Here is a 57671-nt window from a genome sequence, read left to right on the forward strand (position 1 = left end):
CTCCCGGAATGTAAGAGTTTACTTCTTTACCATTTGTCAAACGAACTCTCGCTACTTTACGCATTGCAGAGTTAGGCTTTTTCGGTGTTGTAGTGTAAACACGTACACAAACGCCACGTCTCTGAGGACAAGCATCCAATGCAGGTGATTTACCTTTTACCACCAAAGTTTCCCTTCCTTTTCTAACTAATTGCTGAATTGTAGGCATTTCTTTTTCTTTTTAAACTTTGAATGTGTTATAATTATATTTATCTCTTTTTTCTATTTCAGGCTGCAAAGATACGCATTATTTCCGTATAACCAACGAGTTACGGGTGTTTTTCTACATAATTTGCGCTAAAAACGGTGCAAAGTTACATAATAGTTCCCGTTTGTTTCTGTTATAGAACAGGTGAATTCAAACTATTTATTATTATTTAACAACAAAACCCCGCTGGCTTAAAACCAACGGGGCTTGTCTTGTGTCTGCCTTCTCTCTTCACAGGGATACTAACAGAAGAACTTTATTTTTTTACTTTAGTATTAAAAACTACTTGTTCACCTCTCACAGGCTACTTAATCCAGCAATGCATAAATATGCATACAACCAAACTACGTAGTTCTAATTATTTGATTATTTAAAGAAGGAAAGCTCCTTCTCTAATTCTTATTTCACGATTGCTTTTACAGCAGTTTCGCCTTCGACAGCTACTACAACGATACCAGTAGGAGCATTTACCTCAACATCATTTGATGTAGCGATTGTTTCAGCGACTGTTTGACCCAACAAGTTTGTAATTTTAACAGATTTACCTATTGCGTTCAATACTCTAACAGAACCTTTTGCAGCAATTACACTAACTTCAGATGTTGAAGAAATTGATTCGTTATCTGTTGCAATTTCACCTTCAGCATCCTTCAAGCTAAATACCTGAGCCTGCTTAACAAGTTCGTCTACCTTAGCTTCATCACCGTCATGGCTACCGCCAACTTCTTCTTTAGATTTAGCCAATACAGGAACACCATTTTCAATCTTCACCCAAGCACCCTTGAATGAACCGATACCAGATACACCATCCAGATTAGTTTCCAGTAAGAAATCCTCACCATCATCTGTAATCTTACGTAAAGAGAACAAGCAGTTAGCATGAACATCTTTTGTCAGAGTTGTCGGAACAAGTTTTGTATTATCATTGAAGTCTGCAGGAGCTATTACACCATACTTTTCACTTAAAGAAGCTAAAGTATAACCATTTCCGGCATTTACCTGATAGAATACACCATCTTTGATAACACCTTCCATGAAGGCAAGACGAGTATATACATCATTCCACATGTAAGCATTGTCAGTTGAATCATTCAGATTAACCAAGAAACGTCCATACAAATATCCTTTATAATCAACCGGTTCAAAATGTTCACCTGAACAAGTAGGATTGTATCCGTGTTTATCACACCACTTTCCATCTTCAACAGTACCTGTAGCAACACCCAACATATATTGTGGCATATGTTCACCACCTATTGCATGCAAATACAGAGCTGTTGTGTAATTTTCACCCGGTTTAAAGTCTGTTCCAGTACCTATTCCTAGGAAGTTGAAACCACTCGTTGAATTTTCATACAAACATTCAGTTGAATTACCTTGTCTTTCACGATAGACCTTAACTGTTTTGCCGCTCAAATCATCAACATTTTGATACAAGTTACGAGAAGCATCAATTAATGCGAAAGCGTCGATATCATCAGTTACATAGTTTCTCAAGTTGACAGAAGTCATGTGCTGAACACCATCACCCAATGCAACACGGTGAGCATTTTCTAATACACCTGAAGAAAGAGTACTACCTACAGTGTCAACCAATGTATAATATTCACGTTCCGTATCTACCTGATCATTCTTCAAATAGAATTTAGCGAGTGTTGCATTATTAGCAGCAGCCTGTTCCGGTGTATAAGCTTTATAATAAGATCTCTTAGTACCATCGCTCTGTGTAATTTCGGCCAGATATACATAACACTTATCATTATCTATCAGATTAGCATCTCTGACTTTCAATTTGTAAGCATATTTTTTCAACTGAGATGTTGTAGAATAATTAGTACCGAAATTCGTCGGAGCACCTTCAATCTGTTCTACCTGGAAATAAGTAGAAGAACCATCGGTTGTAGCAACGAAATTCATATCTTTATCTACAGCAACCAAAGCATCTTTACCGCCAGTCAAATTGTCTGTAACATTATATTTCAACTTAAATTCATTATAGGCCAATTCATTACTGCTCAAATGTCTGTAACCATGATAATCACTTGCAATAATTGCTGCAGCGGCAGCGCCATCTTTGTCAACAACAGTAGTAATATCATAACCATCTTTATTATACAGCGATTTCACTGATATATTATCAATAGCAGTATTATAATTATTATCGATGATAAAGACCTTACCTGTAGCATCTTTATAAAGCTGACCTTTGAATACTTCATTTGCAAATTCACGGTTTGCAATCTGTACAGGAGAAGTAGCATCTGCTTCACAACCAATTTGTTGAACATCCCACATTGTGGCAGGCATATAAACAAACTTCTGAGCTTCAGTAGGAACATCATATTGAGTCCAGCCAACCAAATTAGCTACAACATACTTGCCACCAGTCATGATATAGTTCAAACCTTCAGTCAAAGTTGCACGCTGTAACCATTTTGTTGATAAGTCTCTGCCATCAAAGTTAAATTTCGGAGTTGTAACAGAAGTTCCACCATTATTATAAGCAGTCAAAGCTGTTTCATTACCTAATTTAACCAAAGTGACAACAACACTATCTTGAGCTGCATCGCGTAAATCGCTAATAGGTTTATTATCAGCTGCCAAGAACTCTCTTCTGTTGTTATAATATGAGTTATAAGCGATACCTTTGTTTCTCCAAACATATTTGTCACCTATCGAAGCCATAGGAAGAGCATTCAACGGTTCGATAACTAGGCTATCCTCTGACGCATAATAAGTAAACTTATACAAGAAACGAGTAGCAAGGATCGTATCGCTCAATAAAGATGTCGCTTTATCATATGTTCTAAACTTAAGTGGCACATAGTCGTTAAAACCACTTTCCGGTACAGAGTCAACCATCATATACTTAGTTGCATCGGTTTTACTCTGAAGTGCTACATACAGATTCAAGCTGTCAGCACTGTTCAGACCTAATGTATCCTGAGCAAACTGATCAGAAATAGCAGATACGCCAGTTGCAAAAGCCACAGGAGCTTTCAAGAAGGCATCTGCTGAAACAGCCTTAAATTCACCACTGATAAATTCAGAGGCAATTGTAGGATTTGCAGAAGATTTCAATTTAAATGTACCATCGGCATTAAAATCAACCAAAGTGTTTAAAGCCAAAGGATCCAATACAAGCGGAGAAGCCAATCTCGGACGTAATTTCAAAGCATCAGTAATAGCACTTACACCTGTTGCACCAACTACTGTTCTCGGATATTTAACAGCTACTACCTGACCTTTGTCATTCAGCTGCATTACCATAACATGGTCATTGTTTGCACCAAAATAAGCAAACACAGCTGTCGGAGTAGAAATAGCAGCACCATTATTAGTTGCACTGTTATACCACTGCCATTTGTTCTGGCAACCATTCAAAATTGTAGAGTCTTTATCTGCAACACTCAGATTAGCTGTTGCAGAAGCTAATACATTACTGTTATCTGTCTGATCATCAAAAATCAGATCAACACCGGTTTCAGCATTTGTAAATGTAAATTTAGCACCGCTAACACCATCGGCAGCATCTACTTTCACTCTCCACAATGAGTAGTTCAGAGGAGCTTTGCTGATAGAATCCATTTTCAGGTAAAGAGCACCTGTTTCTTTATCACGCAACTGTACCAATACGCTGTCACCTGCTGCATTTGATAATTGATACAAAATGTTACCAGCCGTATAATCTTTAATTTCGGTAACATCAAAAGGATAAGCTGGAGCTTTGTGCAAAGTATCTGCCATCACAAAATGTGAAAGGGTCTTCCATTCATAACCAAAATTGTCCGGCACATTGGCTGAAACAGAATTTTGAATCTGAGCAGAAGCGCCAACTGCTGAACACAACATCGCGCCAACTACTAACGTAGAAAACTTTTTGTTCATAATTCTAAATTTAATATTAATACTAATGTTCGTAATGTTCTGTATTCTGTCGGACATTCAAATGTTAATGACTAGATTAAACGTCCCTTTTTTCTCGTCATTTTTTAGAGTCCATTTTGACTTCGTAATAAAAAACCGCTTTTTTGTACTAGGATTGTTATCTAACTGATAAGAAAGAATATAGGAAAGATAATTTTTACTCAAAAAGGATTGTAGATTTGAAAGGAATGATTACTTTTGTTGACGAGAAAAAAGGGACGTTTAATTCAGTCATCACTTTTCATCATTTTTTCTGCACTTATATTCTGGATATCAGATTATTACTTTCGCATTTTTCTAAATCCACCCAAATGTTAAATTGAAGTATAGATATAGATTAATGTACGTGTACATATATAATAACACAATCAACCTTTCAGGTTTCAGCCAACTTACCACACTGATTGTCAGCCCATAAAACTGAAAGATGGATTAATACCGTTTTACTCTCCGTCAAAGAGCATTTCCTCTCTTTTTGAGGAGAAATGTTAATTTGTCTTTTTTCACCCCCAAAAACGCCTTTTACCCCTGTGCTACCACCAGATACAAATTACCGTTTTCAGTATGTTTCCGTTCAATTCCCAGGGAAGAAAGAAGCTTTCCGAAATTACCTGCCGATACCGAACGCATCGCTGCCGGATTGTGCTTTTTCAATCGCAGGAAAATCTCCGCGGCAGATAACATCAACGCCTTCTCGCCATATCCGGCAGGACGGAAACAAGATTTGAACACCTCCTCTTCCACCGGATGCTTATAAAACGCCTCATTGGCCGTCATGATCTCCACCTCCTCTTCGGAAGTGAACCAATAGCGTTCGCCTGCTGCCAACTCTGCTTTCAGTTGCGCATAAAGCTGGCGATAATCAATGGCAGAACAATCAATTTTATGTTCTATCTCCACACAAAGGAAACGCCGGCTACCGGTCGGGTCGGTCAGTAGCTCTTTCTGGTTGGATGTAGCAATAAAAGAAGCGACGCGAGGCAAGGAACGGTAACTTTTCTGATGTGCCTTACGAATACACGGATCGACCACCTGCATCAGATTCTTCAACAAAGCCATCTTACGGGAAGTGAATTTATCGAACTCATCCATATTGATCAAACCGAACTCAGTCAGTTTGCGTTCGGCTGCAGATTGAGCCGTCAAATCGAAACAATCCGTATAATATCGTTTCAACTCACCGGGCAATAATAATTTACAAAAAGTAGACTTTTGCCGACCTTGCACGCGGCTGACCAACACCGGCGAAACGCTGTTCGAATGCAAGCGGTCTGTTCCCAGCCATTGTGCCGCCATCCCCAGCAACCAACGGCGAAACCCTCTCACCCACAACCCGTCCGATGAGACCCGGCGTGCCAAAGGTATGACCCGGTCTGTCCCGTCCCATTCCGGCAATTCTTCCATAAACAAACGGAACGGATGATATTCAGAAATACTATCCGATAACACATAGCGCGACACATCCCTGTCCCAGCAATCGATTCCGTTTTTTCGCGCTTCGATACAGAAACTGTTTAATTCGCGCTGTCCTACAGGGTGGAAACCAACCGAAGGAACGTTCCGCTTCCTGTATTCCGTCTCTTCCGTCAGCATGTTGAAACGAAAATCATACTGTTCTTCCAAAAACTGCTCCATACAGACCATCATGCCGGTCCCTTTTTGCATAGAACCGTCTTTCTTAAGGGATGTAGTAAGCTGCTTTGAAGATATTTTCTCCGACATAGTTTCCGCCACATCATTTTTCCCGGCAAGCATCCGTCCAATGAACAGACGAAACCATTTTTCAATCATTTTTTTCAGCATATACATATAGATTAATTTAGTTGTTTTCCACGAATATACTACCGTATATCAAGGTTTTACAAATTTACAGGCAACTATTTTCTTACAATCTCATCTACCGGAAAAGTCGGTAACAAGTATTGCAGAAGTCATATAGAACTGTTACTTTTGTAAGGAAACAGTAAGCGTTCGACAATTGTGGGACGAAAGTTTTACAGTTGTCAAATAATCGATCTACAATTGTGAAAAGATCGCTTTATAATTGTCAAACGATAAATAAGTAAGCATTCAGATAGGAATTATTCATTAATACAGTAAGAATATGTCAGCAGAATACGACTTCTAAAAAAATCCCATACCGAAAGGAAGCAATCGAAAACCGCGCTTACACGCCCGTATCGTGCCGAGAGGCACAGTCGACTCAGATATGCTTGCAGAAGAAATACACGATGCCAGCAGCCTGACCACCGGTGATGTGGAAGCAACAATAACCATGCTAAGTAAAATGATTATTCGTAACCTGAAAGAAGGGAACAGGATACATATCAAGGGACTGGGGTATCTTGATATGACTTTGCAATGTCCTGCGATAAAAGATCCGAAGGAGATACGCGCCGAATCCATCCAGTTCAAGTCGGTGGCGTTTCGTCCGGAAATAGGGTTGAAAAAAGAATTGAGCACCACCCGGTTCGTCAGGGCGGTCTATAAAAAGCATTCGAAGAACCGCTCGGCAGCAGAGATAGACGAATTATTGACCCGCTATTACTCTACTCACGAATCGATCGCCCGTCAGGAATTCCAGCAACTCTGCGGATTCACAAAAGGGACAGCCAATCGCCGCCTGGCCGAATTGGTAAAAGAGGGGAAATTGAAGAAAGAAGGGCTACACAAATTCCCGGTTTATGCTCCGGTACCGGGAAATTACAGAAAATAAGGCAAATCAGCCACCCTTCAGCCAAACCGTTTGTTTTACAAGGCTGAAAGGTGGCTGAAACCTGAAAGGACAAACTCCGTATCTACTTACAGTGATTTATTAAAGCCTTCATATTTTACAGTCCACGAACCATCCTGAGGAAAACCCGGTGCCTTCATAGCCGGGCAACCATCCCATCCGCCTGCCATCATAGCGATAGCCGTGAGCAATCCACCGTTTCCGGGGAAATAAGGGAAAGGTGCCCTGCCTCCTCCGACAAGACCATGTTCGTCAAAATCGAAAGCCGGGTAATTCAGCAGGTAATCAATCGCTTTATCCGGATGAGATAAACGAGCCGCACACATGGCGAGCATCGGGAAATCCCATCCCCACGTATCATGCAATTTCCAGGTATTATGAACCTTGGATAATGTCTTGTCCATGACCGGTATATCGACTCCGTCTCCCGGCAGCATGCCATAGGTTCCGATCAATGCCGGATGCTCAAAAGAATATTTGGTCCACATATCCTGAATACCTTCATGGGTCACATATACACCGTCTTCAACCGGCAGCGGAGATAGTTTTTCTTCGACCCGCTTCCAGTTTTCCTCTACCGGAAGTGAAAGACGTTTACGCCATTCGTTAGCTACCCGTAAACCGAATTTCCAATAACTCAGTTCAAAGGCCGGATTCATCGTTTCTTCAGGCTTTGTATTTTCAGAAACGATAAATACAGGAGGACCTAAGACATACTGATCCCGATCTTTCACATAGAAAGCATAATCGGCCATAAAATCAGCCGTACCGAAAATAACCTGTTTCCATTTCTCCAGGGTTTCCCGGGTAGGATGCAATCTATAATCCAACTCTGCAAAATAAATCGGATGAGGTTGTTGCCAGATCAGTGTCGCATGGATCAGGTTAGGCCATTCACGATCGAAATCTGCCGTACATTTCGGCCAACGGGCACCCTGATAACCCTGTCTTTTAGCCCTCTCTACAGAAGTCGGCAAATAATCGCGGTAAACGGAAAGCGATTTATCCAGCAAGTCCCAACGGTTCCATAACGCATAATGGACACCATGCCACCAAATCATTTCAAAATGGAAACGACCGTACCAACCGTTATTGACCAGTCCGCTTTCCTGAGGAGGAAGCGAACCTGCCTCATTTATCTTCATTACGAACTGGGACAATACGATCCTTCTCTCCAATTCTTTCCAGCGGGGATCTTTACTGGCGGACAGGTCGATTGCCGCTCCCGACTCCCAGAAAGATTTCCAACCTGCAGTACTTTCTCCGAATATCCGGTCAGCCGCCGGAGCTCCTTTTTCCTCTTCACGGGAATAAAGACAGGAAAAGTCCAGACGGTCGGTATTTTCGGGGCAGAGTTCAAAATGATGGGGAGTATCCCCGGCTTCCTGTTGCAGGCGGGCCGGAGATGTCCATCTCAGTGTAGTATAATAATGGGTGTCGTCGATCTGCCTGGCAATCAGTACACGGTCCTTCGCTTGTTCTTTAAGAACGGTCTGATGCCTCTCCGCTTGGTCGTTGGTTCCCAAATAGTCCTGAAACTCGGATTTTACGGGATACGGAAATTCAAGAAATACGGTCAATTGCCCTTTACGGATCAGAGGACTTTCCACAGAAACACCTACCGCATCCGATGTCGGATGACAAGCTGTTTTGACTGAAACGGGAATGCCATCCAACTTAAACTGACTGTGAATAATGCCTGTCCACAAGTCCACCTCCTGGCGGGTATCCGACAGATCGGCTTCAGTCACCGCCGTTCCATCCGGCTTTGTCAGTTTCAACCCGATACGTCCGAGGTTAAAACGGTGCGGATTTCCTGCCAGCCACGCCGAAAGTTCCGGTTGTTCGGGATTTGGAAGTTCATAAGGGACATCCCTTCCATGCGTATCCATCGTAAGCCTTTTAAAATCCTCCACCTTACACCCCTCCGGCAAAGGAAAACTATGCCAACTCCACTGCGACATCGTATTGAAAGGAACAAAAGTCTGTAACCCGGTAATATCCACAGAAAAGGCAAACTCTCCGTTACCTACCTGAGCCGGACTCCGGGGATCGGTCTTCGTTGTCACGATACGATGCCTGTCAACAACAGCCTTGCGGTCGATCTTCATCTGACCGCTTATGCCTGCACTTGCAAACAAAACACAAATAAGAACACTAATCAGTTTTTTCATTGAGAATTAATTTAATAATAAGTCGGATTTATACTAGTTACACCTACTTCATCAAATTATGCATCGGATACTTTCCGAATATATATAAAAGAACTCACTCATCCCCTGAAATATCAGACAAGCAATATACTATATTATTTAGTTATCTGAACCGTTTCTCCAATTCTTCGTCGGTCAGCAGGGAAATGATCGTCTTTCCATCCGGTGTCAGATTGGAGTCAGGACAGGAGAATAAGGTAGCGATCAGATGATCCATTTCATCTGCCGACAAGCTTTTACCCGGACGTATGGCGGCTGCTTTAGCCAGAGACAATGCGATTGATTCGCAAATCTCTTCATGCACCTCACAACCGGTCTCGATCGCCCGGTTCACAATATCCTTTATCAGCACCACCTGATCCACATTTTCCAATCCGGACGGCAATCCGTTAACTGCATAGCTGTTATTTCCCAGGTTTGACAATTCAAAACCGATAAAACGCATATCCTCCAGCAAAGCGGGTAATACGGCTGCTTCAGCTGCTGTAAATTCGATTATTTCCGGGAAAAGTACTTGCTGAGATGCCCCTTTCTGCTGCCGCATATTATTCAGATACTGGTCGAACAAAATACGGACATGTGCCCGGTACTGATCGATCAAGGCCAATCCAGACTTTAACGAAGTAATGATGTAACGGCCTTTGTACTGGTAACAAGGAGTAATCGTGTCGGCAAACAAGGCCTCGCCACCTGAAGACGGCTGAACCGGTTCCGGCATAGCATTTGCCTCTGTATCGATCACCTCTCCCATCATCTCCAGATCTTTACGCACGGCATCCCGATCACTCTCAAAACCCTGGTAGAGTTGGGACCAGTCGAACTCCGACTTCCGGGAAGACGAAGAGGACGAAGCCGATGACGATGAAGGAGAATAAGAAGACGGAGTAGCCGTCGACTTGAACGGGTTATATCCCGAATCGAGCTGCACGGTAGGAGCTTTAAAGCTATCAGTCTCCTTGATAGGATTATAGACAGGAATATCTATCGCATCTTCCACGTCAAAATCAATGGTAGGAATAGCACTCGATTTGGCAAGTGCCTCACGGGTGGCCGCCATCAGGATCTGCCAGATAGGCTGCTCATTTTCAAATTTAATCTCGGTTTTGGTCGGATGGATATTTACATCGATCGTAGAAGGATCAAGCGTGAAATAGATAAAATAGTTGGGTTGTTCGCCGGGAGGGATCAACTGTTCATAAGCCTGCATAACAGCCTTATGGAAATAGGGATGCTTCATGAAGCGACCGTTCACAAAAAAGTATTGCAGCGCCCCCCGCTTCTTGGCGGAATCGGGACGGCCTACGAAACCGGAAATAGTAACCAGCGAGCTTTGTGCATCCACAGAAAGCAACTTCTGGTTCAGGTTTTTGCCATATACATTGATGATACGCTGGCGCAGACCTGACTCCGGCAAATTAAATATTTCCGTATCATTATGGTTCAGTACCAAACCAACCTGCGGATTGACCAACGCGATCCGTTCGAATTCGTTGATAATATTGCGAAACTCCGTCTCATTCGATTTCAGGAATTTACGGCGGGCTGGTACATTAAAAAACAGATTCTTGATCGAAAAGATACTACCCTCGGTACAGGCATCCGGCTCTATATCCTCCAGGGTAGATCCGGCGATAGATAGTTTCGTGCCCAGTTCAGTTCCTTTCAGACGTGTACGCAATTCCACATGGGCTACCGCAGCAATAGAAGCCAATGCTTCTCCGCGAAATCCCATGGTATGAAGAGAAAAGAGGTCTTCGGCCGAAGATATCTTGGAAGTCGCATGCCGTTCGAACGCCATACGGGCATCCGTTTCGGACATACCTTTCCCGTCATCGACCACCTGGATCAATGTACGGCCGGCATCTTTTATGTTCACCTGGATATGACCGGCACCTGCGTCGATCGCATTCTCAACCAGCTCCTTTACGACGGAAGCAGGACGCTGAATAACTTCACCGGCCGCTATCTGGTTGGCTATACTATCGGGGAGTAAATGAATTATATCGCTCATGACCAAAATAAAAACCAAAGTAATGCCCCGAGGATAGCAATGGCTAAGACCAGTTTAACACTCTTATATTTACGGCTTCGTGCATCGTCGCCTCTGTCAAGGCTTTTTTTCAGATGGGAAGTACCTTCAACGAAAGTACCTTTAATCTGCGGCTTATAATCTTCCAGCGGTTCCTCCATTCCCATCTCGCGCTTAATTTTACGCATGCGTTCCTCCATCGCCTCTTTATGGGGATCCCAATAGATCGGCTTATGATTGAACTGCCGGGGCTTACGTGTATTATAAAATGAGAAAAGTGCCATGACTTAATAAATTTAATAATTAATGCTATTGCTCATGTTTAAACTTATTGCTTCGAACCGGGGCGTCTTCAACCTTCTTTCTCATCACCTGATAAATATCATCTTTGTTTTTCGGACGCAGGTAATCAAACCAATAAAAATCCTTCAGCGTTTTCTGTTCCGGCTTTAAGTCGGGTATCGGGGTAAGACTTCCCTGCGGACTGGGCCATATCTTCAACCGCTCAAGCGCATTCTCTTTCACCCAGATTGTCAGGAATCCGCTCTTGGTCTCATTCAAACCGATCATCGCCCCATTATCCAGCGGGTAGAAGATAGATTCCGCATTCCCTTCGACATCGATCTGCCGGACAGCCTGACCTTCAAAATAAGCTTTCAGGTCATTTCCTTTCAATTGATTATAATAAGACGAATCGAGATGCTGCACCGCAAACGCATACTGGATCACATGTGCATAATCGATCGTACTGTCATTCATATAAATAACGATCGTATCGCCGGATATCTGATATTGCTCATTCCATAGAATCGGATCCTTATACATATATAATATAGAATCACGCGAATTAAATTGCATGGAATCACAAACACCTTGCATATCGGTACGATAAAAACGTACACCATAAAAAGCTTTTATCTCACGGGCGGTCGAATCGATCGTCATCATCTCGAGTGTATCGGCATGCAGATACAATGTATCTCCCTGTGAATATTCCAGGAAACGTGCACTGTCGGTAGCAAAAGCATACTCCGTCCGTTCATTATAAAAACCGTACTGGCCCTCCAGCGTCACTTTCTGGGCCGTATCACGCAGACACATATTCCCGAATGCCTCACCAAAACCGGCATCCTTATCATACGAAATAGAATCACCGATCAGGACCCTGTTGCCCGAATAGACTTCAGACTGGTCCAACAACAAAGCGGTATTCGTCTCCGTATTATACCATCCACGGGAAGAATGGATCGTTCCGCTGTCGGATACAATAATGGAAGGTCCCAATATAGTTGCGATCTTCGACTCCGTATCGTAATGAAGCGTATCCGAATAAAGCGTGAAATTCGGATTTTCCAGACGTACGCTATCATTAAAAATAGCCAGCTTCGTTCCCGGAGAATATTGTCCGTAGAAAGAAGACAACTGGTTCAGGGAGTCAACGATCAGACCTCCGTCGAAATAATAACCGATATCAGGAATACGTTCATAGTTCAAGCTATCGGTAAAAAGCGTCACCTGCCCGTTCTCCATACGAACATTTTCCCGCAGATAAGCGATCTGCGTATTCCCGTCATAAAACAGGTAATTTCCATACACGAACAAGGTATCCCCCTGCTCCATCCGCACATTGCTGAAAGCTTCCAACGAGTTGGTCGTCTCAAAAAAGTAAGCACTGTCGCAATACATGTATGAACTGTCATGCCGGAAAACGACATCTCCCCGCAAAAACTGGGCATCCGCCTTGACTTCCTTATCAAAAGACAAGGTGTTGGCATGGATCAGATACACCAATGTTTTTTGAGGTGTAACCGTATCGGCGGTAAGTGTCTCTCCCTGACGGGAGATAGTATCCTGTTTCATTACAGGCTGTATCTTTTTCTGCGGTTCAACAGTCGCAGTATCCACCTTAACGGGGATCGTATCCTGTTTAACGACCTTAGCTTTAGCAGATACCGAATCCTGCCTGACGAGAATAGAATCCTGCGTTTGTGCAAATACACAAACCGTCAGCAGACAGAATAGTCCTGTAAGAAAAAACTTGTTTACAATTTTCATTCTTTCACCCAACCCGGATACTTGAAATCGCAATTACGCCATCCTTCGGCAATACGTACATAGGTTGACTTTTGCTTTTTCTTGATCCACTCGTCCAATAACTCTTCTCTTTTCTGTTGTTCCACCAAATTCTTCATTGCCTGGAAGTCATCAGAAAGATTTGCCTTATGCTGTTCTGTACGGGATTTCAGTTTCACGATAGCAACCACTTCCTTTTGTTTGTCGGTAATCATGGTAAATGGCTTGGAGATGTCACCCACCTGCATATCATATACAATCTTACCTACTTCCTGGGGAAGTTCCTGCATTTCAAACTTCGGAGTACCGTAATTATTTCCTTCATGGTTCTGATTAACCATCAATCCCTTGTTGTTACGGGTGTCTTTATCATAGGAAACGAATGTAGCGGCTTCCTCGAACGAGAATTTGTCGGCTTTCAGATCCGTATACAGGGAATCCATACGCACTGTGGCCTCTGTCAGTTCCTTTTCAGATACTTTCGGCCTTAACAGAATATGGCGGCAATTGATACGGTTACCACGTTTTTCGATCAACTGGATGATATGGTATCCATATTCAGTCTGAACGACTTGCGACACACGTTTCGGGTCAGACAGGTTGAATGCCACATTTGCAAACTCGGGCACCAGGTCTGTCTTACTCATAAATCCCATTTCACCACCACGGGGTGCAGAGGCAGGGTCTTCCGAATATAAACGGGCCAATGTGGAAAACTCCATCTTACCGCTATTGATCTGTTCAGTAAAATCGCGCAGACGGGCTTTGATGGCATCGGTTACATCGAACGGAATCTTCGGTTCAAACGTAATGATCTGCACTTCCACCGTTGTCGGGATAGTCGGCAGGCTGTCTTTCGCCAACTGGTTATAGAACTTACGGATCTCGGAAGGAGTCAGTTTGATCTCACCGATCAGGTTACGCTGCATTTCCGATACGATCTGCTGTTCGCGGAACTGTTCCTTTTGCTCGTCTCTGATCTGCGAAACCTTCTTTCCGTAATATTCCTCTAGCTTTTCCCTCGATCCGATCTGGTTGATCGCCCAGTTTATCCACTGGTCGGCCTGTTGTATCACCTGGCTTTCACTGGCCTCGATACTATCGATCTTCGCCTGGTTCAGGTACAATTTCTGTATTGCCATCTGCTCAGGAATCGCACAATAGGGATCGCCATCCAGACGCTGTCCTTCGTTCTGCATAAACAAACGTCTCGCTTCTACGTCCGAACGTAAAATAGCATCATCTCCTACCACCCACACTATCTCATCAATCACATTATCCTTATCCTGTGCCATTGCCACACAAGATAAGCAGGCAAGAAAGAATACAGTTAAAATCTTTTTCATCATATTACCTTTATAAGTTACAAATTACGGTTCCGTATAAAACTTTACATCACCTCCTCTGATTCCATCTTTATATAACTCTTCTTCAAACGTCTTCAAAAAATCCACTTTCCGCTGATTGATCAACATCTCTGTGATCTGCGAACTTGCATAATCATACGGAGCCACACTCCCTTCCGAAAGATACTCCTTGATATTCAGCAGATAGCAATAACTACTATCGGCCACTTCCACGAACTTGTTCGCCTTCAGATAAGCATTCGGATTGGATACATGAACGGGGATATTATCCATCACCTCGTCAAAATCCACCCATTTGTCGTAAAAGTAGTCATAAATAGCGGCATTCTGCACACTATACTTCTCAATTTTTTCCAAAGAAGCCTCAGAAGTCGATTTGTACCACCCCTTTACATCCGATAAACCGGGAGCATCCACCGGTATTTTCAGGAAAAGTCCTTTGATCAGGGCTTTGTCGAGTGTAAACTTTTTCTGATTCTCTTCATAATAGTTCAGCTTATCGCTTTCGCGGATATCAGCCGACAACTTTTCTTTGATCAGGCGCTCCTGATACCGGTAACGGACCAGCGAATGGCGGTATTCTTCTACCAGCTTGTCGACCTCTTCCTTTTCGTTTCCCAGGTTCCGCTGGGCAACTTCGTAAACCAGTGCATCCTTGACCCACTTTTTTACAAAGCTTTCGGCTAACAACAAACTATCCGCAGAGGACGCCCCCCGCGGAATCAGACTAACCACTTCCGAACGTTTCAACGTCCGGTCCTTCACTCTTACCAGCACATCCGCATCATCGGTAGGCTGGGTCCGTTTACAAGAACACAGCAAAGATACGAATGCTATAAAAATGAAGCAATACTTCATAACCTTCTCTTTCTTATTTCTTTAGTTTTTTCAACAATTTCCAATTAATCGTAACAGGATATTCCTTGTTCAACTCCTTCAACCAGGCTTTTTCCAACTCAAGTTGCTCGGCGGCAGGTTTACTCCAGACTTGCCGGTTACTGATATTGAACAACAGGATGCCATCACGATATTCCTGCATGAGATGTGTAAATTCAGGATGCTTCGTGATAAGATTTTTGCGTTCTGACGTAGTTACAATATCGCGTACGAACAAATCGAATACCTCCTGCATAAAATCACCGGCATACGTTTTTGTCGAGAACGGACAACGCTGGATATAATAGGCAAATTCGCTCTGCGGAAAATCCGTATCCACCAGATGGATCAGCGTCTTATTCATATCCTTAGCCTTTTCATAGAATTCCTTATCGGTCGGAAAATGATCATTGCACAAAGCAACCAGTTCGTCATAAGCTTCCGGATAGAATACATACCCGTATTCTTTTTTCATCCGTTCGTCGAACGCCTTATAATATTCAAAATTACGTTCTCCCTGTGCCATCAGACGTGACCAGGATTTTTTCTTTTCTTCAAAAGAGGGTATTCCGCTTTTGCCGATCAGTTTGATGATATGATAGCCGAAACGTGTTTTAACAGGTTTAGACAACTCGCCCGGAGTATTCAGAGCAAAGGCGGCTTTCTCAAACGGTTCGACCATCTCTCCGACACCGAACCAGGGTAATTCTCCCCCCTTCCGTGCAGAAGCACCATCCGAAGAATTTTCCTCTGCCAGCTCCCCGAAATCAGCACCATTCTGTACTTTCTGATAAACCTCTTCAGCCAGAGCAAGCGTTTCGCTATCGCTACGGGTGACAGAGTCTTTCTGGAACGGGATCAGAATATGGGCAACGTGGCGCATTCCGGGATTGGGTTTGCGGCTATGTAATTTGATGATATGAAATCCCAAAGTAGTACGAACGGGCATGGATAACTCACCCGGCTTCATAGCGTATGCCTGATTTTCAAATGCTTTTATCGTCTGCATAGGCAACAGGCAACGCGCATACTCGTACCCGGTCTGCTTTGTTGAATCCAGCTTGGTAAGTTCCTGGCCGACAGCGGCTATATCTTCTCCGTTTTTTATACGTTCATAAGCCTTCATCGCCCTCTCGTAAACGGCAACCGTATCTTTCGAAACCGTTTTCTCGGGCAGACGAAAGAGAATGTGGCTTAATTCCAGCACCTCTCCCAGGCGATCGTATTCTGCACGGACAGCAGCATCTTCCCCTTCCTTATCCGATAAGTAACTCGATGTCAACTGAGCGCGGTATCCTTCCAGCTCGTCGGTAAACTCTTTCGTTTTGTCGAGACCTTCTGCTTCTGCAGCTGCCACTTTCAATTTGAAGTTCTTATATAACTCCACATAATTTTCCAACGATTTACGATCAGATAAATTAACTTCACCATTCTTCCGCGCCATAAAAACAAATTCGTCCAAGAGAACCTGTTTTCCTGCCACAGTCATTACTACAGAGTCGGCCTTATTAGCGGCTTCTCCGGTTAAACAAGCGAATAATAAAGATAATACAAGTAACTTTTTCATCAAAAATCCGTTTATCATACTACGTACACATTACAAAAATAACACTAATCTAACGGATAGCATCCCCAAAAAGTATGCTACCCTATTAAATTAGTGTTTTTTATATAACGGCATTTATGCGCATTTATTATTCACCACGGCTATAATTAGGCGCTTCCTGCGTAATTGCTACGTCATGCGGATGGCTTTCCTGTACACCGGCATTGGTGATACGGGTAAACTTGGCCTGATGCAGTGCTTCAATATTATGAGCTCCGCAATATCCCATCCCGGCACGTAAACCACCGACCATCTGGTAGATAACCTCGAACAAAGAACCTTTATAAGGCACACGGGCTGCAATACCTTCCGGAACCAGCTTCTTCACATCATCTTCCACATCCTGGAAATAACGGTCTTTCGATCCTTTCTGCATAGCTTCCAGCGATCCCATACCGCGGTATGATTTGAATTTACGTCCGTTGAATATGATTGTTTCACCCGGCGATTCTTCCACTCCGGCCAACAACGATCCCATCATAACGGATGATCCGCCGGCAGCGATCGCCTTCACGATATCACCCGAATAACGAAGTCCGCCATCAGCAATCAAAGGAATACCTGTCCCTTTCAACGCTTTCGCTACATCATAGATAGCCGATAACTGCGGTACGCCGACTCCGGCAATAACACGGGTCGTACAGATAGAACCCGGTCCGATACCCACTTTAACGGCGTCAGCACCGGCATCCGCCAGGTATCTTGCAGCATCGCCTGTCGCGATATTACCTACCACACAATCAATACCCGGGTATTGGGCTTTGATCTGTTTCAGTACATCGACCACTCCTTTCGAATGTCCGTGCGCCGTATCGATTACCAGGGCATCTGCACCGGCTTCAACCAAAGCGGCAACACGTTCAAAAGTATTGAACGTCACACCGACTCCGGCTGCGACACGCAAACGTCCTTTAGTATCTTTACAGGCAGACGGTTTATCTTTTGCTTTTGTAATATCTTTATAAGTGACCAGGCCGATCAGTTTATTATGACTGTCCACCACCGGCAACTTTTCGATCTTGTGCTCCTGAAGTATCTGAGCTGCAGCCTCCAGATCCGTCGACTGGTCTGTTACCACCAGGTTTTCCTTCGTCATCACCTCATCGATCGAACGGTTCATGTCTCTTTCAAAACGAAGGTCACGGTTGGTCACGATACCTACCAGGTAACCGCCTTCATCCACAACAGGTATACCACCGATCTTATATTCCGCCATCATGGCCAACGCATCGGCCACACGTTTTCCTTTCGTGATCGTTACGGGATCATAGATCATCCCGTTCTCCGCACGTTTAACGCTTTGAACCTGCTTTGCCTGTTCAGCGATCGTCATGTTCTTATGAATTACACCGATACCACCTTCACGGGCAATAGCAATAGCCATTTTTGCCTCGGTAACCGTATCCATGGCCGCCGATACCATCGGGATATTCAATGTAATGTTTCGTGAAAACTTTGTCGTGAGATCGACATTTCGTGGAAGAACTTCTGAGTAAGCAGGGATCAACAATACATCATCGAATGTTAATCCGTCCATAACTAACCTGTCTGCAATAAATGACATAAAACGTATGCTTTAAAAATTATTGCGCGCAAATATACGATTTTTCCGGGAACTATGCAACGATTAAAAAAATCCTTTCGAAAGAAAATTAAAAAGGCCCCTTCCCTTTTGTTTGCGGGAAGGAACCTTTTTAATTCCGATCGGAAATGATCCGTGTATTAATTGGCCATCTCGGAAAGGAACTTAATGCGTACCAGACGAATTTCTTCTTCCGTATAATCGCCGCCTAATTCTTCGATCGCATCTTCCAGGTCATCCGTTTCGGAATCCTTGAAATATTCATAGATATCTTCTATGTGATCTTCATCCATCACATCATTTACAAAGTAATCGATATTGATACGTGTTCCCGAATAAACGATCGCTTCGATCTCATCCAGCAATTCGTTAAATTCAAGGCCATTCGTCAATGCGATCTCATCCAGGGCAACCTTCCGGTCGATCCGTTGGATAATGGAAACTTTCAGCTTCGACTTATTGGCTACAGTACGGACACGCAAATCTTCCGGACGTTCGATCTCATTTTCTTCGACATGCTTCTTGATCAGTGTTATGAATTCCTGTCCGTAGCGTTTTGCCTTACCGGCACCAACACCGGGGATATTCTGCAACTCATCCAAAGTGACCGGATAAGTCGTTGCCATCGCTTCCAATGACGGATCCTGGAAAATCACAAAAGGAGGAACTTCCAACCGTTTGGATAATTTCTTACGCAAATCCTTCATCATAGAATAAAGGACTGGGTCTACGGCACAAGTAGCCCCCCCGCGTACAGGAACTTCTGATTCTTCTTCCTCTTCAAACTCGTTATCCTTCGTTATTTTGAAAGATACCGGTTTCTTCATGAAGTCTTTTCCCTTCGGCGATATTTTCAGCAAACCATAATTCTCGATATCTTTTGTCAGATAACCTGCGATCAGTGCCTGACGGATCACCGCATTCCAGGTCTTGTCGTCTTCGTCCGTTCCGGAACCGAAGATTTCCATTTCATTGTGTTTGTAAGATTGAATTTCGGAGGTCTCATTCCCGACCAACATACTGACAATATAGTCTGCCTTAAATTTTTCTTTTAAAGTACTTATCACTTCAAGTACCGCACTCAATAACTCTTTCGCTTCCACTTGCTTTTTGGGGTTCAAACAATTATCACAATTTCCACAATTATCTTCCAGGTATTCTTCACCAAAATAATGCAACAGGACTTTACGACGGCATACGGATGTTTCAGCATAGGCGGCTGTTTCAAGCAACAGCTGCTTGCCGATCTCCTGTTCCGCTACAGGTTTACCCTGCATAAACTTCTCCAGCTTCTGTAAATCCTTATAAGCATAAAAGGCGATACACTGCCCTTCGCCGCCATCACGGCCGGCACGGCCTGTTTCCTGGTAATAACCTTCGAGACTCTTCGGTATATCGTAATGAATGACATAACGCACGTCCGGCTTATCGATCCCCATACCGAATGCGATAGTAGCCACAATAACGTCTGCTTTTTCCAACAGGAACGCATCCTGATTGGCCGACCGTTGTTGCGAATCCATTCCGGCATGATAAGCAAGCGCTTTGATCCCGTTTGCCTTCAGAATATCGGCAAACTCCTCTACCTTCTTGCGGCTCAGACAATAAACAATACCCGATTTACCTTCGTTGGCTTTAATATATTTAATGATCTCGCGGTCTATATTTTCATCCTTCGGACGAACTTCGTAATATAAATTAGAACGGTTAAAGGAGGATTTGAAAACTGAAGCATCTATCATACCCAGGTTTTTCTGGATATCATGTTGTACCTTCGGAGTCGCGGTAGCAGTCAGCGCAATCAACGGACGTTTTCCTATCTCATTGATGATCGGACGTATCCGCCGGTATTCCGGGCGGAAATCATGCCCCCATTCAGAGATACAATGGGCCTCATCCACCGCGTAAAATGAGATTTTCACATTGCGCAGGAATTCGACATTTTCTTCCTTTGTCAGTGATTCGGGAGCAACATAAAGCAGCTTCGTTCGGCCAGCCATAATATCTTCCTTCACCTGGTCGATCGCCGACTTATTCAGTGATGAATTAATAAAATGGGCCACTCCGTCTTCTTCGCTGAAATTACGCATGGCATCCACCTGATTCTTCATCAGAGCGATCAGGGGGGAAATTACGATCGCCGTACCTTCCATCATAATAGAAGGCAACTGGTAACAGAGAGACTTACCTCCACCGGTGGGCATCAACACAAAGGTATCATTCCCGGCCAGCACATTTTCAATGATTGCTTTCTGATTCCCTTTAAAGGTATCAAAACCAAAATGAGTCTTTAAATGCTCAGTTATACTATCCTTCTTCGCCATACTTATTATATTTTACAAACCGCAGGCATTACGCTATCTGCAAACGGTTTACATCTGATTTTTCAAACTTCTCCTTCGCATACTCCAAAGTAACATGGAGTTTCTTTTTCTTTTCAGACGGCATGCTGAACATAGCATCCATCATGATGGCCTCGACTATCGAACGAAGGCCACGGGCTCCCAGCTTAAATTCCAGAGCTTTGTCTACGATATATTCATAAACGTCTTCATCAAACGACAGTTTAATGGAATCCATCTCGAACAGCTTGACATACTGCTTGATGATCGAATTCTTCGGCTCTGTAAGAATGCTGCGTAGCGTGCTCCGGTCAAGCGGGTTCAAATAAGTCAGAATAGGCAGACGACCGATAATCTCCGGGATCAACCCGAACGATTTCAGGTCTGTCGGCGTAATATATTTCAGGAAGTTGTTCCTGTCTACCTGGGCAGTTTCCTTGCTGGCAGAATATCCTACGACACGGGTGTTCAGACGCTGGGCTATTTTCTTCTCGATACCGTCGAACGCTCCGCCACAGACAAACAGGATATTTTTCGTATCTACCGCAATCATTTTCTGTTCAGGATGTTTTCTTCCGCCCTGGGGAGGCACGTTTACGATCGAACCTTCCAACAGTTTCAATAATCCCTGCTGTACTCCTTCTCCGCTTACATCACGGGTTATAGACGGATTATCACTTTTACGCGCGATCTTATCTATCTCATCAATAAATACAATCCCCCGCTGTGCAGCATCCACGTCATAATCGGCAGCCTGCAACAGGCGAGTCAGAATACTTTCAATATCTTCTCCCACATAACCGGCTTCGGTCAGCACCGTCGCATCCACAATGGCAAACGGCACATGCAGCAATTTTGCGATCGTACGCGCCAGCAAGGTTTTTCCCGTACCGGTTGCGCCAACCATAATAATATTAGACTTCTCGATCTCCACATCATCCGAAGTGACTTTCTGAAGCAACCTCTTATAATGGTTATATACAGAAACAGAAAGATAACGCTTGGCGTCATCCTGTCCTATCACATATTGGTCCAGAAAGTTTTTTATATCCTCCGGCTTCGGCAGTTCCGCCTGGTCAAGCCCTAAAGAGCTTTTCCTGGCAGGCTGTTGTTCTTTTACAATTTCATACGCTTGCTGTGCACACTCGTCACAGATAGCACCGGATATCCCATTTATCAGCATGTTAACGTCCCGGCTGCTCCTTCCACAAAACGTACAAACGTCGCCTGTTTTGGCCATAGATTTTTTTGTTTATTAAATTGTCAAAAAAGACAAGGCACAAAAAAGGGCCTTGTCTCTATGTTTGTTATTTATTATTACGAACCAGGATCTCATCAACCATACCGTAAGCTTTCGCTTCTTCGGCAGTCATCCAATAGTCGCGATCGCTATCGCGTTCCACTTCTTCATAAGGTTTTCCTGAGTGAGTTGAGATAATAGTGTACAGTTCTTTCTTAACCTTCAGGATCTCACGAGCTGTGATCTCGATATCCGAAGCCTGTCCTTGTACACCGCCCAGAGGTTGGTGGATCATCACGCGTGAATGAGGCAATGCCATACGTTTACCTTTCGTTCCGGCTACCAGCAATACGGCTGCAAAAGAAGCGGCCATACCTGTACAGATAGTAGAAACATCACAACCGATAAACTGCATAGTATCATAAATACCATAACCGGCATATACGGAACCACCGGGAGAGTTAATATAAATGGATATATCCTTACCGGGGTCGCTTGAATCCAGATATAGTAATTGTGCCTGAATCACATTGGCCGAATAATCGTCGACCTGCGTTCCCAGGAAGATAATACGGTCCATCATCAAGCGGGAAAACACGTCCATCTGCGCAACATTCAGCTGACGTTCTTCAATAATCGTCGGAGAAATATAACTGCTGGTGATATTCATATAACTATCCAGCGCATTACTGTTCATCCTCAAATGTTTTGTTGCATACTTTCTAAAATCGTCCATAGTCTACTGTTTATTGTATAACCGAAAGTCATAAAAAAAGGGATTTCCCTCTGACTTATCGGAATAACAAAGTTATAAATAAATTTCTGAAAGAAACAACTTATTTGCTATCCGCTAAGATATTTTTTAGAGAGAAACCCCTTTTTCTTACTGAAACCATAATAAATACTATAGTTTCCGAAGAATAATATTATTCAAAGAGTTTGTTGAACTCTTCTGCTGAAACTTCTTTTACATCCAGTTCGACCTGTTCTTTCAACCAGGCAGCCAGTTTTTCTTCTACTGCACGGTCGATAATGTTCTGCAAAGTCTGCTTGTTCTTCAGCATGTCTTTTGCATAGTTAGCCAATACCTCTTCAGGAACAGAAAGCATACCGTACTGTGCAAACTGAGCTTTAGCCACACGTTTTGCAAAGCTTTCGATATCTGCATCTTCAACCTTCAGGTTATTGCCCTTCACCAGATTTTCCTTGATCAGCTGATATTTCAGGTCTTCGATGATCTGAGGATATTCTTCGTCCAGTTTTTCCGGTGTATTCTTTTCGTTTGCAGCCAGCAACCAACGTTTCAGCAATCCGTCAGCAAACTGCAGTTCACCGGCTTTCTGTACCAATATTTCGCGTGCATCCAGCAGGAATTTGAAGTCGCTCTGAGGAACAAACTGTTCTGCCAATGCTTCTTTGATCTTGTTCTTGAATTCTTCTTCGCTGGTAACAACACCTTCGCCGAATACTTTGTCGAACAACTCCTGGTTCAGTTCCGCTTTTTTGTGACGTGTAATTTCACTGATCTCGAAACTGAAGTCACCAGTGATACCGGCTACAGCTTCTTTATCGACTTTCAGGAAAGAAGCGATCTCAGCTTCAGCTCCTTCATAAGCCTTGTTCGGGTTGAAAACGATCACAGAGTTAGTCTTCGCACCGATAAATTTCGCTTTTTCAGCCTCATCCTTCATATAAGAAGGCATCAGTACTGCATCTTCGACAACGATACCGCCTTCTTTCGGAGATCCGTTTTCAAGTTCGGCAACAGTACCCTTTACCATGTCTTTTTCTTCAACTTCTTCAACCTGGTCGTAAGCGCCGAAGTTAGCAGTATAAGCATCTACCTGCTGGTTCATCATCTCTTCATCGATGGCAACCTGATAGTAAGGAAGCTTATCGTTCTTGCTCAGTTCGATTTTGATCTCCGGAGCCAAAGCTACGTCAAAACAAAATTCGAAATCTTCCTGCGTATCGAAATTAATAGGCTGTTGTTCTGTTTCGTTAGGCATCGGTTCGCCTAAAATGTTCAATTTGTTATCGCGGATATAATTGAATAGATTTTCAGAAACCAACTTGTTAACTTCTTCAGCCAGCACGTGCTTTCCATACATTTTTTTTACCATACCCATCGGTACCATTCCTTTACGGAAACCCGGTACATTTGCTTTCTGACGGAAGTTGCGCAGGCTCTTTTCAACCTGTTCAGCATAGTCAGCCTTCACTATTTCTAATTTCACAATACCGCTAACGGCATCAATGTTCTTAAGCGAAACGTTCATTCTGAATGATTTATTTAATTAATAGTCGTATCGAATTTTAGGCTGCAAAATTAGAGTTATTCTTTTAATCTCGCAAATTGTTTACTTAATTTGTTCTAAGTAAGCCCAATTTAGACACATATTATTTTTTTCAACCCAAAATCTTGTTTATCTAAAATAAATGTATTCCTTTGTAATGTGAAAGGGGAATTACCTTGAACGTAAATAACATTGTTTTTATTTCTTCATTTACTTGTTACTTGTCGATTTATCTATCATTGTTACGAAATTCCGGTTTACTACTTTCATCAGTAACAATTTTATTTTTTAATTATTTCTATTTTTATGAACATTTACATTGGTAACCTGAACTATCGTGTTCGGGAAGAAGATCTGAAACAAGTAATGGAAGAATACGGAGTGGTAGATTCTGTAAAGATCATCATAGACCGTGAAACAGGTAAATCGAAAGGTTTTGCATTCGTAGAAATGCCTGATGATGCAGCAGCGAAAAAAGCTATTGCAGAATTGAACGAAGCTGAATTCGAAGGTCGTCAGATGGTGGTAAAAGAAGCCAGACCGAAAATGTAATTCACTCTACCTCGAAAAAATAAAAAACTTCTACCTATATTTGGGCAGAAGTTTTTTTATGTCCGTATATTTATATTCAAAATGAGATTAAAAGGTATATACGCCGGTAAACCGGCACTGTTCCAGTTATTGCTCCTGCTACTCTGTCTTTTGTTCGGAGCCATCCTTTCATCCCTGATCGGCACGGGAATTTTTTTCACGTTTCATGGCATCTCCGGTAATCTATCTCAATACCCCGGCATGATGCGGATGATGCAGTTTGTTTCAGCAGTGGGGACATTCCTGTTCCCGGCATTAGCTGTAGCCTGGTTATGCAGCCCCGATCCGGCAGATTACCTTTGTATAAAACGAAATACGGATAACCGTGTCCTGGCGCTCGTACTGGTGAGTATGGTCCTGATGTCGCCGACAACCACCCTGACTGCATTGCTGAACAAGCAAATGGTATTACCCTCATTCATGGCGCCTATTGAAAACTGGATGCAAACGCAGGAAGCACTTGCCGAACAGTTGACCAATACACTTTTAGCAGGCGACGGACTCCTGATAGTGTTATCCAATCTGCTTGTTATGGCCGTGATGGCTGGTATCACCGAAGAGTTTTTATTCAGGGGAGCATTACAACGGATTATCGGACAATGGACCACCAACCATCACATTGTTATCTGGTCGGCCGCCATAATATTCAGCGCATTCCACCTACAGTTCTACGGGTTCCTTCCCCGTATGTTGCTGGGAGCTTATTTCGGCTACTTGTTATACTGGAGCAGAAACATCTGGGTCCCTGTATTTGCCCATTTCGTCAACAACGCATTTGCCGTGATCGGTATGTCGGATAGTCGGTTGAAAGAAAATGAATTTATCTCCGGAGATATATCCAATGCCAATCTGTTACCTTATTCGGCACTGGCCGTCATTACATTATTATTATTCATTGTATGCGTACAGCATATCAGAAGACTTTCAAAACAAAAACAATCCAACAATTATCAATAACTGATTACAGGTCTTTCTTCCGTAATACGAAGTCTTTACCCAGATACTTTTCGCGGACGATCTCGTTCTCTGCCAGCTGTTCTGCCGTTCCCTGGAAAAGCACTTTTCCTTCAAACAACAAATAAGCACGGTCACAGATACTCAACGTCTCGTACACATTATGGTCGGTAATCAGGATACCGATATTTTTATGTTTCAGTCTGGCAACAATGGTCTGGATATCCTGTACGGCAATCGGGTCGACACCGGCAAACGGTTCATCCAACATGATGAATTTAGGGTCGATGGCCAGACAGCGGGCAATCTCAGCACGACGCCTTTCACCACCCGACAACTGGTCTCCCAGGTTCTTCCGCACTTTGTTCAGACCGAACTCAGCGATCAGGCTTTCCAGCTTCTCTTTCTGATATTCCGGAGTCGTCTCCGTCATTTCCAATACGGAGCGGATATTATCTTCCACTGTCATCTTACGGAAAATCGAAGCCTCCTGTGCCAGATAACCGATACCGTTACGGGCACGTTTATAAACCGGGAACTTGGTGATCTCCATATCATTCAGGAAGATCTTCCCTTCATTAGGTGTGACCAGTCCTACAGTCATATAGAATGTTGTCGTCTTCCCCGCCCCGTTCGGACCGAGCAATCCAACAATCTCCCCTTGTTTCACATTGATAGAAACATGGTTCACCACCGTACGTGTTCTATATTTTTTCACCAGGTCCTCCGTCCGGAGCACCATCTGTTGTTCGTCTGCCATATCCTAATTATTTACGGGTACAAAGAAACGCAATTAATTAGTTTTCCACAAGACTATTATCATTTCTTAAAGGATGTATAGCCTCAGGATGTATATAGTTAATAAGAGAATATAGAGCAGAGGATTAAAGACACTCCAATTCCCCATTCCGCCAACAGAAAACCAATTGTATAATGCAGTTAACGAACCGGAAGATATAGATATGACCTGACGTTTGATAATATCCTCATACTTAGCCCAAGGTCCTCCCGAATAGCCGGAACCACTTTCCGGAACATTAATAGCCTCCAAAGAGAAACACCCGCCAAACACATTCTCTTCAAAACCGGCCGGAGCTTCCGACGACAAAAAAGTAACGTCTGTCAGCTTGGTGCAGTTATAAAAAACCTCTTTTCCGATCGTTCGTACAGAGGACGGTATAATAACAGAAGCCAGAGATGTTTCATAAAAGGCGGCACGCCCTATATTTGTAACAGAGGCAGGTATGGTAACCGATTTAAGAGCAGAATGAGAAAACGAACCTGCTCCGATTGTCTTCACTGAAAAAGGAATTTCTAACGATTCCAAAGCTGTTCCGTAGAATCCGGCAGCTCCAATCTGTTCCAACTCCGATTTTCCGGCAAATGTAACAGAGGATAATCTTCTGCAATCCGTAAAAGCCGCTCCTTCTATATTTGTCACCGAAGAAGGGACCACTATCGATTTCAGAAACGTCTTCGCAAAAGCGCCTGCACCAATCGTAGTAACAGAAGACGGGATCGAAAAAGAAGTCAGAGAAGTCTCGGAAAAAGCCCGTCCTCCGATCGTTTCCAGTTTCGAACCATCAATAGTGACCGACGACAATCTTTTACAGAGTCTGAAAGCCCCCTCTCCGATAGCCACGACAGAAGACGGGATGGTAACAGATGTTATAGCCGTTCTGGAAAAAGCACCATCACCGATCTTTTCAAGCTTCATGTTCTCGGAAAATGCTATGGACGACAATTTTCTGCATCCCCAAAAGGCAGCCTTCCCGATTGTTGCTACAGAAGAAGGAATAGCAACCGACCTGAGAGCTGTCTCATAAAAAGCCCACTCTCCGATCGTCTTCAAACACGCCTCTTCTGCAAATTGCACTGACGACAGATTCGAACAATTTCTAAAAGCAGCCTTCCCGATCCATTCCACAGTAGTCGGAACAGTGATCGAAGCCAGATATGTCTGATAGAAAGCATATCTTCCGATCAATTTCAAATTGGAATTCTCTGCAAATGTTACGGATGACAAATCCCTGCAAGCTAAAAAGGCTCCTGCTCCGATCGAAGTCACGGACGATGGAATATGCACGGATTTTACATGCGACATATATTTAAATATCTGATTCGGAACAATGGGAACTCCTTCCTCTATCGTAATCTGAGTGACAGAGTTCCTATCAGCTACACTAGCCTTTTTCCAATCATCAAAACCACCATACATCAAAATAGTCAATGTACCATCCTTCAGTTCATAACCAAGATCTTCCGCCGATAACTTTTCGCCGGAAACCAATAATAGTCCCAATACCAACAAAGTTGGAAGGAAGAAAGAAAAAGTTGTCTTAGGTGTTTTCATAATAATTCATTTATAAGATTGACAAAACGACCATCACAGGAAAATGATCTGAGGGGGTGCGAGCCTTATATTTACTCAAAGATACCTCTTTGGGAAAATTACCATTCTGTTCCTTCTGAGAACTTTCAGCCACTTCCGAACGGTAGGTATCGGTTAATACCCCATACTTTTTCACATCGAACTCTTTTGTCAGGAAAATATGATCGATACGGCTTTCGGTCTTTCGATCCGTATGAAAACCATTAAATGTTCCATTTGGCGCATAGCGGAAATCCGCAATTTCATACGAGTCACGCATGACACCGGAACCGTCCAACAATTTATAAGACTCACTGTTTTGATCGACATTAAAATCACCGGTCAGGATAGCAGGTAACTTTTTAGGAAACTCTTTTATTTTCTTCAAAATCAATTTCGCACTCTCGGCACGGGCTTGTACCCCCACATGGTCCATATGGAGATTGAAAAACAAAAAGGTAAAACCAGTCTGTTTATCCCGGAACTCTCCCCAGGTACAAATCCGGGGAAGAACTGCATCCCACCCTTTATTCGGATAGTCCGTTATCTCAGATAACCAGAAATTCCCATGTTCCAGCACTTCAAACTTATCCGTACGGTAAAAAATAGCAGAATGTTCCCCTGCCTGTTTGCCATCCTCACGTCCTATACCGATATAATCATAGCCAGGCATGGCTTGTTTCAAATCCTGTAACTGAGGATACAAACCTTCCTGGGTTCCGAATATTTCAAAACCGTGAAACTGTACCAGTTGAGCAATATAAGGATAACGTTGTCCCCAACCGTCTCCCTTTGTTGAATCCCCATTGTTGGCATACCTCAGATTATAGGATCCAACTATCATTGTTTGCGCCTGTAAAGTCAGTAAGGCGCAAAAAATAAAAACAAAAGAATAAATGATCTTTTTCATGGCTTGTATAATTAACGAATGCAAGGTAAAATTTTATTTTCAAAAACTCAAAAGATAAAGCTATTTAATCATCTCACTTTTTTCCATAACCAATAGACAAAAGAAAGCAAAAACAGAACCAACACCCATCCGGCAATATGTCCCGGTTCATGTTTTGTCATCACTTTCTCCGTCGATATAATGCTATTAATGTCCTGCTTTTCTGTTGCACTCTTCTTTGTAGAAAGGACTTCTGCTGAATCCGTCATGCTCCATTCTTCCGTAACATACGCAACACGTTCCACATGCTGCTTGCCTGAGCTATCCGGTGAAGAAAAATAAATTTCCTTTAATCGGGAGTTACCCCGCAAATGCTTCTGCCGATCATAATGTAAACAGGATGTATCCAACTGTATATACACCATCGAATCCTTATACGCATAAAACTGCTCCCTGCTTCGATTGCGTGTCACACAGCCGGATAATCCTATCACCGCCAAAAACAAGTAAAGAACAACTCTCATTTGATAATCACCTGGCGACGGTTCTTACCCGTCAATTTTAATGACAAATGGATAAACCCACGACGACGGTAATAAATTGCCTGGTCGAAATTCAAACGGCTTTTCTGTAAAGCCTCCAACAAGCGGCAACTTCCGAATGTATAAATATCGGCTGCTTCTCCCGTCATATGCTGCGAGTTAGCAACACCTCTTACCAGACGATTCAATTCTTCACTCCGATAGCCACTGGAAATATGTATTCCCATAGGACAATCCGCATATTCCCGAAGCGGCTCCAATAACTTTCTAACCAGATTTCTAATCGCTTTCTGCGCTTCCGGTGGTGGAGTATTGTTCAGGCCCTGTTCTACAGCAACTGCACTGTAGATAAACTCCCCCATGTAAAAATGATCACTGATCCAATCCGGATGTTTGCTTCTCCATGCTTGTTGCTTTACTGTCAAAGGCTTTTCAAATGTAAATTCTTTATTTTTCATTTTCACTCTTTTTTATTTTATATGAATAATCTACCCCAAATAATGCTCCGGCAAACGTACTGATCTCTCCGAAAGCTACTAACACACTGTTATGTATCTCTCCAGCCGGAGCCACCCAAAAACCGGAAAAGACCAGGATAAGACCGGCTGCACAAAGCAGCACGGCCATTACCAGTTGAACATTCATTCTTTTCATCCTCGACCGGTTTACTCGATTTCCGGACGATCCCCACCACCTCCGGGATTCTCCGCTTTTTCAACTTCCGGAGTAATCAATGAATAACCCATCGTTTTCTTAGTCTCACGCAAATCAAACCCGGGAGTGAAAACAATCTTCGGAGCACGAATCATACTTGCAGAGAACTTCTTTTTATCCTCTACGCCCTCGCTCCCGACCGTAATACGGAAATTACCGAATTCCCCCAACTGAACAATACGACCATCCTGCAATTCCAGATCCAGAATATAATTCAGATTATCCAGTACTGCTTTCACATCTGCGCTCGATACCGTACTTCTCGCAGCAACCAACTTGCATAAGCGTCTGATATCCGTAAATCCTGTACTTTTAGATACCGCATAATACAACTTCTTGGAATCTTTGACTCCCGGTTCTGACGGGCGCAGAACCAACTTGTAACCTTGTGCCATAATTAAAAATGTTTTTAGTGAATAATTAAGTACGACACAAAGGTATGTTGGCAGAAAAAGGCTAAAAAGCAATAAGAATAGGGCTAAAAAAAGACGTAACAAACTAATGTACAAAAGACTAACATTATAACAAATCTTAAAAAGGTATTGAAAACACAGCTCTTACTGCTTTTCAAAAGCAGCGATATTTCACAATCATTAAGATCGACAAGGGGAGAATTGGGATAATATGTTAATCAATCTTTATCCCTTCAAACAACTCAAACAGATCATCCCTATCCACTTTCGCATACCTGATCTTATCCGATAAGCCCTTTATTTCCCAATCCACATTAAACGCAAATAAAACAGAAAAAGCCAACCTGGAATAAGAGGTTTTATGCTTTTTAGACGGCCGTTCCAGAAGATTCAGGATTCTTACAAACAGGTCTTCGTTTTTCAGGTCATACAGGAATTCACCCAGGATAGTCTCCTTACGTACAAACTCTACAAACTGTTGCCGTTCACTTTTTATCAGCGCAACCAGAAACTTTTGATAAACGACATCCAGACTTCTCCATTCAGAGAAAGCCAATCCGAAAGCCTCTTTCATAAAACCGGCTCTTTCTCTCGTCGGCAGGTTCATCACTATTTTGCGGAAATGCTGGAGGGTAGGTTTGGCACCCAGCTGTACCATCAGTGAATTTTTCATAAAGTGCCGGGAAGGGGATTATTCATCCTTCCCGGCACGAAAGCCACTAAACGAGATATATTGGCTACGAAAAGATTTTAGAACCCCTCTTTCAGTATCTTTTTCAGTGGTTGAAAGAAGCGTTCTATCAAACGTAAATCATCAGTTACAATTTCGGCGGTGGCTTTCATTTCATGAGATACGGGCAAGCACTTCCCATAATTGGTGGTCAGTCCGTTCGGGAAGGCAATCTCCACCATATAATTGTCTTCCGCAGGCACCAACGAGATCGTCGAAACGATGCCGTTCACAATTCCAAATTCCTGATCCGGGAAATTCGTAAAACGCACGATCACCCGCTGCCGGGTCTTTACCTTTCCCGACCGTTGTAACGGCAGCAATGCCCGTCCGACCCAGGTTTCTCCCTCTTTGGGTACAATACGCGCAAACACATCGCCCGACGATAAATACTGATTCGGAGCCTCCTGAACAAGCAGTTGCACTCGTCCGTCCGAGGGTGCTATCAGACAATACGACATCTCCCAGGCATGGATCGCCGCCAGCAACTGCCCGACCGAAGCACGGTAATCACGGGCAGAAACATCTTTCGATGCCAGATCCATATATGCCGGTTGAATATCACCCAGCAACCATACATCCTGCAATAAATAATAACTCAGTCGTTCCGGCTCACCCATATAACGAGCTAATAATTTCTTTAATCGAAGTACATCTTCCGTCTTCGCAGGATTCTCCACCACAGCCAGCAGAGCATCCATTTTCACTTCCTGTCCGTTAAAGGCATAAAGTCCGCTGATCTTCCCCGACGAACGAGCCACGACTTTCACCACCGGTTCCCGGCTTGTCAATGTCATCTCCGTCTCAATCACATCCGGATAAATAAAAAAATAACTACCCACCAAAAGAGCTAGTACCACGACAAACAACAACGTAATACCCCATCGTACAATCCAGGCAGGGATTTGCCCCATCACCTCTTGTACCTCTTCACTGCGTAATTCTATTTTTTTCCCTGTTTCCATATGACTGTCCCCTGTAAGGATGGTTCGCGAACCACCCCTACGAACCCAATTCCAACTGATTCTTCACCAATTTATAATAAACGCCTCGTTGTGCCGTCAGTTCCTCATGCGTACCTTCTTCCACAACCTGTCCCTTATCCAGCACCACTATTTTATCTGCATCCCGTACCGTACTCAGCCGATGAGCTACAACAACCACTGTCCTTCCTTTATAGAACTGATGCAGATGTTCCATGATCTCCCGTTCGTTATTCGCATCCAGCGCATTTGTCGCTTCATCCAGAAAAATAAACTCAGGATTCTTATACACCGCCCGTGCGATCAGGATCCGTTGTCGCTGCCCCTGGCTCACTCCGTTTCCTTCCATACCGATCTTCGTATTGTAACCCAACGGCAACGAATCGATAAAATCCCGGATATTAGCGACAGTCACTGCATGCAACAACCGTTCCTTATCGATCACCTCCGCGCCTATCGCAATATTCTTTGCGATCGAATCTGAAAAGAGAAAGCCATCCTGCATCACGCACCCCGTACGTGCCCGCCATACATGCGGATTGATATTTTTCAACAACAGATCACCCACTTTTATATGTCCTTTGTTAGGATCATAAAAACCGAGCAATAACTTGATAAGCGTCGTCTTCCCGCTTCCGCTTGCACCGACAATCGCCGTCACTTTATGTTGTGGAATTGTCAAACTTACCTTCTCTAATACATAATCCCGATCCGCCCCGTCATAACTGAAACTCACATCTTCAATATGCAAAGCCCGGTTCTCAGGCAAAGTGTTCACTTTCATAGCCAACATTTGTTCTTCGTCTTCTCGCTGGTGGATCTCGCCCAAACGTTCCAGACTGATCTTCGCATCCTGGAACGAACGGGCAAAACCAATAAACTGTTCAATAGGAGCCGTCAGCTGCCCCACAATATAAGTCAATGACATCATCATACCTAACGTCATTTTTCCGGAAACAACAGCCCGGGCGGCGAGAAAGGAGATAAGGATATTGGTAGTTTGGTTAAAAAACACCGACCCGAGCTGTTGATATTGCCCTAAAGCTAACCCTTTAATACTAATCTTAAATAATTTCACCTGGATACGTTCCCATTCCCAGCGTTTTTCTGTTTCACAATTATTCAGTTTGATTTCCTGCATACCGGTGATCAATTGGAATAGATTACTCTGTTCATTGGAAGCTTGTGCAAAACGTTTGATATCCAAGTCACGTCGATATTTCATAAATGCTAAGATCCAGGCGACATACAAGCCATTCCCCAACAAAAAAAGTCCAAGTATAGATAGATCGTAATATGCCAGGACAAAACCAAAAACTATAAAATTGACAAAAGAGAATAAAGTGCTAATTGAAGAACCTGTCATAAAAGATTCTATCCTGTTATGATCCCCAATACGTTGCATAATGTCCCCTACCTTTTTCGTATCGAAAAAATGAAGGGGTAAACGCATCAGCTTCGCCAGAAAATCAGAAATCAAAGCGATATTGATTCGGGTATTAACATGTAATAAAATCCAACTACGGATAAAATCAACTGACAACCTGGCAATAAAAATAACTAACTGAGCAATCAGAATCAGAGTAATAAAATTCAGGTTACTATCCCGAATACCGGTATCAACCAGGCTTTGAGTTAGAAACGGCATGATTAACTGCAAGATACTTGCCGTCAGCATTCCGAGTATCAACTGAAAAAGTTCCCGCTTATAAGGAGTCAGATAGCGAAAGAAAAAAGAAAATTTCCTATCTTTTCGCTCCTCCATTTCTCCGCGATCATAAAAGTCCGGTCCGGGTTCTAATAACAAAGCTGCTCCGGTATCTTTCCCTTGTACCAAAGTGCTACACCAGCAACGTTCCAACTCCTTTTCATCATAGGCAACTTTCTTGTTAGCCGGATCCGCAATATAATATTTTCCATTCTTTATTTTATAGCAAACAACGAAATGCTCCTGGTTCCAATGCAAAATACATGGCATGGGAACTTCTGTCCGCAATTGTTCCAATGTAATCCTCACCCCCATTGTTCGAAATCCAATTAGTTCCGCAGCATCGCTAATACCCAGCATCGATACTCCTTCACGTGAGATGAAAGCATGTTCACGTAAATATTGAACCGAATAGGTACGACCATAGTACTTCGCTATCATGCGGAGACAGGTTGGGCCACAGTCAAAAGCATCTAGTTGGTGATAATGAGGAAATATTCTTTTCATGGGATTAACATTCGATTTTATAACTAATTATCACAAAATTCTACTTACAAATCCATGACCAATCAGCGATCTCTTTCAATAAATCACCTCTACTCATTTTGCATACTCGAAGCAGTTCTTGTTTTGCTGACAAATTTTGAGATTGATCCACATATCCAGAGTTTAACTTTCTAGGATGGTATAAATGATAGATACTCCCTGTTACCCGGGATACAGGCAGAGCCAAAATCGTAAGCCGTTTTAACCGTTCAATATCTTCCGGTCCCCAACCGATAAAATACTCATTTTCCATTCCGGCCTGCATGTATTTTTCACGATCGACAACGAATATACCTCCGACAGTCAATTGCCCGAACATGGTCGGAAATTTTTCCTTTTCAGAAAGTAAAACTCCCCAGTCCAACGTCTCCCTGAAATTATCACTAATATCAGACGACAGACTATAACAAACGCCATCATAAGGATAGGATAAAATAGCATGCCTATTTCTTATATCATTTACTGCTTTATACAACTGTTTCTCAGGGACTAAAACATCTACATCCCACACTACTACAATCGGAGTTTTTGCCTGTTTTATCATCTCATTTCGATAATGAGTATGATGAAACACGGGATTATTATCCCGACAGAACAAATAATCAATTCGTTCACTCTCTTCTATATAAAGACGCTGCAAGTTATCTGCTTCCCAGATTATAAAATGTATATTTTCAAGATCCGAATACAAACGAATTATAGTTACCAAGTTTGCTATCCGGATACTACTATCTACACGTATCGGTATAACAATAGTTACGTCCCCCATATCCGTACAGATCGAATTCTCACATTTCCTTGCCGGTAAAATATATTTTTGTTCCATCCTATCCCATAATTTCAAAGCCAGTTCATTGCATATATTATGCTGTAAAAAATGCCGTATGAACAATTTGATATCCTGCTTTTCAATCGTACTGATCGGAGATTGTTCTCTGATTTCAAAAGAAGCATAGCCTTCAACTCCCAATCGAATCAACAAAATATCCAAAATAGATAACAATACAGATTTGCCTATCACAGTACTCAAATTACCATCACCAGCATGGAGATCTTCTAATCTCCCTAAAAAATAAGAAGCTATTCCCATCAACCCTGTTGCATGGGTTAAATCAGTATGCATACGAAAACAAACTACAGAAAAAAGATACTGATCCCATTCTTCAAGAACCTCATCAGCCCGCCCTTCTATTAACCCGGTACAAATCATATACTGGATGCCACATCCAATACCAGCTAAACCGGTTGAAAAATCCGGATATATACTTAAATCACAATTATACACTGTATCTTCTATTATTGATACGGCTGTATCCATATTCATATTTCTGTCTTCCGACAATAAACGAATGGCAGACAAGATTTCCGGATGTATATTCTGAGGAGCTTCCATAATTACAGTTCTTTTTACAGGATATTCTCCAAAGGAAGATTCCACCCCGTACGATAATTATGTTTAATCAATCCGGCAGCAAACTCTTTAGCATTGATCGGATCCGACATTTTAGCATTAAACGAAGGATGACCAGCCTTGATTATAAAACCGTTTGAAATCATCTGCCGGATTTGTTCATTGTCACCGATATTCACAAATTCCATATTCGCTCCATCCCACTCCAATATTTTATTCAAAGATTGCAGACGAACTGCTAATACCCCCATCATGATCATTTCATTGAACGGACCCGCTTCCGAGAAATCAGATTTGGTTTTTACACGATTTTCCGGACTTTCCTTGCATGCACGTACCCAATCCTGTTCATGACCACCCTCCATCGCTCTATCTACACGGCGAATCGTTTTGGGAATATTCGGTACACGTCCGGAGAGCAGCCAGGGCCTGAGTCCGTAAGAGCCGCAAAGCAACGTATCCTTCGTTCCATGAAAAATTGTCAAACCACCACTCACTCCCATCAGCGGACGTCCCTGGGGAAATCCTGTCGGACGCTCTGGCATAAAACCACCATCATACCAATGAATTTCCACTTCCGGGAAATCCACTTTAGGCATGCTTTCCCGAACCGGATAAACAAATTTCACATACTCAGACTGTGGAGCGCAATCGATAAACCCTGGTGAAGAGGCTGCTTCCACTGACACAGGATAACCTAATTTAAGCGCTTTGAATGCAGGATGCAGAACATGGCACCCCATATCCCCCAAAGTACCGGTTCCGAAATCCCACCAGCCACGCCAGTTCCAAGGGTGATAAATAGAATTGAAAGGTCTCATTTTAGCTGGGCCGATAAACAAATCCCAATCCAATGTAGAAGGTATTTTATGTATTCTGGAAGGAGTTTCCAATCCTTGCGGCCACATAGGACGATCGGTAGCGGTTTCAACTTTCTTTACTTCCCCAATTTCACCGTTCCAGATCCATTCGCATATCAGATCAATACCTTCGTCAGAAGCTCCCTGGTTTCCCATTTGTGTCGCGACATTATATTCTGCAGCCAACTTTGTAAGCAATCTTGATTCATAGACCGAATGAGTCAATGGTTTCTGGACATACACATGTTTACCTAATGTTATAGCAGTAGCAGCAATAATAGCATGAGTATGGTCAGGTGTTGCAACCATAACGGCATCAATATCTTTATCCATCTCATCATACATCCTACGAAAGTCTTTATATTTTTTTGCCCGTGAGAAACAATTTAAGACAGGTTTTGAATACTTCCAGTCTACATCACAAAGAGCTACGATGTTTTCCGTTTCAAAAACATGCTGAATATTTGTAATCCCCATACCACCAATACCAACGACAGCAATATTCAATTTGTCCGAAGGAGCTGTATGTCCATGGCTTTTGCCTAAAATAGAATTGGAAGCTATTTGCATATCAGACTGTTTTTATTTATAATTTTTACGCAATGAAATAGTTGTCTCCGTCGGGAAATCGTCAGGTACTGGCTGTGTAACATTGCCGGTTGCCGCCCATTCGGCACCGCGCAGCAATGTGACTTGAAATCCTGTACATTGCATTGCTATATTATCATCTAGTGTATTTCCTGCATGTCCTAAAGTCGTATGAAAAATACGTGCTTTCCCATAATCGACTGTAAATATAGCCATCTCATCACGCCCGGAACCTTTCGTTGCCGGATCAGAATATCCCCAAAATAAAACATCTTTAACGATACCCGGACCACGCATACGATCGTACAATTCATCCTGTGCATGACGCCATGCCACAGGCAAACCTTTCGTTACCGGATGTTCCGGATTGCTGCAATTAAGTACGAACTCATGCTGAAAGCCATGCGAACCGGCACATCCGGGAGATTCCTTATCATACACCAACCGACCATCCCGCATGTAAATATAAGGACCGGCCGTTTCATTACGATCTTCCCATCCCCCAAAGCCGATTATCCGGTTATACTCTTTCCAATCTCTGAAAGCATTATTAGCCGCATGATAAATTATTACACCGCCTCCTTTTTCAACAAAATCCAGAAAAGATCTTTCTGTTTCTTCCGGCCATCTATCCCCATTGTAGTCGAGTACTACCAATTGGTAAGATGAAAAATCAGGTTTAAAATTAGACATGATTTTCCCGGTTTCAGGCGATACAGCGACATTAACTGCAAAGAGACCGGAATTCTCAAGAATCAGCCGGATTGCAACATGACTGATTTGCCAGGCATGATTACTCTGCCCAGTCACTATCAGTACTTTAATTTTACCTTCTTCACAACACAAAGATGATTCATATATTTTCAATAGTTCAGTCGCATCGTATAAACCATTCGGTATGATGGATATCTTACTTCCTCCAAAACAGTTAGAATGCTCTTCTTGTGAAGCGACAATCCTGCAATCGAACGAATTCTGTAATTCTTGTGTTAATTTACAGCTTTCGATAAAGTTCAAATGAAATATCAAATCCTTCTTATTCTCGATATACAATTGGAGTAAATACACAATATTACGATAATATAACTCCCATTGTTCCTTGCTTATCGTTCGTTGCACCGAAATAGCTGACGGGAAATACCAATATTTGATTCCACCTATTAAATCTGTCTGTATTTGAGGCTTTTCCGACATTAAATTTACGACACAAATATTCATATTACAGCCTTTACACGCTACAACCAGTTCACGGACATAAAGGTCAATGTCAAATATAGCTCTACGCCAGGTATGATTGATTATATACAAATTCATTCTATATTACAATTATAACAAATGGATAATCATTTCCAGATGAATTTTGTTAGAACCCTTAATCAAGACATTATATCCTTTCAACAGATTAACCGACAGATATTGGCTCAAGCCCTCCACATCAGGAAAACAGGAATAAACAGAACCGGTAGCAGCAAATTGATTTCCACAAAGAAAAACTTTGTCAAAACCATATCCATTGAGCATCTCTATTATCTCGGTATGCAGTTTCAAACTTTCTGCACCCAACCCTAACATATCACCCAAAATAACAGCCTTGGGACTTGCCGATAATGTAGAAAAATTTGCCAACGCTGCATGCATACTACATGGATTCGCATTAAAAGTATCGATAATTAACTCGTTATGTAAAGTTTTTTTCCACTGCGAACGGTAATTGGCCGGAATATAACCACCAATCGCCTGGTTGATTTTCACGAAAGGAACATCAAAATAAAGTCCGACAGTTATTGCAGCCAATGCATTAAACAGATTATAGCTACCAGCCATACGGGTCGATACCGTATGGCGTATTCCTGCATTTTCCCAATTAAAACAGAGGCAAGGATCCGCTGTTACCACTTGTCCGGAAACAAACGTATCTTTACTTTCACCATAAGAAATTTGCTCTAATCCCTCGGCTATAGATTGGAGACTTCTGTTCTCTCTATGAATAAAGATCTTACCGCCCGATTGACGTAAATAATCATAAAGCTCCCCTTTAGTTCGCAGCACTCCTTCAAGCGAACCAAATCCCTCGAGATGCGCCAGTCCTACATTGGTAATAATACCATATTTCGGCCGGACTATTCTGGCCAACTCCCGTATCATCCCCGAATGGCAAGCTCCCATTTCGATAACAGCCATTTCATGCTCTGGCTTCAAACTCAGTAAAGTAAGAGATGCCCCTAAAGTTGCATTTTCACTTTCATGTGTAGAAACCAGCTTATATCGGGTAGAAAGCACTGCGGCTACCAGTTCTTTCGTAGTCGTCTTACCGCATGTTCCTGTAATGCCGATAACAGGCGTTTTCAACATTTGGTGATGAAAGTCGGCTAATTGCTCCAATGCTTTCAGAACATTATCGACTAATATGTAACGATCATCAGTTATAACGGTGGGATCATCGACAATAGCATAACGGCATCCAGCCTCCAACGCTTTTTCTGCAAATTTGTTTCCATTATATGAAAACCCTTGTATAGCAAAAAAAAGAGAATCCGGCGAACCTTTCCTGTCATCCGTACAAATGATCGGATATTGTAGAAAAATCTGATAAAGATCGGATATAGACATCAAAGTCAATCTATTCTTCAATAACCGATGAGTATTATTTTTAACAAACCATGAACCTGTAAAATAATGAATAGCAATTGCTTTTTGTATTTTTTTCTCCAATAGTTCTTCATCGGCTTTCCCGTGAATATAATCTTGTATCTCGTTTTTTGAAAATGGAGAAACAAGTGCCGCCGGGAAAATATCAATAGAACTTTTATCCGCATATTTTTCATAAAGATTGGTCAGCATTAACGAACCTGTTGTATTCTGCACCTCCTCATACTTGTCTCCTATGTAGGAAACAGACACAGATTGCAAATGCACAATAATAGCGTTGAAAAAAGGATGATGCGGAGGCGCAACCATTAATGCATTATTAAAACAGATACTTTTGCCGTATAAACAACAATGTTGTCCCGGCTCCATCGCAAAATAGCAATTACTTTTATCCTGTATATACTTATCAAAAGGTTCCAGACATTCATAATCGAAATCGACATACAAACCTCCAATTTTATAAAGAATCAGATAACGGATAACATGCCAGCGTTGAATACCGTACGGATATCCGAAGTAGATACTGATCATTTCGGGAAAGTAATCGTATATGAAATTGTCCATCCGGTTTTCGTCCCAAAACTCATATTTCCAATCCGGATTGAATTTTTTCCACGTTTCACCTAATGATTTATACGTATCTCCCAAATATTCGGTACGTCCTTCCCAAATCTGATGAATTATTTTGGGTATCATAATGATGAATATAAATGAATCATATTCCGACGAAATATTTCAGCAGAATAATTCGCCAAATATCTTTTTCTTCCATTTTCCCCCATTTCTTTTGCTTCCGTAGGATGCAAGAGTAAATACAGTATTTTTTGTGCTAAAAGCACAGTGTCTATTTCGGTATTATCAGGCAGTTCCGTAAGGGATATCTTCAGTCCGCAAGTATGATCTACCACTTCGTTCAGTCCCGAGGTAGCAGTAACAACTAAAGGTAATGCATGAATCATCATCTCAGTGGCTACATATCCGAAAGGTTCGAACAGTGAAGGAACTACACCTATATCTGCAATGCGATATAGCTCATACAACTCATCTTTTTCCAATAATCCGGTAAACGTTATTTTTGTACAGACCGTCTTTGCTTCCCGAAGGCAAGTGTCATAGTTACCACTACCTGCTATTATCAGGTGCGCTTCTGGACATATCTGCACTACCTCACAAAATGCTTTAATTAAATAACGAATGCCCTTCACTTCGTCAAGACGACCGGCAAAAAGAATTATTTTTTCTCCGGTACGTATATTCCATTTCTTTCGTAAAAAGTCAAAATCGACAGAGGTATCAGGCACATCGCTTAAACCGTTTGGTATGACAGTTATATTTTTAGTATCCAATTCATAATCCTGACACAGTATTTCATGCATGTATTCAGATAAACAAATACAATGATCTACTTTTGAATAATATGATTTTTCCTCTTCGAACATTTTTTTTACTTCATCACCAAAGCTGTCGGAATCTACTTCGTTTAAAATGCTACGCAATCGTGTCAGATTATCAAAAACAGTAAATCCCCAGTGAGAAAAATGGACTACCGAAACAACTTTGCATTCGAATGTATTTTTCAATTCATCAGCAAAACTTCCACATTGAGGAAAATTCAAATGAAACAATAAATTGGTTTTGTCCTGTATATATAATTGAAGTAGGTAAACAATATTATGGAAATACATCTGTCTTTGTTCAGAAGGCTCCGAAACCCGTATATCCGATATTGGTTCGGGAAAATACCAATACCGGATACCGTCTACTTCTTCCATTGTTATCTGCGGTTTGTCGGAAAGCAGGTTCACCAAATAAATACGTATATGGCTATTTTTTAGCGCAGCCATTAACTCTCGGATATAAGTTCCGATACCAAATACTGCCCCGCGGCGTGTTTCATTGAAAATATATAGATTCATTTTGCTGTTAGGTTAAAGGAGGAATGTCCATGAATGGTCCGTTTTACGGAGCGCCTCCAATCGTAAAAGTCCTTCACCGGCATAACCGGTAAGAAGTCCCATACTGACTGGCGGTTTCTCTGTATCCAAATCTTCAATTTGGTTTAAGATCGTATCAATTTCATTCTGATTTGTATCGTTAAGATACCGACTACTCTGGACTTTCCGAATGAAATTGCTGATTGCGGAATCTCCCAAACGGGAAAAAGAGTTTTTAGCCTCCCATTTCCGGCATTGTTCCAACAATCCGTTACAACTCTCATATCCTGATATTCTTTGCAAATCATACAAAAAACAATACACATCTGTTTGTTCTTCAGAAGGAATATCCGCCAGATTTTCTTCAAGCAATCGAACAATGTATCCTAAACACTCTTGTGCCTGGACTGCCGGTTCTTGATAACGCAATCTCGAAATCCAATAACGTCCATATCCGGTTAGTCCGTCATACATACTAAAGTCTTGCCAGGGATCGTGCATCACAGCACGAACCATTCTTTGATCAAAATCTTCACAAATATCATCTTCTACAAGTAAAAAATCATTACGGATCAGATAATCAATCCCTACCCCAATGCCTGCTATACCTTTTTCATAATCAGCTGGACTGTTTAGATGTATTTGATTCTGCATCTCTCCAATCAAATCTACAGCATAATCGGCAAACAACATATTTTCGGTATACTGCGCATAATGAAAAAAGAAAATAGCCACCCCCATTTTGCCATGTACCAACCCCGGGGATTCTGTCAATGTACCATTTAACAAAAGCATGTTGGCAACTTGGGATAACTGTTCTTCCATTGTCATAGACTGATATTGTTGCATATCTTATTTTTTATGTTTGATCAACATGATTACAGGATTATCTTCCTCTCCTAATTTGGATGCAATTTCTTTTAATCGCCCTTTTAAACGTCCTCCCTCGTAATCCTCTACAAGTTTATAAGCTTCTAAGTATTGACAGGATGGGATTTCTCTATTTAAAGGTACCGATTTCAAGAAGGCTTCTTCTTCATCTGTGTAATCACTATTATATACCTTATAACTGAATAGAGCCTTTTCCTGCCTGTCATATACTATATTGGAAAATGGAAACAGTCTCTTTTTTTCAATTATTTCCATAAAATAGTATCTATCAGTAAGTAAGCTCAACAAAAGAAATCGTTCAGGAGCCATAGAACAAATAGGAGGAGTTCTTACAATTAATGGCTTCATCGTGTTATTTGATGAATAACTATATATTGTGTCAGCTGAAATTTCATCCAACACATAATCATCAAAATAAGGAACTATAGGAAAGACAGATGAAGGCATAAATACACTATACATTCCAGTTTTTTCATCTTTAGGAATCCTCATTACAATTGACTTTTTCTCTTCATAAGGAATTTGAATTTCTTTAGATATACTACCATCTAGTTTTGATATTAGCATAAACGATTGTCCTGTATGGAAAGCAAGAGAGTTATTATCATTAAAAGAATCATGGCAAATTAAATGTTCTTGATCAAAATCATACATATCAAAAAACAAGAAATCCTCACTGGTCGATAACTTTCGTTTAAAATTCCCTTCCAAATCGTAGACTAATATTTTTTTAGCATACATATCATTGACAAACAGTTCATTGTTGTTCTCATCCAATACAACTCGTGATAAAATGTTATATTCTTCCCCTCCTTGTCCTTTTCGATTTATCTTCCTCAAGGCTTTTCCACTACGGTCAAAAATATAAATGTTTCCATCATTGTCATGATTTGTCATAATAACATGATTACGACCCACTGCTAGAACATAGTTTCCACAAACAAATTCATTATTTGTTTCCAATGGAATATATTCTACATCCATAAAATCCTGAAGTACCAGTTTTTTCTGAGGATAACTAGCTGTGACATCAACAGTGATGAAGTTATCTTTATGGATACCAGACCGTTTACATCCCCCACATATTGCTATTATCAAAAGGATAATTATCTGTGCTGAAATTATTCTTTTCATGTTATCTATACTTTTTATGTTTGATCAACATGATTACAGGATTATCTTCCTCTCCCAATTTGGAAGCAATCTCTTTTAATTCTCCTTTTAACCGACCAGCTTTATAATCCTTAACAAGTTCCCAAGCCTCTAAATATTGACAGGATGGAATTTCTCCATTTAAAGGAGTTGATTTCAAGTAGGCTTCTTTATCATTTATGTAATCACTATTATACACTTTATACCTGAATAGAGCCTTTTCCTGATTGTCATATACTAAATCAATAATTGAAAAATCCATCTTTTTTTCAATTGCTTCCATAAAATAGTATTGTTCAGTAAGTAGACTCAGTAGAAGAAATTTTTCAGGATTCATAGATTGAATAGATGGAGTCCTTACAATAAAAGGCTTCATCGTATGGTTTGCGGAATACTTGTACAATGTATCTGCAGAAAGCTCTGTCAGTATATAATTATCAAAATAAGGCATTATAGGATAAACAGATGGAGGCATGTAAACAAAAAAGTTCCCATCTTTATCCCTCGGAGTCCTTACCACAATTGTTTTCTTCTCTTTAAATGGAATTTGAAGCTCTTTGGTAATACCACCATCCAGTTTCGAGATGAACATAAATGACTGACCAGTATAAGATTCAGTAAAATTATTTTCATTTAAGACATCATGACAAATGAAATTGTTTTGGTCAAAATTGTATATTTCACCAAACAAAAAATCTCCTTTTAGCGAGAGCTTTCGTTTAAAATTCCCTTCCAGATCGTACACTAATATTTTTTTCGCATACATATCGTTAACAAACATTTCAGCATTATCTTCATCTAAGATTATCTGTACAAAGCTTGTATATTCTTCACCACCCTGTCCTTTATGGTTTATCTTTTTCAATGCTTTTCCTTTCCGATCGAAGATAAAAATATTTCCATCACGTCCCCCTATCCTGTTTGTCGCAACTATAACATCTTTACCTACAGCTTGGATATTTCCCTGACAAAGAAATTCATCATTTGTTTCCAACGGTATATATTCAACATCCATGAAATCCTGAAGAATCAGTTTTTTATAAGGATAACTAGCCGTAACATCAACTATGATGAAATCATCTGCCAGTTGTTTATTCTCTCCACATCCTGCCGCTATGACCATGAAGAAAATTAAAATTGAATTTAGATTTTTCATAAACAATTGATGTTATGGTTGTACATGACAAAGATTCGGACGACCAATCTCTATTTCATAATTGGAAGGAGATGGACAGTGCCATTGATATAGACAAGTGTCACATGGTTGCTGATTACGTACACGAAGCCATGATTTACCTTCTTCCAATTCTTTAGAGATAACATCGTAGATACTGTGTGTCTTTATATTACCTAATACCGGATGGTTGATGTTGGCATAAATATCACCATCAGGCATAATATTGATTTTTCCAAAATCGTAAATATTCATGGATTGATTTGTAAAGAAATCATTAATAGACATGGACGTTGATAAAATATCTTCTTTAGAAAGAAAAACTTTTTCTTTAAAAAAATCTATATTATCACCTGTATACACTGGTTTTAACTGATATTTTTCAATACTAAATTCTTCTACAAGTACCTTTGCTTGTTGATAGTCATCAGATGACGAGACCTCAAAAATATATTCAAATGGTAAAGTTTGATCAAGCAACATTTGCCTTGAATGATTCCACTGTGACATATCTACAGGAAATCGAACCAATATTGAATACAAAAAATCATTCTCAAAATCTGGTTGTAAAGATATTATATTGGTATATGGAAATATCATATTCTTCAATGAAGAAAGTTGATTCAAAAAAGATAATAATATCTTGTAATTTTCAATATTTTCTAAATATCCTATAATATTAATTGTTGTACTTACCGGTAAGGATTTCAAATATGAAATAAGACTATTTATATCGCTACTATCATCGACATAAATAGTGATTTCAGATAAATATATAAGAATCTTTTTCCCTGATGCAAAACTATGTTTTTTAAATATTTTTTGGGTATCTGAATAATTAAAATAAGGTAATATTTGAACAGGTTTACCCTTAGATAAATCAACATCAATAATATCCCCCATATATTTTTTTAAGAGTTCATTGATAAATCTTTTAATATCTTGTTGTTGATACCTGTCTGAAGTTAATAAAACAACACCACAATTTTCTTTCTGAAGTATTCCATTCAATAATTCAATAACTTCGATTTTATCTGTTTCAATGAATGCGCCATCTAATGTATTATACAATAAAGCACAATTATTAACGATACTAATATGTACATACGGTTCTATTTTGAACCAATAATCTGTCAAACTTTTTTTAGAAATCATACAATTACTACATTTTCTGTTATTGATAAATTATCTTCCGGATACTTTTCAAGAAAAGAGAAAACCCGATGTAGCTTACGATCAAATGTACCTAGATCATGGAAACCTTCACATTTAAACTCTTCTGCATCCAATTTATTCAAATTGCTATTATTCATAACAAACATACAGATATCACAAGACTTATTTGCATAGCACTGCTGACATTTTTCTTTCACATGCTCGTAATAAAAATTGTATTGACGGGTAATTTTCGGAACATCTATCATTACCGTTTCTCCAACTTCTCCCACCGTTAATTTGTGATAGCTAACTTTTTCACATAACGCTAATTTACTGTTTGTAGTCAACATTAATTTTTTCCAAAAAGGCAAACAAGTACTAGTTGGTAGATATTTTTTTTCTCCTGGGAATAAGTCGATTATATTTGAAACATAATAATTTATCGAATAATTTTTTAAAAAATCGGTCAATTCCTTATACTGTAACATTTCCTCATGAGGTAAATGATTAGATTGATCTTTTATATACTCAGCCTCACTTTTTCTTTTATCATGAAACATTTTGTTAAAAAGTTCTTCTTTATTCGGACTCACATCACAGGGATTCAATTCTGCAATTCTTGGGATTTTATGATATCTTGAATAAATGAATTCATAGATATCTTTAACTGAATTTCGATTATGTAATACAGCATTGAAATTTACATGATTTATAAAATATTCAGGGTAATCCCTTTGAAGCATATCTATGTTTTCAATAACCTTTTCGAAAGAGTTTTTTTTATTTCCTCTATAAGAACGATAACTATGATTCACTTCATTCCCATCCAAACTTATAAGTAACTCAAATTCATTATCAACCAAAAAGGGTATATATTTATTTAGTAATGTTGCATTTGTAGTCATAGTGTACCTAATTTCTATTTCTTTTTCTGATTTCAGTAAATTGGCAACTTCAACTATCTGTTTTATAAAATCTCCATTAAAAAGAGGTTCACCACCAAAGAAACTTATATAGAGTTGATTTTTTTTACTTTTGTGTTTTATATCTAAAATATATTTCAGTAAAGTAATGGCATGCTCTGTATTAATTTTTTTTTGATTTCTTACATCAAATCCCTCATAAACATCACCCAATGCACAATACGTACAATTCAAATTGCAAAAGTCTGTTGTTTCAAAAACAATCTGAGGAACCTCAGCCATATTGTTTTTTATCATCGACTCGTTAACTGTACCAAAATTGACCGGTTTAGATTTTGAGAAAAAACCTTGTTTCCTTAAATATTCATATTTTTTCAAATAATAGGGATGAACATCCGGAGATCCTTCATAAGCTTTCCTGAATTCTGGATGTACTAATATCGACAATCTGAATTGATGATCATAGATATATAAATTATCATTTTCTGAGGCATGAATGAGTGTTCGAATCATGATAGATTAGTTAATGTTTATATCCCCAACTACCTCGCTTATAGTTGGGGATATTATTATAAGACTCGTAAGTTATGTAACACAAATCAAGTTTAGGTCCTACCTTATGAGGCATTAATACGCACGTCCTGCACCATTCGTACCTTCCTTAGTGTTCGCATAATCCCAACCTCCAGCACAGGCACATTTACAACTACATCCACCTTTTAAAGTGTTTAGTTCACGTTTCTCTAGTTCAGACTTTCTGAATTCGTTCAATTTAAGTTTTCCTAATGTTTTCATTTTCTTTTGTGATATTAAGTTTGACAAAATGATTTAATACTTTTGTCTTCAATCAGTTATAATATCACTAATTGAAGATGTTTATTATAATACTCAGTCACGTCTAGAATCAAATTTAATAATTTAATATGAATTATTTTTTGTGCTGCTCGAACTTGACGAAGTGTTCTCATAATCAGAAGAGCCCGAACAAGAACAATAATTCTTACAACTACATCCTCCACGCAAAGTATTCAGTTCACGTTTCTCCAGTTCAGACTTTCTAAACTCATTCAACTTAATTTTACCTAAAGTTTTCATTTTCTGTAATGGTATTAAGATTAATATGAAACTTTTATATGTAACAAAGTTAACATCTGATTTTAAACCGCAATTAGCCCAATTGAGTCTATTTTAATTTCCCCTACCATTATTATTCAATGCCCAAGGTTATGCTTTGCTTTTTTTTGAAAAAGTATCAATGTTTTTTTGCCCCAGTACCCTGTTTTGGATATATCATGCGAAAATTGCGAGCAAGCTCAATTGCTCCTTGCATGGAGTGTATTTTCAATTTAGAAAACAGAGCCTTTATCTGATTTCGTATAGTGTTATGTCCTTTACATAAGTCATCAGCTATTTCTGCTGAACTTTTTCCTTGTTGAGCAAGCATTAGTATCGCCCTTTCGCGTTCAGTAAGCGACTCTTTTACTTTTTGCTTCCAACGTCTGGTTACGAAATTGTATTCACTGTATGTCAATCCATCTTTATAATGCAGGCACAAATTTCCAACCTCCCCAATAGTTGAACTTTCCACACAACAAATCAAATAACGCAATTCATTATCCGCCCAAATGGGTTTCATCCGATGATAGACCATTTGCGGTAAAGGCCGTGAACTAAAAGAATAGGTACGCTGCAAACGGAATGTACATGAAAAACAATCAATTTCATCCCTTTTTTCCTCAAAAGCCTTGAGGTATTGCAAAATAAGTTCACGCATCTCTATCCACAATGGCAAATCGTCAGAATAGATTACTTCAGAATAAAAATCATATCCTAACCTCAAAACATCCTCCGTAGAGAAACCACATAGAAATAAATCGTCAGGCTTGGCATAGCATATTGATCTTTGCAACACATCCAGCACATAAAAGCTTTCAGATGCAATAGAAGAAAGTTGTTCAAAATATTGATTAATGACAGAAGTCTGTTTCATACTATATTATTGTTCCGGAAATATTAAATTCAAATATTTTTTTTGCATCTCTTGCACTGAATATTTTTCTTCATATGAAGAACGTGATAAACTTTTCATCTTCTCCCGTTTCCGCAAAGGAGCCTTCAATACTTTTATAATCAGATCGGTCAATTCATTTTTCGATTTTTCACTGTCTTTTTCCATATCAAATGTATAACCAAAATCTCCATTTCGCATCATGCCCTTTAATCCGGGTGTTGTCGAAACAACCATAGGTAAACCAAACATCATCATTTCGATAGCGACATAACTACATTGTTCATGCATGGAAGGCATAACACCAATATCTGCTATTTGATAAAAGTCATATAATTGTTCCTTATTTAAACGTCCCGTAAAAGTTATTTTATTCCAATCTGTTCCACACCGACTTAGGCGGGAAGAAAAATCTCCATCCCCTACAACCAGCAATCGGTAATTGCAGTTTCTTTGCAGTAAATCCTTAAAAGACAGAATGAGCGTATCAATCCCTTTTATTACATCTAAGCGTCCGACAAACAAAACAATCTTCTCTTTAGAAGAAAAATGATATTGCTTCCTCAGAAGATTGCGTTCCTCCACCGCCAATATCTTTCTCTCATCTTGCAGACCATTATAAATCAGCATAAGTTTATTATGGGATACACCATATTCTTCAGCCAATAATGAAAGAGTAAACTCGGATAGACAAATAACCTTATCAACAATTTGATACAGTTCTTTATCCCTAAGAAACGAATTATAGACTTCTTGTTCTGAAGAAGGTAAAGTCGAAATATCATTTGAATGAATAATATGCTTAAAACGTGCTACATCCCCGTTTAAACTGAAACACCAGTTTTGATAATGTATTACAAAATAGAAACAACTGCCCGGGAATCCTTCTCTTAAATGATTGATCAAAGAAATATGATGGGAATAATTAAACATAAAAATAAACTTGTCACTGTCAGAACAGCTGCAATTTGAACGTATAAGATAGTAAATATTCCGTTGGTAAAAATTTGTCTTTCCTTCCATAGGAATACAGTATTGCGGAATATTATATAAATCATATCCCTGCATCTCTTTTATTTCAAAATGCTCTACATCCGCACCTATATGAACGACATGTACTGTCAATTCTGATATATCTGTCAGACAAACTGTTATTTGCCGGATATACGTACCAACCCCGTACGTAGATGCCCGACTGCTTTCATCAAAAAGATACACATGTTTTTTCATCCTGCCATCAATTTAAGTCCATAACCTGCATATCCCTTACACAATCCTAATGAAGTTATCCCTATTTCATCCACAGAAGAATAAGTACACTGATTTATGATAGAATATAAATCAAACTCCACATTTATCCCTTTGTCAGAAATCACTTTTTGTAAATCAGATACAAAATCTGTATCGAAATAAGAAAGACCCTCCTGAAAAGACAATCGATAAGAAAGATATACAGAAAAACCGGCTATTCCTCTTTCCAAAGAGTTATTTCTAACTTTCAGTAAGTTAACTTCCATCATTTTCATATCGATATCTTCCAATATATCATTCGGATCCCCGGAAATAAACTGATTTTTTATCAAATACAGTACACCCCATCCGATGCCGGATAATCCATTTTCAAAGTCCGGACCAATATTATCATGGATTTCATTAAATATTTCATCTAACAATTCACCTGCAAATTCTTCATAAACAGGATTCTTTGTATACCGTGCATAGTTGTAAAGGAACAATACTATACCTGTCTTGCCGTGATATAAACTCAAGTCTGTCAAAAAACTTGAATTCATTATCAGATGATTAGCTATCTGTTGCAATAATATACTTTTACTTTTTTCCATATGAAGTCATATATACATTAGTATCAAGTCAATACGTTAATTTTATTTTGTAATCGGCTTTATACAATTCTTTTATTTCCTCTATATGATTCCGGTCTGTCAATCGAAAACCGACAGATGTTTCATTTGCAGACTTCTTCAAAACAGGTACACCATGTTCTTCCAGAAATTGATTCAGTTTATGGATCGGAACAATATAATCCACATCTTCCGGATGATAATAGTCTGACTGTCTGCGAATATGTTCATCCTGAGATAAAGGATTCTTTTTCCCTAACTCAAACCGGACAAACTCCATAAAACGATCAAATGAATTATCTTCAAACAGAGCTAAATACCGAAAATAGAAACGATTTGCTTTCTCCAGGCAAAAGTGTTTGTAGCAAGATACCAATCGTTCAACAGGATCTCTCCAAACAGCAAATTTGATCATTTTACCAGATTCTTTCTCTTTTTCCTGCATCTTTGAAACCGGACACAAATAGGGACTCGCATCATCATAGCCAACCAGGCTATGAGCGCCACCCTGATTAGGATAAAAACCATAAAGAGATGATGCAAGTACATTCCTCAAATGTGACGATGCATTTTTCGCAATTATCACAAAAGCCATATGATAGCTTTCCATCAAACAAAAATAATTAGCCAGAAAAGGAGTCCTGGCATGCATATCCGATGGTAGATAAACTCTATTTTCATATTTCAGAGCTACATCTTTCCATGTTTGTATATAATGTTTCAATTGATCTTTATACATGCCACAGACTTTGAGAAATTCTTCACGGCTCTCTTCTTCTAGTCTTGAACTATAAAAACGTGAATTTTCATAGCGATAATGAAACAAATGATATAAAGCTCCAGTTACACGCGAAACCGGCAATCCTAATATCTCCATCCGCTTTACACGTTCCAGATCCTCCATTCCCCAACCATAAAAATGTTCATTTTCCCCTCCTGCCTCCAGGTAATAATCTTTATGTACAAGAAAAGCACCACCAACAGAATGAATAAAACAATCAGAATGCTCTTTTCCTTTCAGAAATTCGATCAAACGGTTGTCGCGAAAAACAAAACTGTCCTCCATTGAACATAAATTGAAACGTCCGTCATAAGGGAAACTCATCACCGCTTTCCTATTCCGAATATCGGCTATAGAAGAATCTATTTGATCATCCGGTACTATTACGTCAGTATCCCATATACCGACAATCGAAGTATCAGCTTCGCGCAATAATTCATTCAGGTATTTTGTCCGGTAAAAAATGGAGTTATCATCTTTCACAAAGCGATATGTCACATTCGGGTAATTTCCAGGCACTTTATATTTGGAATCCTTATCGGCTTCCAGTACTATTATTTTACTCTGTTTACGTTTTGATAACTGATCTAAAACCACGTCAAGGTTTTCCTTCCGTTCGGACGAATCGATGCGGACCGGAATTACGAACGTAACAATATCATCTAACGATTCATCTATTTCATTACAGTTTATACAGGTAATTTCTTTCTCCCCCAATAAGCATTTTGTCCTCTCAGGAAAGATACCCAAAGCATCTATTCTCCGAAGATCTTTCAATAAACTGTCATCTATTATTTCAATCTCTTCCAGACGATCCAGAAACTGGATTAAGTTTTGTTTATTAACCAGAGTGACCGTACTATCTTCCTGAACATCTACCCGAAGTGTCAAATAATGTATCCAACCATACAAAGAATCTTTTTGTTCTTCATTCCAATTTATACTAAGAGTTGACAAACGCGTATCCAATTCCGTCAATATCTCATTTTCTTCACCTTTAGCAAATTTGTTACGCAAAATATATATAAGACCACATCCCAAGCTACAATAACTACATTCCTGCCCTAAAGATGGAACGATTTCCACATCATTTTCCAATAATTGCTCTAATAACTCATCGGCTTGTTTTTCGTAAATTACATCTCCGGTATGACTCGCATAAGTATACAATGCTATAATTCGCCCAATCTCCGGAATACCGACAGTCCACTCGTCCGGCATTTGCTGATTAGTGTTCTTATATCGGTTTATAAACTCAATCTGATATTTACGGCGTACATCATACGCATATGCTTTCTGTTCATCTCTATGCAACTGGGAAATCTGAGACGCATGCCAACGGCACATCATCAATATACCCGGCAAATTTTCTACCTTCCCCGATAATGCCAGCCGTGACATAAGATCATAATCTGAAGAATAGACATATTTTTCATCATATCCGTCACACTTTCTCATCACATTAGTCCTTATCATCAATGAAGAGTGCAAAAAAGTATTATTCTGAAGCAAATCGATCATCAATTGTTCATGTGAAGAAGGTAAAGGCCTTTTCATTTCCGGCTTCGAGAAAACAAAATTTGTTCCTATTCCCAAAATATCCGGATGAGTTTCCAGATACTTATATTGGAGTTCAAACCTTTGGAGATAAGCTACATCATCTGCATCCATGACACAAATATATTTCCCAACAGCGATTTCCAATCCTTTATTACGGGAAGGATAGTTTCCCATATTATACTCATTACAAATCAGAACAATACGTTCATCTGCATAAGATTGAATAATAGCCAATGAATTATCAGTAGAGGCATCATCTATAATAATAAACTCAAAACGACCAAAGGTCTGATGCAGTATACTATCAATTGCTTCATGAAGATATTTCTCTTCGTTAAAGACAGGCATTATGACGGATATATCGATCATGGTATTTATAAGTTTACATTATTATAAAAGTTTTATCCAACTAACTTTTGACTCAGGCGACAACCTCATAAGTTCCTTCCCTGCCATTCCCATCAAGCCTGGTGTTTCTCCTAATTTTATTGCAGAGTATCGTTCCTGATTGATCTTAGCAGCCTTTTGCATCAAAGCATCTCCCGCATATTCTGAAAAGAATAAGTAATAACCCAATAATTTATTTACTTGCAGGGGATATAGCTTCAGAAATGATAATTCATATAATTCAGATATAATATCTTCATTATTAAGCAAAGAGGCCAGCCGCTTATTTTTCAACAAATTCAGCAAATAAAACAAATTCAATTTATTCTTTTTTGTCCGTTCATTTTTCGGATCAATATATTTTCCCGATAAGCGAAACCGATAATAACGTACCAACCCTAAAAGATTACTTTCCCAATCAACCCCATTATGTTCCTGCGCCAGAATATCATCAAACAATAAATCAAAATCACAGAGTATCTCATTGATGTCTCCACTAATGAAGTCATTTTGATACAAATATTCTATAGCGTTACCTATACCGGATAATCCATTCGCATAGTCTATAGATGTCTGTAAATTCACCTGAGAAAAAATCTCCGAGATCAGGTTTATTGCTATATTTTCATAAAATCCATCCTGACGAATAAATGCATAATGGAACAAGAAAACAACAACCCCCATTTTCCCATAAAAAAGTCCGTCTTGCTCTATCGATATTTTATTTTTCTCCAAACTCCAGACAAAATCATTCTTTACATAGCCTTTCGGATATATGGAAATCCATTCGTCCGGATGGATTTCCGGAGTGAGCATTGTATTAAAACAGCGATAAGGTGCTATAACTATTTTATCTCTACTCCCATTTAACCAAGCCCCCCACCAGCTAAATGTACTATTGGCTATAATATTATGACGGCACAAAGACATTAAATACATATCTTGCCAACTATCGTCTCCGTGATTCCAGTCGACAACAACGCAATTCTCCAAATGCAAATTCGATTTCACCCAATCAGGATCATCACTAAAACAATAAAGAGGTAAATTATTACCTGCATGGTTGCGGATCATAATTAAAGCCTCCCTATAATAATCGACCGTACAAATATTGATAAACATATCTGCATGAGATGAGTCCAGATAATCACCACGCCGGACATGAAGAGCAATAGCTTTCTGCAATTTCAATTTTTCCGCTAACTGCCTGGTTGGTCCGTTTAACAGATTGCTGTTAAAGGAAAATGCTTTTCGAACTTCAGGTTTAACATTATCAAAAGAAGTTTCAGTCTGCCAATATCCTATACAAATCGTAACTAAAAAACCATCTAATGAAATAGAAGGTCTACATGCAAAATCTTTCTCCCACACATACTGTATCAAAGATAGAGGCAAAGATTTTATATGAGTCATTAACTCTTCCGATGCAAAATCAGAGGCAGGGATATTAAAAATATTCTCCAATTCGTAAAAATAACCCGTTTTACCCGGAGCATCTTTGTCCCTATACAAGAACCCTTCATGCTCCGGATACTTTGATCGCATACTCAACAATAACGCATAGTCAAACATCAGGTTTCCCAAACGTCCCTGCATCATAATGATAAAAGTCGGCTTCAGATTGGATGCATTTTGTGGCATATTCTCTAATGTGTTCCACTACATCACAAAATCACCCACCAAATAACCGTATTCATGATTTAAACGAACCTGATACGTTCCGGTTATCTCACTCAACGTAAAATGAACGGTTTCTCCGGAAGAGATGGTTATGCATTCTTCAAGGATAACTTTCCCCTCGGCGTCTACCACTGTAATCGTTAAATCAGATAAAGAATCTGCACTATATATAGATAAAACAGATTCGTCTATGGATACCTCTGGTACTTTGGGAAAAATTGTTCGGATTCTATCATCCCCCCATCTTCCTTTTACATGCACACTGTCGCTTAATGCTACTTGCGGGAACATTCCCGTCATTAAAATAACTAAAACAAAAAACAGATAGTTTTTCATGGTGATAAAATTTATTGTTTTCCGTCAAAAGTAAAAACAACACCACAAACAACCAAAGCTTTTACGTAACGAGAATGTAACAAACAAAAGCACACCTAATAATCAGCCACATACACAAATCACAAAGAGGAAATACACTTATCAAAATCCTTTGCTGTTCCTTCTTGCTGAGTTAATTTTTTATACAGTCGTTTCCGATTAAGGGAGACGGCTTGACTGGTCATAGACAATAAAACGGCTATACGACTCACCGGAATGTCCAATTTGGTCAAACAACAAACTTGTAACTCCACCTCAGAAATACTAGGATACACCATTTTTATTTTATAAGTAAAATTAGGGTACAACACGTGATCGATCCATTTAACAATCTCAAGCCATTGTTCGCAATCCAATTTTTTCCATTCCTTACAGATCCCCTCATAGATGTCGGATGTAAAAAATGTTTGAGTACAGCCTATCGAACCGGAAGTATCTCCTGCAATTTTCTTATTGACAACTTCCAACATCATATCCAACTGCATTTTCAAATCATCTGCAACTTCCGCTTTTCGGCTCAATTCAGCTATTGTTGCATTCCGTTCAGCCAGATATTGCTGACTATCCCTGTATTTTTGCTCTTGAAGACGCAACGACTGATTTAACTGTTCTTCTTTTTTCTTCTTTTCTTTAAACAAATAAAAAACAATACAAACAACCAACAACAAAAAGAAAAAGGTTATTCCCAAAAACCTATACAAGTAATTGGTTTTGCGATCGGCTTCCTGCCTATAAGACTCTTTTTCTTTTTCCACATGCTGATAATCATACATATTTTGCAGTCGGCTCAAAGACTCCTTATATGTTTGTTTTTCAACCGAATCACGTAAAGTTTCGTATTGCTCCAGAAAGAACAAGCAAGTCTGCAAATTCCCCCTATATTTTTCCAACTGTGAGAGTGAATGATATGTATCTTTCAACGTATATACATTTGTACTTCTACGACAAAAAGACAAATAATGGTAAGCCGAATCTATTATTCTTTGCTTAAGAAACAGATCACCTAAAGTCAAACTTACCAAACATGAATCATCGGTTGTTTGTGTCAATGCAGAAGCTTGCCTTGCATAAAATACCCCTTTCCCGTACTCTCCAACCCGACCATACGCATCTGCTAATTCATTGGATATATAAAGTGCATGAGAACCGGAAGTATATGGCAAAGCTTTCGAATAATAAGTGATCGCGCTATTCAACTGATTCTCGCACACATAAATACGAGCTATATTTCGAAGAGCCATAGATAAACTGACTGTATCTTCATCCTGTAGAAAATAACCGGCAGCCTCTTTCTGAAAATCCAA

General features: G+C 40.3%; 47 protein-coding genes and 1 pseudogene (2 of these 48 only partly in view). 3 read left to right on the plus strand and 45 right to left on the minus strand.

Going from position 1 to position 57671, the window contains the following annotated elements:
• The 3 genes from rpsL to DWX23_RS17385 all read right to left on the minus strand — a co-directional run.
• On the minus strand, positions 1 to 208 hold the 5' portion of the coding sequence (gene rpsL, locus DWX23_RS17375; protein WP_009859549.1) for a 30S ribosomal protein S12. The gene continues 194 nt to the left of window position 1, outside the view; only the first 208 of its 402 coding nucleotides appear in the window; it begins with the start codon at positions 206 to 208; its stop codon lies beyond the left edge, outside the window.
• A gap of 438 nt (positions 209 to 646) precedes the next feature.
• Positions 647 to 4135 carry a DUF6383 domain-containing protein gene (locus tag DWX23_RS17380; protein ID WP_147382551.1) on the minus strand — a complete coding sequence of 1163 codons (3489 nt, stop codon included), beginning with the start codon at positions 4133 to 4135 and terminating at the stop codon, positions 647 to 649.
• A 561-nt stretch (positions 4136 to 4696) separates the two neighbouring features.
• A complete protein-coding gene (locus DWX23_RS17385) occupies positions 4697 to 5977 on the minus strand; it encodes a VapE domain-containing protein (protein ID WP_233587650.1) in 1281 nt (426 codons plus the stop codon).
• 334 nt (positions 5978 to 6311) lie between these two features.
• On the opposite strand from DWX23_RS17385, the gene DWX23_RS17390 reads away from it, so the two are divergent.
• Positions 6312 to 6890 (plus strand): HU family DNA-binding protein, encoded by a 579-nt coding sequence (locus DWX23_RS17390; RefSeq protein WP_255419760.1) that lies wholly within the window; start codon positions 6312 to 6314, stop codon positions 6888 to 6890.
• Between the two features lie 86 nt (positions 6891 to 6976).
• Here DWX23_RS17390 and DWX23_RS17395 read toward each other — a convergent pair whose 3' ends face one another.
• From DWX23_RS17395 to tig, 12 genes are all read right to left on the minus strand, one after another.
• Positions 6977 to 9082, minus strand: coding sequence for a hypothetical protein (locus tag DWX23_RS17395; RefSeq protein WP_122375393.1), 2106 nt, complete (start codon positions 9080 to 9082; stop codon positions 6977 to 6979).
• Between the two features lie 142 nt (positions 9083 to 9224).
• Positions 9225 to 11132 (minus strand): DNA mismatch repair endonuclease MutL, encoded by a 1908-nt coding sequence (mutL, locus tag DWX23_RS17400; protein ID WP_122375456.1) that lies wholly within the window; start codon positions 11130 to 11132, stop codon positions 9225 to 9227.
• Complete coding sequence (locus DWX23_RS17405; protein ID WP_122375394.1) at positions 11129 to 11434, minus strand: hypothetical protein; 306 nt, start codon at positions 11432 to 11434, stop codon at positions 11129 to 11131. Before DWX23_RS17405 ends, mutL begins: the two co-directional genes overlap by 4 nt.
• A 25-nt stretch (positions 11435 to 11459) precedes the next feature.
• Positions 11460 to 13205 (minus strand): OstA-like protein, encoded by a 1746-nt coding sequence (locus DWX23_RS17410; protein ID WP_122375395.1) that lies wholly within the window; start codon positions 13203 to 13205, stop codon positions 11460 to 11462.
• Positions 13202 to 14572 (minus strand): peptidylprolyl isomerase, encoded by a 1371-nt coding sequence (locus DWX23_RS17415; protein ID WP_122375396.1) that lies wholly within the window; start codon positions 14570 to 14572, stop codon positions 13202 to 13204. The genes DWX23_RS17410 and DWX23_RS17415 overlap by 4 nt, the downstream gene beginning before the upstream one ends.
• 21 nt (positions 14573 to 14593) lie before the next feature.
• On the minus strand, positions 14594 to 15448 hold the full coding sequence (locus tag DWX23_RS17420; RefSeq protein WP_122354275.1) for a peptidyl-prolyl cis-trans isomerase: 855 nt from the start codon (positions 15446 to 15448) through the stop codon (positions 14594 to 14596).
• A gap of 13 nt (positions 15449 to 15461) precedes the next feature.
• Positions 15462 to 17051, minus strand: a complete 1590-nt coding sequence (locus DWX23_RS17425) for a peptidylprolyl isomerase (RefSeq protein ID WP_122375397.1) — start codon at positions 17049 to 17051, stop codon at positions 15462 to 15464.
• A gap of 109 nt (positions 17052 to 17160) precedes the next feature.
• Positions 17161 to 18636: an IMP dehydrogenase gene (guaB, locus tag DWX23_RS17430; protein ID WP_122354273.1), complete on the minus strand. Its 1476-nt coding sequence runs from the start codon at positions 18634 to 18636 to the stop codon at positions 17161 to 17163.
• A 158-nt stretch (positions 18637 to 18794) separates the two neighbouring features.
• Positions 18795 to 20978 carry a DNA helicase RecQ gene (recQ, locus tag DWX23_RS17435; RefSeq protein WP_122354272.1) on the minus strand — a complete coding sequence of 728 codons (2184 nt, stop codon included), beginning with the start codon at positions 20976 to 20978 and terminating at the stop codon, positions 18795 to 18797.
• 28 nt (positions 20979 to 21006) lie between these two features.
• A complete protein-coding gene (gene clpX / locus DWX23_RS17440; protein WP_122354271.1) occupies positions 21007 to 22236 on the minus strand; it encodes an ATP-dependent Clp protease ATP-binding subunit ClpX in 1230 nt (409 codons plus the stop codon).
• Positions 22237 to 22303: 67 nt separating this feature from the next.
• Positions 22304 to 22972: an ATP-dependent Clp endopeptidase proteolytic subunit ClpP gene (clpP, locus tag DWX23_RS17445; RefSeq protein WP_122354270.1), complete on the minus strand. Its 669-nt coding sequence runs from the start codon at positions 22970 to 22972 to the stop codon at positions 22304 to 22306.
• A 190-nt stretch (positions 22973 to 23162) separates the two neighbouring features.
• Positions 23163 to 24515: a trigger factor gene (gene tig / locus DWX23_RS17450; protein WP_122354269.1), complete on the minus strand. Its 1353-nt coding sequence runs from the start codon at positions 24513 to 24515 to the stop codon at positions 23163 to 23165.
• A gap of 324 nt (positions 24516 to 24839) precedes the next feature.
• Here tig and DWX23_RS17455 point away from each other — a divergent pair, with 324 nt between their 5' ends.
• Together DWX23_RS17455 and DWX23_RS17460 are read left to right on the plus strand one after the other, a co-directional pair.
• Entirely contained in the window at positions 24840 to 25085 is a 246-nt protein-coding gene (locus DWX23_RS17455; protein WP_122354268.1) for an RNA-binding protein, read from the plus strand.
• A gap of 81 nt (positions 25086 to 25166) precedes the next feature.
• Positions 25167 to 26081, plus strand: a complete 915-nt coding sequence (locus tag DWX23_RS17460) for a CPBP family intramembrane glutamic endopeptidase (RefSeq protein ID WP_122375398.1) — start codon at positions 25167 to 25169, stop codon at positions 26079 to 26081.
• Between the two features lie 4 nt (positions 26082 to 26085).
• Here DWX23_RS17460 and lptB read toward each other — a convergent pair whose 3' ends face one another.
• The 30 genes and pseudogenes from lptB to DWX23_RS17605 form a co-directional block, all read right to left on the minus strand.
• Positions 26086 to 26838, minus strand: coding sequence for an LPS export ABC transporter ATP-binding protein (gene lptB / locus DWX23_RS17465; RefSeq protein WP_122354266.1), 753 nt, complete (start codon positions 26836 to 26838; stop codon positions 26086 to 26088).
• A gap of 66 nt (positions 26839 to 26904) precedes the next feature.
• Positions 26905 to 28431 (minus strand): leucine-rich repeat domain-containing protein, encoded by a 1527-nt coding sequence (locus DWX23_RS17470; RefSeq protein WP_122375399.1) that lies wholly within the window; start codon positions 28429 to 28431, stop codon positions 26905 to 26907.
• 10 nt (positions 28432 to 28441) lie between these two features.
• Positions 28442 to 29359, minus strand: a complete 918-nt coding sequence (locus tag DWX23_RS17475) for an endonuclease/exonuclease/phosphatase family protein (RefSeq protein ID WP_122375400.1) — start codon at positions 29357 to 29359, stop codon at positions 28442 to 28444.
• A gap of 68 nt (positions 29360 to 29427) precedes the next feature.
• Positions 29428 to 29862: a hypothetical protein gene (locus DWX23_RS17480; RefSeq protein ID WP_122375401.1), complete on the minus strand. Its 435-nt coding sequence runs from the start codon at positions 29860 to 29862 to the stop codon at positions 29428 to 29430.
• Positions 29859 to 30338: a D-Ala-D-Ala carboxypeptidase family metallohydrolase gene (locus tag DWX23_RS17485; RefSeq protein ID WP_199673314.1), complete on the minus strand. Its 480-nt coding sequence runs from the start codon at positions 30336 to 30338 to the stop codon at positions 29859 to 29861. The genes DWX23_RS17480 and DWX23_RS17485 overlap by 4 nt, the downstream gene beginning before the upstream one ends.
• On the minus strand, positions 30328 to 30534 hold the full coding sequence (locus DWX23_RS17490) for a hypothetical protein (protein WP_122375403.1): 207 nt from the start codon (positions 30532 to 30534) through the stop codon (positions 30328 to 30330). The genes DWX23_RS17485 and DWX23_RS17490 overlap by 11 nt, the downstream gene beginning before the upstream one ends.
• A gap of 11 nt (positions 30535 to 30545) precedes the next feature.
• On the minus strand, positions 30546 to 30989 hold the full coding sequence (locus DWX23_RS17495; RefSeq protein ID WP_122354258.1) for an HU family DNA-binding protein: 444 nt from the start codon (positions 30987 to 30989) through the stop codon (positions 30546 to 30548).
• A gap of 232 nt (positions 30990 to 31221) precedes the next feature.
• Positions 31222 to 31680 (minus strand): hypothetical protein, encoded by a 459-nt coding sequence (locus DWX23_RS17500; RefSeq protein ID WP_233587653.1) that lies wholly within the window; start codon positions 31678 to 31680, stop codon positions 31222 to 31224.
• A gap of 77 nt (positions 31681 to 31757) precedes the next feature.
• On the minus strand, positions 31758 to 32702 hold the full coding sequence (locus DWX23_RS17505) for an HlyD family efflux transporter periplasmic adaptor subunit (RefSeq protein WP_122354256.1): 945 nt from the start codon (positions 32700 to 32702) through the stop codon (positions 31758 to 31760).
• A 37-nt stretch (positions 32703 to 32739) separates the two neighbouring features.
• The gene (locus DWX23_RS17510; protein WP_122375404.1) at positions 32740 to 34935 is read right to left on the minus strand and encodes a peptidase domain-containing ABC transporter; all 2196 of its coding nucleotides are present in this window, start codon (positions 34933 to 34935) and stop codon (positions 32740 to 32742) included.
• 40 nt (positions 34936 to 34975) lie between these two features.
• Complete coding sequence (locus DWX23_RS17515) at positions 34976 to 36367, minus strand: galactosyltransferase-related protein (protein ID WP_122375405.1); 1392 nt, start codon at positions 36365 to 36367, stop codon at positions 34976 to 34978.
• Positions 36368 to 36381: 14 nt separating this feature from the next.
• Complete coding sequence (locus DWX23_RS17520; RefSeq protein ID WP_122375406.1) at positions 36382 to 37815, minus strand: Gfo/Idh/MocA family protein; 1434 nt, start codon at positions 37813 to 37815, stop codon at positions 36382 to 36384.
• A 12-nt stretch (positions 37816 to 37827) separates the two neighbouring features.
• Positions 37828 to 39147, minus strand: coding sequence for a ThuA domain-containing protein (locus tag DWX23_RS17525; protein ID WP_233587654.1), 1320 nt, complete (start codon positions 39145 to 39147; stop codon positions 37828 to 37830).
• Between the two features lie 12 nt (positions 39148 to 39159).
• On the minus strand, positions 39160 to 40443 hold the full coding sequence (gene murF, locus DWX23_RS25195; RefSeq protein ID WP_229801168.1) for a UDP-N-acetylmuramoyl-tripeptide--D-alanyl-D-alanine ligase: 1284 nt from the start codon (positions 40441 to 40443) through the stop codon (positions 39160 to 39162).
• Positions 40444 to 40887: 444 nt separating this feature from the next.
• A pseudogene (locus tag DWX23_RS25275) lies at positions 40888 to 41178 on the minus strand (glycosyltransferase family 32 protein); the annotation flags it as partial.
• Positions 41175 to 42398, minus strand: coding sequence for a TIGR04157 family glycosyltransferase (locus DWX23_RS17535; protein WP_122375408.1), 1224 nt, complete (start codon positions 42396 to 42398; stop codon positions 41175 to 41177). The pseudogene DWX23_RS25275 and the gene DWX23_RS17535, both read right to left, overlap by 4 nt.
• 12 nt (positions 42399 to 42410) lie before the next feature.
• A complete protein-coding gene (locus DWX23_RS17540; RefSeq protein ID WP_122375409.1) occupies positions 42411 to 43265 on the minus strand; it encodes a hypothetical protein in 855 nt (284 codons plus the stop codon).
• Between the two features lie 3 nt (positions 43266 to 43268).
• Positions 43269 to 44441 carry a 6-bladed beta-propeller gene (locus tag DWX23_RS17545; RefSeq protein ID WP_122375410.1) on the minus strand — a complete coding sequence of 391 codons (1173 nt, stop codon included), beginning with the start codon at positions 44439 to 44441 and terminating at the stop codon, positions 43269 to 43271.
• 1 nt (position 44442) lies between these two features.
• Positions 44443 to 45615, minus strand: a complete 1173-nt coding sequence (locus DWX23_RS17550) for a 6-bladed beta-propeller (protein WP_122375411.1) — start codon at positions 45613 to 45615, stop codon at positions 44443 to 44445.
• Between the two features lie 12 nt (positions 45616 to 45627).
• Positions 45628 to 46788 (minus strand): TIGR04150 pseudo-rSAM protein, encoded by a 1161-nt coding sequence (locus DWX23_RS17555; RefSeq protein WP_122375412.1) that lies wholly within the window; start codon positions 46786 to 46788, stop codon positions 45628 to 45630.
• Positions 46785 to 48227 carry a radical SAM peptide maturase gene (locus DWX23_RS17560; RefSeq protein ID WP_122375413.1) on the minus strand — a complete coding sequence of 481 codons (1443 nt, stop codon included), beginning with the start codon at positions 48225 to 48227 and terminating at the stop codon, positions 46785 to 46787. Before DWX23_RS17560 ends, DWX23_RS17555 begins: the two co-directional genes overlap by 4 nt.
• A 114-nt stretch (positions 48228 to 48341) precedes the next feature.
• On the minus strand, positions 48342 to 48509 hold the full coding sequence (locus DWX23_RS17565; RefSeq protein ID WP_233587655.1) for a TIGR04149 family rSAM-modified RiPP: 168 nt from the start codon (positions 48507 to 48509) through the stop codon (positions 48342 to 48344).
• A gap of 123 nt (positions 48510 to 48632) precedes the next feature.
• Positions 48633 to 48809, minus strand: a complete 177-nt coding sequence (locus tag DWX23_RS25325; protein ID WP_122375414.1) for a TIGR04149 family rSAM-modified RiPP — start codon at positions 48807 to 48809, stop codon at positions 48633 to 48635.
• 157 nt (positions 48810 to 48966) lie between these two features.
• Entirely contained in the window at positions 48967 to 49704 is a 738-nt protein-coding gene (locus tag DWX23_RS17575; RefSeq protein WP_122375415.1) for a helix-turn-helix transcriptional regulator, read from the minus strand.
• 6 nt (positions 49705 to 49710) lie between these two features.
• Positions 49711 to 50952 (minus strand): TIGR04157 family glycosyltransferase, encoded by a 1242-nt coding sequence (locus tag DWX23_RS17580; protein ID WP_122375416.1) that lies wholly within the window; start codon positions 50950 to 50952, stop codon positions 49711 to 49713.
• Entirely contained in the window at positions 50949 to 51566 is a 618-nt protein-coding gene (locus DWX23_RS17585; protein WP_122375417.1) for a lanthionine synthetase LanC family protein, read from the minus strand. Before DWX23_RS17585 ends, DWX23_RS17580 begins: the two co-directional genes overlap by 4 nt.
• Positions 51567 to 51594: 28 nt before the next feature.
• Positions 51595 to 54294: a glycosyltransferase gene (locus tag DWX23_RS17590; RefSeq protein ID WP_233587657.1), complete on the minus strand. Its 2700-nt coding sequence runs from the start codon at positions 54292 to 54294 to the stop codon at positions 51595 to 51597.
• Between the two features lie 21 nt (positions 54295 to 54315).
• Entirely contained in the window at positions 54316 to 55884 is a 1569-nt protein-coding gene (locus DWX23_RS17595; RefSeq protein WP_158607089.1) for an alpha-1,2-fucosyltransferase, read from the minus strand.
• An 87-nt stretch (positions 55885 to 55971) separates the two neighbouring features.
• Positions 55972 to 56328: a DUF3244 domain-containing protein gene (locus DWX23_RS17600; RefSeq protein WP_122375419.1), complete on the minus strand. Its 357-nt coding sequence runs from the start codon at positions 56326 to 56328 to the stop codon at positions 55972 to 55974.
• Between the two features lie 119 nt (positions 56329 to 56447).
• Positions 56448 to 57671 carry the 3' portion of a tetratricopeptide repeat protein gene (locus DWX23_RS17605; protein WP_233587660.1) on the minus strand. It continues 510 nt past the right edge of the window, so the window shows 1224 of its 1734 coding nt (coding positions 511-1734); its start codon lies beyond the right edge, outside the window; the stop codon is at positions 56448 to 56450.

The organism is Parabacteroides sp. AF18-52, assembly GCF_003479145.1.
GTDB lineage: Bacteria > Bacteroidota > Bacteroidia > Bacteroidales > Tannerellaceae > Parabacteroides > Parabacteroides faecis.

What these genes read in the sequence shown, in the direction of transcription:
- DWX23_RS17380 (WP_147382551.1), bottom strand. Translation starts at nt 4,135, where the DNA reads ATGAACAAAAAGTTTTCTACGTTAGTAGTTGGCGCGATGTTGTGTTCA.
- DWX23_RS17385 (WP_233587650.1), bottom strand. Translation starts at nt 5,977, where the DNA reads ATGCTGAAAAAAATGATTGAAAAATGGTTTCGTCTGTTCATTGGACGG.
- DWX23_RS17395 (WP_122375393.1), bottom strand. Translation starts at nt 9,082, where the DNA reads ATGAAAAAACTGATTAGTGTTCTTATTTGTGTTTTGTTTGCAAGTGCA.
- mutL (WP_122375456.1), bottom strand. Translation starts at nt 11,132, where the DNA reads ATGAGCGATATAATTCATTTACTCCCCGATAGTATAGCCAACCAGATA.
- DWX23_RS17405 (WP_122375394.1), bottom strand. Translation starts at nt 11,434, where the DNA reads ATGGCACTTTTCTCATTTTATAATACACGTAAGCCCCGGCAGTTCAAT.
- DWX23_RS17410 (WP_122375395.1), bottom strand. Translation starts at nt 13,205, where the DNA reads ATGAAAATTGTAAACAAGTTTTTTCTTACAGGACTATTCTGTCTGCTG.
- DWX23_RS17415 (WP_122375396.1), bottom strand. Translation starts at nt 14,572, where the DNA reads ATGATGAAAAAGATTTTAACTGTATTCTTTCTTGCCTGCTTATCTTGT.
- DWX23_RS17420 (WP_122354275.1), bottom strand. Translation starts at nt 15,448, where the DNA reads ATGAAGTATTGCTTCATTTTTATAGCATTCGTATCTTTGCTGTGTTCT.
- DWX23_RS17425 (WP_122375397.1), bottom strand. Translation starts at nt 17,051, where the DNA reads ATGATAAACGGATTTTTGATGAAAAAGTTACTTGTATTATCTTTATTA.
- guaB (WP_122354273.1), bottom strand. Translation starts at nt 18,636, where the DNA reads ATGTCATTTATTGCAGACAGGTTAGTTATGGACGGATTAACATTCGAT.
- recQ (WP_122354272.1), bottom strand. Translation starts at nt 20,978, where the DNA reads ATGGCGAAGAAGGATAGTATAACTGAGCATTTAAAGACTCATTTTGGT.
- clpX (WP_122354271.1), bottom strand. Translation starts at nt 22,236, where the DNA reads ATGGCCAAAACAGGCGACGTTTGTACGTTTTGTGGAAGGAGCAGCCGG.
- clpP (WP_122354270.1), bottom strand. Translation starts at nt 22,972, where the DNA reads ATGGACGATTTTAGAAAGTATGCAACAAAACATTTGAGGATGAACAGT.
- tig (WP_122354269.1), bottom strand. Translation starts at nt 24,515, where the DNA reads ATGAACGTTTCGCTTAAGAACATTGATGCCGTTAGCGGTATTGTGAAA.
- DWX23_RS17455 (WP_122354268.1), top strand. Translation starts at nt 24,840, where the DNA reads ATGAACATTTACATTGGTAACCTGAACTATCGTGTTCGGGAAGAAGAT.
- DWX23_RS17460 (WP_122375398.1), top strand. Translation starts at nt 25,167, where the DNA reads ATGAGATTAAAAGGTATATACGCCGGTAAACCGGCACTGTTCCAGTTA.
- lptB (WP_122354266.1), bottom strand. Translation starts at nt 26,838, where the DNA reads ATGGCAGACGAACAACAGATGGTGCTCCGGACGGAGGACCTGGTGAAA.
- DWX23_RS17470 (WP_122375399.1), bottom strand. Translation starts at nt 28,431, where the DNA reads ATGAAAACACCTAAGACAACTTTTTCTTTCTTCCTTCCAACTTTGTTG.
- DWX23_RS17475 (WP_122375400.1), bottom strand. Translation starts at nt 29,359, where the DNA reads ATGAAAAAGATCATTTATTCTTTTGTTTTTATTTTTTGCGCCTTACTG.
- DWX23_RS17480 (WP_122375401.1), bottom strand. Translation starts at nt 29,862, where the DNA reads ATGAGAGTTGTTCTTTACTTGTTTTTGGCGGTGATAGGATTATCCGGC.
- DWX23_RS17485 (WP_199673314.1), bottom strand. Translation starts at nt 30,338, where the DNA reads ATGAAAAATAAAGAATTTACATTTGAAAAGCCTTTGACAGTAAAGCAA.
- DWX23_RS17490 (WP_122375403.1), bottom strand. Translation starts at nt 30,534, where the DNA reads ATGAAAAGAATGAATGTTCAACTGGTAATGGCCGTGCTGCTTTGTGCA.
- DWX23_RS17495 (WP_122354258.1), bottom strand. Translation starts at nt 30,989, where the DNA reads ATGGCACAAGGTTACAAGTTGGTTCTGCGCCCGTCAGAACCGGGAGTC.
- DWX23_RS17500 (WP_233587653.1), bottom strand. Translation starts at nt 31,680, where the DNA reads ATGAAAAATTCACTGATGGTACAGCTGGGTGCCAAACCTACCCTCCAG.
- DWX23_RS17505 (WP_122354256.1), bottom strand. Translation starts at nt 32,702, where the DNA reads ATGGAAACAGGGAAAAAAATAGAATTACGCAGTGAAGAGGTACAAGAG.
- DWX23_RS17510 (WP_122375404.1), bottom strand. Translation starts at nt 34,935, where the DNA reads ATGAAAAGAATATTTCCTCATTATCACCAACTAGATGCTTTTGACTGT.
- DWX23_RS17515 (WP_122375405.1), bottom strand. Translation starts at nt 36,367, where the DNA reads ATGGAAGCTCCTCAGAATATACATCCGGAAATCTTGTCTGCCATTCGT.
- DWX23_RS17520 (WP_122375406.1), bottom strand. Translation starts at nt 37,815, where the DNA reads ATGCAAATAGCTTCCAATTCTATTTTAGGCAAAAGCCATGGACATACA.
- DWX23_RS17525 (WP_233587654.1), bottom strand. Translation starts at nt 39,147, where the DNA reads ATGAATTTGTATATAATCAATCATACCTGGCGTAGAGCTATATTTGAC.
- murF (WP_229801168.1), bottom strand. Translation starts at nt 40,443, where the DNA reads ATGTCTATATCCGATCTTTATCAGATTTTTCTACAATATCCGATCATT.
- DWX23_RS17535 (WP_122375408.1), bottom strand. Translation starts at nt 42,398, where the DNA reads ATGAATCTATATATTTTCAATGAAACACGCCGCGGGGCAGTATTTGGT.
- DWX23_RS17540 (WP_122375409.1), bottom strand. Translation starts at nt 43,265, where the DNA reads ATGCAACAATATCAGTCTATGACAATGGAAGAACAGTTATCCCAAGTT.
- DWX23_RS17545 (WP_122375410.1), bottom strand. Translation starts at nt 44,441, where the DNA reads ATGAAAAGAATAATTTCAGCACAGATAATTATCCTTTTGATAATAGCA.
- DWX23_RS17550 (WP_122375411.1), bottom strand. Translation starts at nt 45,615, where the DNA reads ATGAAAAATCTAAATTCAATTTTAATTTTCTTCATGGTCATAGCGGCA.
- DWX23_RS17555 (WP_122375412.1), bottom strand. Translation starts at nt 46,788, where the DNA reads ATGATTTCTAAAAAAAGTTTGACAGATTATTGGTTCAAAATAGAACCG.
- DWX23_RS17560 (WP_122375413.1), bottom strand. Translation starts at nt 48,227, where the DNA reads ATGATTCGAACACTCATTCATGCCTCAGAAAATGATAATTTATATATC.
- DWX23_RS17565 (WP_233587655.1), bottom strand. Translation starts at nt 48,509, where the DNA reads ATGAAAACATTAGGAAAACTTAAATTGAACGAATTCAGAAAGTCTGAA.
- DWX23_RS25325 (WP_122375414.1), bottom strand. Translation starts at nt 48,809, where the DNA reads ATGAAAACTTTAGGTAAAATTAAGTTGAATGAGTTTAGAAAGTCTGAA.
- DWX23_RS17575 (WP_122375415.1), bottom strand. Translation starts at nt 49,704, where the DNA reads ATGAAACAGACTTCTGTCATTAATCAATATTTTGAACAACTTTCTTCT.
- DWX23_RS17580 (WP_122375416.1), bottom strand. Translation starts at nt 50,952, where the DNA reads ATGAAAAAACATGTGTATCTTTTTGATGAAAGCAGTCGGGCATCTACG.
- DWX23_RS17585 (WP_122375417.1), bottom strand. Translation starts at nt 51,566, where the DNA reads ATGGAAAAAAGTAAAAGTATATTATTGCAACAGATAGCTAATCATCTG.
- DWX23_RS17590 (WP_233587657.1), bottom strand. Translation starts at nt 54,294, where the DNA reads ATGATCGATATATCCGTCATAATGCCTGTCTTTAACGAAGAGAAATAT.
- DWX23_RS17595 (WP_158607089.1), bottom strand. Translation starts at nt 55,884, where the DNA reads ATGTTTGACTATGCGTTATTGTTGAGTATGCGATCAAAGTATCCGGAG.
- DWX23_RS17600 (WP_122375419.1), bottom strand. Translation starts at nt 56,328, where the DNA reads ATGAAAAACTATCTGTTTTTTGTTTTAGTTATTTTAATGACGGGAATG.